Source organism: Kitasatospora sp. NPDC034533, assembly GCF_055575155.1.
The window spans coordinates 13,633-67,204 of sequence record NZ_JBVITE010000050.1; the positions used below are offsets into that span (position 1 = coordinate 13,633).

The following is a 53,572-nucleotide window of genomic DNA, read 5'->3' on the forward strand; positions in this document are numbered from 1 at the left end:
GTGTGTGTGGAGGAGGGAAGAAGAGGGACGGGAGAAAAAAAAAAACGGGGGGACCTTCATGGGGGGGGGGGGGCCCTCCACGTGGGGGTCGCCCCCCCGGCCCGCGAGATGGAGATCGGCTATCCCTCCCGGGCGCTCAGCAGCTCAGGTTGTTGCCCGGCACGGTGCCGAGCAGCTGGGTGAAGCGCTGGTAGGCGTTGATCCGGCTCTGCACCTGGGCGGGGTTGCCGCCGTTGCACTCCAGCGAGCCGTTGATGCTGCGGATGGTCTCGCCGAAGCCGTAGCCGTTGACCATCGCGTTGTGCGGGGTCATGGTGCCCGGCCCGTTCTGGGTGTTCCAGTACCAGAGCGCGGTCTTCCAGGCGACGGCCGGGTCGGTCTGCACCAGGTTGGGGTTGCGCAGCAGGTCGATGCCGAGGGCGTCGCCGGCCGCCTTGTAGTTGAAGTTCCAGCTCAGCTGGATCGGGCCGCGCCCGTAGTACGCGGACTGGCCGGCGGGGCAGCCGTAGGGCTGCGAACTGTCGCAGTAGTGGGGGTAGTTGGCGGTGTTCTGCTCGACCACGTAGACCAGCGCGCCGGTCTCGTGGCTGACGTTGGCCAGGAAGGCGGCGGCCTCCTGCTTGCGGACGGTGTCGCTGCCGGTGGCCGCGAAGGCGGGGTAGGCGGAGAGGGCGTCGATCAGGCCCTGGTAGGTGTAGAAGGGGTTCCGGTTCGGGAACATCTGGTCGAACTGCGCCTGGCTGACGGGGAATCCGCCCGGGTTCGGCGTAGCGGTGGAGGTCGGCGTGACGGTCGGGGTCGGGGTCGTCGTCGGGCCGGTGCCGCAGCCGCCCTGGTCGGACCAGACGCCGGAGCCGCCGGTGCTGGGCACCTCGTTCTGGGTCCACCACTTGGCGAGCCAGTTGTGGCCGTTGTAGGAGACGGTGGCGCCGCCGGTGTAGACGGCCGAGGAGCTCCAGGGCGTGGCGCAGACGGCGGCGCTGGCGTTGGACGCGGGCAGCAGCAGGACCACCGCCAGCGCCGTGGCGACGGTGGAGAACAGTGCGAGCAGGCGTTTCATGGACACTTGATCACCCCTTGTGCGGTGTGGGGCCGCACGGTCGTGGAGGTAGGGACGTCGGGGCAGGGGAGCCGGGCCCCGCGGGGGGGGGCACGTCGTGGGGGACGGGCCGACCGGGGTGCGGGCCGGGTGCGGGGCTGCCCCAGACTCAAGCGGAGTGGTCTATACCTGTCAAGGGGTTCGGGCAAAAGAGGCGGTTCGCGCGACGGCCGGGTGCCCGAGTCCGGCGCCGCCGAGGTCGGATCGGAGGTCGGATCAGAGGTCGGATCAAAGGCCCAGCTCCGGGGAACGGGCCGCGCGGGACCTGCCCTCACCGCCCTCGCCCGGCACCGGTGCGCGGGCTGCCGTTCGGGTGATCTTCCACCGATCGGGCCCTGGCAGCCCGCCGGCTTCGTTGAACCGGTGATCCAGTCACGACGGGTCGCGAGTGCGGCGACCGTACCGAGCGGGGAGACCGGATGGACGATCAGGACGCCTTCGAGGACGGACGGGCCCCGGGCAAGGTCCGTTTCGACGACATCTACGACCAGCCCGATCCCCGGGCCTACTTCGCCAGACTCGCCCCGGTGGAGTACGAGATCCCGCACCACGCGCAGCCGGAGTTCCGCCGCGCCCTCGGCGAGCGCGCCGGGGCGGCCGACGGCGCCGGGGAGTTCGCCGTCCTCGACCTGTGCTGCTCGTACGGCATCAACGCGGCCCTGCTCAACCACGATCTGACGCTCGCGGACCTCTACGCCCACTACACCGACCCCGCGCTGGGATCCCTGTCGTCGAAGGAACTGGCCGAGCGGGACAGGCGGTTCTACGCCGCCCGACGCCACCGCCACGCCGTACCGGTCGTCGGCCTCGACATCGCGGGAAACGCGCTCTCCTACGCACTGGACGTGGGCCTCCTGGACGACGCCTGCGCGGTCGACCTCGAACACGAGGAACCGGACGCGTCGGTCAGCCGTGCGATGGCCCGCACCGGCTTGATCGTCTCCACCGGCGCCGGAAGCTACATCACCGACCGCACCGTCTCCGCCCTGCTGGGCCGGGCCCGCCGCCCCGTCTGGATCAGCGCCTTCATCCTGCGCACGGTCGACTACCGGCCGGTCGTCAACCGCCTGAAGTCCTTCGGGCTGGAGACCCGCTCCGACCCCGCCGACCTCTACCCCCAACGGCTCTTCGCGACTGCGGACGAGCAGGAGCACGCCGTCGCGGCGGTGCTGGCGAGCGGTCAGGACCCCCGCGGCCGGGAGAGCGCGGGACGGTACTACGCGCGGCTGTACCGCTCCCGGCCCGCCGCCGCGTGGGCGGGCCGGCCGGCGCCGTGACGGCCGGCCCGGGGCCTCGGGTGACAGCCGGCGCCGGACGGTACGGACGCGGTTGCCACCGAGAAATCCCTTCGACTACCGGTGAGTTGAGGAGCCGTCGGAGGACGGTGCCATGAGGGCCGTCAGCGGTGTTTAGGCAGGTGACAAACCCGGCGACTTCGGCGGTCGTTCCCGGGATACTGGTCGCCCATGAACATGGATGAGGTCCAGATCGTCGTCGCCCACTCCGAGCGTGCGACCCTGCGCGTCGGAGACGTGTTCCTGAAGGTGGACGCCGACCAGGCGCGCATCGACGCCGAGGTCGAGGCGATGTCCCTCGCACCGGTCCCGACCCCGGAGGTGCTGTGGCGCAAGCCGCCCGCTCTCGCGATCGCCGCGCTCCCGGGCACGACGCTCGGGCGCCTCGGCGGGCCGTCGACCGGGTCCCCGGCGGCCTGGGCCGCGGCGGGCGCCGCCATCCGGAGGCTGCACGACGCACCGCTGCCGCCCCGGACGGGCCGGGCGGGCCGGAGCGTCGCCGCGCTGACGGCCGAACTCGACGCCGAATGCGAGTCGTTGGTGGCGAACGGCGTCCTGCCCGCCGATCTGGTCGCCCGCAACCGGCAGGTCGCCGAGGCCGCGCTCCGGCCGTGGACGCCGGCCTTCACCCACGGCGACCTCCAGATCGCGCACGTCTTCGTCGACGGCGACGAGGTCACCGGCATCATCGACTGGTCCGAGGCGGGCCGGGGCGACGCCCTTTACGACCTCGCCACCTTCACGCTGGGGCACGAGGAGCACCTCGACGACGTCATCGCCGGCTACGGCGCCGACGTCGACCTGGAGGTGATCCACGCGTGGTGGTCGCTGCGGAGCCTGCTGGCGGTCCGCTGGCTGGCCGAGCACGGCTTCGACCCCTTCGCACCGGGTTGCGAGGTCGACGTGCTGAGGGCCCGGATGTGAAACCGCACGTCCCGGCGGGGTTTCTCCGGCGCGGGCACGCGGGACCGGTTCTCCGGCGTCGGCGCCCCTTCTCGGCGCTCTCGGACGACCCGGGGTGCTCTCCCGGGCAACCGGCCACCGGCGCCTGGCCCTAGCGTGGGCCCGTCGCAGCCCAGGCGTGGTCCGGAAGACAGGGAAGTCCCGTGCCGTTCATCACCGTTGGCCAGGAGAACTCCACCGCCATCGACCTCTACTACGAGGACCACGGCACCGGCCGGCCGGTCGTGCTCATCCACGGCTTCCCGATGGACGGCCGTGCCTGGGAGCGCCAGAGCGCAGCCCTGGTCGACGCCGGCCACCGGGTCATCACCTACGACCGCCGCGGGTTCGGACGCTCCTCCCACCCCACCACCGGCTACGACTTCGACACCTTCGCCGCCGACCTCCACACCGTGCTGGAGACCCTCGACCTCCGCGACGCCGCCCTGGTGGGCTTCTCGATGGGCACCGGCGAGGTCGTCCGCTACCTCTCCTCCCACGGCTCCGCCCGCGTCGCCAAGGTCGCCCTCCTGGCCTCCCTGGAGCCGTACCTGCTCAAGACCGCCGGCAACCCGGACGGCGCCGCCCCGCAGGAGTTCTTCGGGGGCATCGTCGAGGCCGTGCGGGACGACCGGTACGCCTACTACACCGCCTTCTTCAACGACTTCTACAACCTGGACGAGAACCTCGGCACCCGGATCAGTGAGGAGGCCGTCCGCCACGGCTTCGACGTCGCCGCCTCCGGTGGCGCCTTCGCCGCCGCGGCCGCACCGGCCACCTGGTACACGGACTTCCGCGCCGACATCACCCGCATCGACGTGCCGGCGCTCGTCCTGCACGGCACCGGCGACCGCATCCTGCCCGTCGACAACACCGCGCGCCCGTACCACAAGGAGCTCCCCGTCGCCGAGTACGTCGAGATCGCCGGCGCCCCGCACGGCCTGCTCTGGACCCACGCCGAGGAGGTCAACACCGTGCTGCTGGCCTTCCTCGCCGGGTGAGCCGGCCGTCCGCAGCCGACCGCACCGTCCGTGCCCGTCCACCGGCCGGTGCGCGCCCACCAGCCGTGGCCGCCCACCAGCCGTGCGCGCCCACGCCGTCCGGCTTCACCAGGGCCGGCGGTGCAGCGCCATGTGCACGGTGTCGACGACCTGGATCAGCGCGGCCCGGGTGGTGCGCGTGGGATGGAGCCCGCCGACCAGCAGGAAGCCGTGCATCACCCCCTGGTAGCGCGTCGACACCACCGGGACGCCCGCCGCGCGGAGCCTGGCCGCGTAGGCCTCCCCCTCGTCCCGCAGCACGTCGGCCTCCGCGGTGACCACCAGCGCCGGCGGCAGCCCCACCAGCTGCTCCAGCGAGGCGCGCAGCGGTGCGGCGGTCGTCTCCTTCCGCCGCTGGGGCTCGGGCAGGTAGTCGTCCCAGAAGCGGCGCATGTGCGCGCGGTGCAGGAAGTAGCCGGTGGCGAAGCGCTGGTAGGAGGGGGTGTCGAAGTCGGCGTCGGTGACGGGGTACAGCAGCACCTGGTGGGCGAGCGGGACGTCGCCGCGCTCCCGGGCCAGCAGGGTCAGCGCCGCGACCAGATTGGCCCCCGCGGAGTCGCCGACGGCGGCGATCCGGTCCCCCGCCAGTCCGATCTCGTGGCCGTGCTGGTGGATCCAGCGGGCCACGGCGTGGCACTGCTCGACGGCCACCGGGTAGCGCGCGGCGGGCGCCCTCGCGTAGTCCACGTACACCACGGCGGCGTCGGTGCCCAGGGCGAACTCCTGGATCAGCCGGGCGTAGCAGTCGGCGTCGCCGAGCGACCAGCCGAGGCCGGGCAGGAACAGCACCACGGGGCTGGGCTCGGCGGCGCCGACGGGCCTGGTCACCTGGACGTGCACCCGCCCGGCGGGCCCGCAGGGCAGGGCGAGCCACTCCGAGGTGACGCCGCAGGGATCGTCCGGGTCCCCGTACTCGTCGCAGTCCGTCTCCTCGCCCGATCCGCCGCCCGATCCGCCGCCCGGAACGCCGTCGCGGGCGGGGAGGTCCCGGGCCGGAAAGCCGGGGGCCGGGACGTCGCGCGCGGGTAAGCCGCGGGCGAGGAAGGAGAGGTCCGGCAGTCCCGTCGCGGACCGGCCGGCTCCGGCGTCCAGGAACTCCTGGAGCGCGCGGTCGAGCACCGGGCGCCGTTCGGGCAGAGGGGTGGGATCGGACAACTCATCGCTCCTGGCCTGATCGGAAGGGCTCGGCAACGCGACGGCTGCCCGGGCACGGGCTCGGTCCGTGCCCGGCGGAAGGCCGTCCCTCCGACGCCTCGCGCACCCCACCGACGGTACTGCCGGAAGGCCGGGATCATTGCCTGATCGTGCACGGATTGCCGTCCGGGACAAGGGACTCGCCGTCCGGCGCCGGCCCGCAGGGCGGGTCGCGGGCACGGCGGGGCCCTGCGGACGGCCTGGCGGACGGCCCCAAATGCCCTCTGGAGCAAGCGCATTGACGAGGCACCGCCACCGGCCGGCGAACGTGTTCACCGGGGGGTGCTCAGGAGGGATGGCGGCCGTCGGCCCGGGCGGCGCGGGCCTGCCGCCGCGTTCCGCGGGGCGCGGCGCGACGGAGGGGGATCGGACGAGGAGGCTGGTCAACCGGCCGTGGCGGCACGGTCATCGCGGGCGCCGGCCTCCCGGGGAGCCGGGAGCAGGTCCAGGAGCTTGAGCCCCATGTGCAGCACCAGACGGTGTGCGCCGTCGTCCAGGTCCAGGCCCGTGATCTCCTGGATCCGGCGCAGCCGGTAGTAGAGCGAGGTGCGGTGCAGTTCCAGGACCTCCGCGGTCCTGGGCACCGAACCCGCGTTCTCCAGGTAGCAGCGCAGGGTCTCCTCCAGCCGGGAGCCCGCGTTGTCCTCCAGCAGGCCCAGCAGCGGCTTCGGCAGGAGGGATTCGTTGAGCGCGCTCTCCGGCAGTTGGAGGAGCATCGTGAACTCCCCCAGCCGCTCCCAGTCGCCGACGCCCTCCAGCCGGGGCAGCCGACGGGCCGCACGTACCGCCACCCGGGCCTGGCCGTAGGAGATCCACGCGTCCGCCAGCGCCGTCCTGCGGCCGCCCACCCCCACCGCGACGTCCACGTCCGCACCCAGGAAGGTCCGCAGGGAGCGGACGATCGCGCGGCACTGCGCGTCCAGTTCCTCCTGCGCCGGTTCCCGGTCGAAGACCTGCACCAGGACCGCCCGGTCCCGCTCGACCGCCGCCAGGCCCCGGACCGTACGGGCGTGCCGGAACGGCTCCAGCGCCCCGCGCAGCGCCACCGCGACCCGGCCGGACGGCCCCCGCCGCCCGGGGACGACCACACTGGTCACCACCACGTGCGGGCCCGCCGGGAGGAGGCCCTCGTCCACCAGCCGCTCGTGCGCCGCGCACCGCAGCGCCGAGTCCGAGCCGACCAGCCGGCCCAGGAACTGGCGGGTGCGCTCCTCGTCCACGTCCGCGGCCAGGCGGTCGGCGTACATCTCGACCGCCACCGTACGGGCGACCCGGTCGATGGCCTCGGTCTCGGCCTCCGTGAGGGGCTCGCCCACCGCCATGACCTTCAGGATGCCCAGCATGTGGCCCCGCTGACGGATCGGGACGCAGTAGCGCGGCCTCATCCCCAGGTCGTCGCGCCCGGGCAGGATTCCCGGGGCGGTCCACCGGGTGACCCCCTGGGACAGCACGTAGCGGATGATCTCGTCGTCCGCGATGCCCTGCAACAGGGTGCGCACGCGCACCCGGTCCTCGTCCCCGAAGTGCCGGCTGGTGCAGATCATCCGCACCAACGGGTCGTCGAGGACGACCGAGCGCCCCAGTTCCTCGGCCAGGCCGTCCACCAACGCCTGTAGCGCCTCCCCTCCGGAACGCGCGCGCTGGGTCCACATCGTCATGATCAACTCCTTTCCGGCACGCCATTCATACAAGGGGCGAAGCGGAATGGACAACGTTCAACAAACCGGTGGGGCGACGGCTCCGGCCGACCGGTCCCGCCGGCCGTCCCGGGCGGCGCCCGCCCCTCGGAGCAGGGCCGAACCCCCGCTACGAGAGACGACACAAGACGGCGAAAAAGCTTGCACCACACGGGAGTTCACCCGGTCACGACGGCCACCCGGCGACGACCCGGACTCCCCCGCGAACGTGCCGCTGCCCGACCGCGTGACGGAGCCGGCAGGGCGGGAACGGGCCCGAGGACTGCCCGGGCACCCCGCGAACGGTGCGCGCAGTGCCCCATCGCGGTGCACCGCCGGAACATCCCCGAGGGCGCCCGGCCACCGAACGGGTCGCGCTCAGTCCGTGCCCAGCTTCTCGCCCAGCTGGCCGCGAGAGGTGATCCCGAGCTTCGGGAAGATCCGGTACAGGTGCGCGCCGATCGTCCGGGGCGACAGGTGCAGCCGCCGGCCTATCTCCTTGTTGGAGAGCCCCTGCGCCGCCAGCTGGGCGATCCGGACCTCCTGGGGCGTGAGCAGGTCCCGGTCCGGGCGGCCCTGGCCCTTGCTGCCCTCGCCGGCCGAGCGGAGCTCCTGCGCCGCCCGCTCGCGCCAGGGCTCCACGCCCATGGCCGCGAAGGACTCCCGCGCGATCCGCAGCGGAGTGCGGGCCTCCATCACCCGGCGGCGCCGCCGGAGCCAGGTGCCGTAGGCGAGCATGAGCCGGGCGCGGACGAAGGGCGTACGGGACATGTCCAGGTCGAACGCCGCCCGGAAGTGCTCCTCGGCGTGCTCGTCGTCGGCGAGCAGCGCCCGGGCGAACCCCAGGCTCACCCGGATCATCTGGACCTCGCTGGCCCCGGCCGTCGAGACGAGCCGTCGCAGGGCGCCGCGCGCCATGGCCCGCTGGTCGTCGCCGGTGGCGGCCTCGGCCAGCTCCGCGATGGCCATGGTCTGCATGAACGGGTGGTAGGAGGGGTCGGCCGGGTCGAAGACCCGCCAGACGCAGGAGAACGCCTCGGCGAAGTGGCCGGCGGCGAGGCCGATGAGGCCGCGCGTGATCTGGATGTACGCGAGCTTGGAGGGGTCGACCACGGTCAGCCCCTGGCCCTCCGCCTCGCCGATCGCGACCAGCGCGGTGTCCAGGTCCCCGCGCAGCGCGGCGAACTGTGCCTTCGCCACCCGAGCACCGGTCAGCCACCGCGGTTGCCCGTTCTCCTCGGCCAGCCGTGCCGCCTCGTCCGCCGCCGGGATGCCGGTCTCCCAGTCGACGGTGTGCACGGTGGCCAGGGAGAGGAACACCAGGCTCTGGGCCAGCAGGGCCCGACGCCCCTGCCGGCGCAGTCCGTCCGCCGCGTGGCGGACGAATCCGATGACCTGGTCGTACGCGTTCAGCATGATGGCCGCGTTGGCCAGAGTGGCGGCGGTCCCCACGTCGTACCCGCCCTCGCGTTCGAGGCGCCGCAGCCGGTCGAGCACCGTCGCCGACGCCTCCACCGGGGCGGCCCCCGCCAGCGTGCACACCAGGTCCGGGTGGAGGTCGGGGACCGGAAGCCGCTCGGCGGCCGTCACGACGCGCTCCCGCAGCTCCCGCCCCGGGTCCGCCCACCAGCACCGCCGCGCGGCCGCGCGCAGCAGTCGCAGCGCGAGTTCGGGATCGCCGGCCCCGGCGGCCTGCTCGGCCGTGGCGATCAGCAGGTGGATCCGGGAGGTGCTCGTGTCGGACTCCGACTCCAGCCAGTCGCGCAGCAGGACCACCCGGGCCCGCTCCAGTACGTCCGGGCCCAGCGATTCGGCCTGCTGCACCAGGGCCGACACCCGGTCCGCCTCGCCGAGTTCGAAGCGCAGTTCCGCCGCACCGAGGAGCCGGGCCACGCTCCGCGCGGGCGCCTCGCTCAGCGCGCTCGCGCGTTCCAGCGCCGTCAGGGCCGCCGCCGTGGCACCGTGCTCCCTCGCGCCGGCAGCCGCCCGGTCCAGTCGCCGGGCCGCCTCCTCGTCGGGACGGCCGCCGGCCGCGGCCCGGTGCCACGCCTGCCGGTCGGGCTGTCCCCGGAGGGTGCGGGCCAGCGCGCCGTGGGCGGCGAGACGGTCCGGGAGCGAGGCCTCGCCCAGGACGGCGGAGCGCACCAGCGGGTGGGTGAAGTCGATCCGGAACCCGTCGACGCGCACCAGACCGGCGGCGACGGCGGGCTCCAGGGAACGCGCGGAGACCTCCGTGCCCGTCAGGTCCGAGGCCGCGGCGAGCACCTCGAACAGCACACCGTCGTCGGCGGTGGCCGCGACCAGCAGCGCGAGGCGCGTGTCGGACGGAAGGTCGGCCGGGCGCGCGGAGAAGGCCCGCTCCAGTCGGGCGGTGAGGGCGAGCCCGGGCGACAGCACGGACTCCCGGGGCACCCCGTCCGCGCCCAGGGTGACGGGGAGCTCGGTCAACGCGAGGGGATTGCCGGCCGCCATCCGCACCACCAGGCGGCGCGTCCCCGGGGCGAGACCGGGGCTGCGCGCGGTCAGCAGCGCGTCGGCCGCGCCCGGTCCCAGGGGCTTGAGGTGCAGCTCGCGCAGGTCGGGGGCGCCCGGCCACACCGCACGGTCCTCGCGGACGGCGACGAGCAGGCCGACGGGTTCGGCGCCGACTCGGCGTGCGACGAAGGCGAGGACGTCCAGGGTCGGCGTGTCCAGCCACTGGGCGTCGTCCACGACCAGCAGGACGGGGGCGTCGGCGGCCGCCTCGCCGAGCAGGCCGAGGACGGCCAGGAAGAGCATGAAGGGCTGGGGCCCGGAGGCGCCGGGGGACGGCTGCGCCATGCCGAAGACCCCCAGCAGCGCCTGCGCCTGGGGGGCGGGCAGGCGCGGGATGCGGTCCGCCACGGTGTGGGTCAGCTGGTGCAGCCCCGCGAACGGCAGGTCGCTCTCGGCCCGGACGCCGGAGGCCCTGAGGACGGTGAACCCGCGCGCGCGGGCCCGGGCGGCGGCGTGGTCCAGGAGGGCGGACTTGCCGATCCCCGGGGCCCCGTGGACCACCAGCGCGTCGCCACGCTCGGGCAGGGCGTCGACCAATGCGTCGACGACCGCCAGCTCCTCGCCCCGGCCGAACAGTGTGGTGCCTGACATCCGATGTTCCTCTACGCCTGCGCCAGGGCTCTGACCTGGACTGTTGCAGTGTAGGTGCACGCATTTGCACGGTCGGTGTGCGCTGAGGGTCATGTGTCCGGCGCCACATCACCCGCAGTCGCTTCACAGTCATTCGGCCACCGACCTAAGTCATCCGGTGTTCCATGCTGGATGCCGTGCCGACCGGAGGGAGAGGACCCATGACATCCGTGACCGACCCGGCCGGGTCCCCGCAGGACGGGAGCACCGGCCGCCGCAGCCGGCCCCTCTCCATCGCCGCCGTACCGGTGACGGTCGCCTCGTACGAACCGGCTTCGGACCCGGGCCGGATGACGACCCGGCGGCTGGGGCACCTGCTGTTCATCACGACGGAAGCCGGCCCGCGCTGCTACACCCGGGGCCCGCGGGAGATCGCCCGTGGCCCCAGGCAGACCGAGGGGTTCTTCGTGGTGGCCGTCATGGGGGCCACCGGTGCCGTGGTGCACCAGGACGGCCGGACGGTCGAGGTCCCCCCGGGCGCGGTCTCCTTCTGGTACACGGAGACCCCCCACGTGGTCGACTACCCGGACGGAGTGGACGTCAGGGTGTGCCTGCTCCCCCGCCGGGCCTTCGGCGTGCGCGACGAGCAGCTGGAGCGGGTGACGGCCACCGTGGCCGACGCCGGCGGCCCGGTGGCCTCCCTGGTCAAGCAGTCCCTGCTGACCCTCGTCGAGACGGCCGAGGACTTCCCCGGGCCCGTCGCCGGTCGACTGGCCCGCACCTTCGCCGACCTGGTGGCCACCCTCGTCATCGAGCGGGCCGCCGTCGACGCGCCGGCCACGGAGGACTCCCGTCACACCCGGCTCCGGGAGATCCACGCCCACGTGGACCGGCACCTCGGGGATCCCGGGCTCGGACCGCGGACGATCGCGGCCGCGCACGGCATCTCCGTCCGCTCCCTCCACAAGCTCTTCGAGGGGGAGGGGACCACCGTCAGCCGCCTGATCCAGCGCCGCCGGCTCCAGGCGAGTGCCGAGGACCTCACCCGCGAGGACGGCGGCGCCGGCACCGTCTCCGGCGTGGCCCAGCGGTGGGGCTTCACCGATCCGGCCCACTTCAGCCGGCTCTTCCGTGCCGCGTACGGCGTCTCGCCGAGCCGGTGGCGCGCCACCCGTGGCGCCGCCGTGCCGTCCGGCCCGGGGGACACCCCGGGCCCGGTGTCCCGATGACCCGTCGACCCGAGGGGAACCCGGTGTCCGTATCCGTTTCCACCGCGCCTCGCTCCGCCGTGCCCCGCTCCACCGCGTCGCTCTCCGCTGTGCCTCGCACCGCCGCGTCGCTGTCGGCCTCCGACCGTTCGGAGAGCTGGCAGGACACGGTGTCCCGCGCCTTCGTGCCGATGACCGTGGAGTTCCTGGAGGAGGTGCCGTCGCCCGGGACGATCACCAGCCACCGGCTCGGGTCGGTGCGGATCTCCAGGGTCGAGGCGGGGCCGCAGACGATGACGCGCGACAGCCGCATGATCGCCGCGGGCGGCCCTCCGTCGCTCATCCTCAGCCTCCAGGAGCAGGGCACCGCGCTGAGGGAGCAGGACGGGCGGGAGTCGGTCGTCCGGCCGGGCGAGTTCTCCCTCACCGATGCGTCCCGGGTGTTCCGGAACACGATGGCGGAACGGTTCGTCTTCACCTCCTTCCACTTCCCCCGCGCCGAACTGAACGTGCCCGACAGGGACCTGCGGACACTGACCGCCACGGCGTTCGACGGGACCGAGGGCAGCGCCGCGCTGCTGACGGCCTACCTGTCGCAGATGGCGCGCACGGCCGACGAGTTGGACGAGACGGTCGGGCGCCGGGCCGCGACCACGGCACTCGACCTGCTGGCCCTGCTCGTCGACGACCGGAGCGGACGCATCCGCCCGCAGGACTCGCACAGCGCGGCCTCGCTGGAGCGGGTCAAGGAGTACATCCTGCGCAACCTCCGCGACCCGGACCTCTCGCCGTCCACGATCGCGGAGGCGAACTTCATGTCCGTCCGCCTCCTCCACAAGCTGTTCCACCTGGAGGGCGCCACGGTCGGCGGGTGGATCCGGGCGCAGCGGCTGGAGCGGTGCAGCCGGGACCTGCTCCGGCCGATGGCCGCGGAGATCGGGGTGGCGGGGATCGCCCGGCGCTGGGGCTTCGTCAACTCCAGCCACTTCACCCGCACCTTCCGCGCGGCGTACGGCATGACGCCGCGGGAGTGGCAGGTCGGTACGGGGTGAGGCGGGCCGCCCGGGGCGCAGCGGCGGCCGGCGGCCGGTCAGGGGCAGCGAACGGCCCGGGGCGGCCGGTCAGAGCGCCGGACGGCCCACGGCGCCGTCCGCGAGGTCCTCGTGCGCGAGGTCCGCGTCCGCGCTGTCGGCGGCGTCGCTGAGCCCGAGGCGCAGGTGCTCGGTGTGGTACACGGCCTGGTCGAGGAGTTCGGCGACGTGGTCGTCGTACAGCGCGTAGACCACCGAGCGGCCCTGGCGGGTGCCGGTGACCAGACCGAGGTTGCGCAGCAGCCGCAGCTGGTGGGAGCAGGCGGACTGCTCCATGCCGACGGCGTGGGCGAGGTCGGTGGCCGCGCAGGGCCCTTCGCGCAGGCGGGCGAGGATCAGCAGGCGGGACGGAGTGGCCAGGGCCTGCAACGTGGTCGCCACCCGGGCGGCGTTGTCCGCGTCCAGGCGCGTGCGCGGGACGGCGTTCTTCGCGGGAGCGGCTCCATGACCCATGCGCCAATACTACAGATGACACTTGAATAGGTGTTCATGTGTTCCTGTATCGTGGACCGGGTCGTCACTCCTGCCCATGGCCTGCGCGAAGGGTCCTGCCTGCCGTGTCCTCCACCCTGACCGAACGCCCCGCCCCCGAGGCGGCCGCCGCGTCCGCCGGTGCCGCCCCACGGCGGCGCACCCGGATCCTCGCGCTGCCCGAGGCCCGCTGGGCCGCCGCCGCGCTGGTGCTGTTCCTGATCGCGCTGCCGTTGCAGCTGGCCGGCGCCCCCGCCTGGGCGTGGGGGCCGCTGTACGCGCTCGCCTACGCCACCGGCGGCTGGGAGCCGGCCTGGGCGGGGCTCCGGGCGCTGCGCGAGAGGACCCTCGACGTCGACCTGCTGATGATCGTCGCCGCGCTCGGCGCGGCGGCGGTCGGCCAGGTGATGGACGGCGCCCTGCTGATCGTCATCTTCGCCACCTCGGGCGCCCTGGAGGCCCTCGCCACCGCCCGTACCGCCGACTCGGTGCGCGGTCTGCTCGACCTCGCGCCCGCGACCGCGACCCGGCTGCTGGACGACGGCACCGAGGAGAGCGTGCCCACGGAGCGGCTCGCGGTCGGTGACACCGTCCTGGTCCGCCCGGGCGAGCGGATCGGCGCCGACGGCCGGGTCCTGGACGGCACGAGCGAGGTCGACCAGGCCACCATCACCGGTGAGCCGCTGCCCGTCGCCAAGAGGACGGGAGACGAGGTGTTCGCCGGCACCCTGAACGGCACCGGCGCGCTGCGGGTGAAGGTCGAGCGCGACGCCTCGGACTCGGTGATCGCCCGGATCGTGAAGATGGTCGAGGAGGCGTCCGAGACCAAGGCGCCCACCCAGCTGTTCATCGAGAAGGTCGAGCAGCGGTACTCGATCGGCATGGTCGTCGCCACCCTGGCGGTGTTCGCGGTGCCGCTGGCCTTCGGCGCCGCTTTCACCGGCTCGCTGCTGCGGGCGATGACCTTCATGATCGTCGCCTCCCCGTGCGCGGTGGTGCTGGCCACCATGCCGCCGCTGCTGTCCGCGATCGCCAACGCCGGCCGGCACGGGGTGCTGGTCAAGTCCGCCGTCGTCATGGAACGCCTCGGCCAGGTCGACGCCGTCGCGCTCGACAAGACCGGCACCCTCACCGAAGGCACCCCGCGCGTCACCGGCATCCGCCCCCTGGCCGGCTCCGGCCTCACCGAGGACGGACTGCTGGCGCTGGCGGCCGCCGCCGAGCACCCCAGCGAACACCCGCTCGCCCGCGCCGTCGTCGACGCCGCCCGCGCCCGCGGCCTGGCCCTGGCCACGGCCGAGGACTTCGCCTCCGCGCCCGGCGTCGGGGTGCGCGCCATCGTCGAGGGCCGATCCGTCGCGGTCGGCGCCCCGGCCCGGCTGATCGACGGCGGCGACGGCGCGGGCCGCCAGGACGCCGCCGTCGCCATCGCCGCCGAACTGGAGGACGGCGGCCACACCGCCGTCCTGGTCGAAGCCGACGGCCGTCCGGTCGGCGTGCTCGGCATCGCCGACCGCCTGCGCCCGGACGCCGCCGCCACCGTCACCGCGCTCACCGCCCTGACGGGCACGGCGCCGACGCTGGTCACCGGCGACAACCCGCGCGCCGCCGCCCGCCTCGCGGCCGAGGTCGGCATCACCGACGTCCGGGCCGGCCTGCTGCCCCAGGACAAGGTCGCCGCCGTCAGGGAGCGGGAGCAGGCCGGGCGGAAGGTCCTGGTCGTCGGCGACGGCGTCAACGACGCCCCGGCGCTGGCCGCCGCCCACACCGGCATCGCCATGGGCCGGGCCGGCTCCGACCTCGCCCTGGAGACCGCCGACGCCGTGATCGTGCGCGACGAACTCGCCACCGTCCCCGCCGTCGTCGCCCTCTCCCGCCGCGCGCGCTCCCTCGTGGTGCAGAACCTGGTGATCGCCTCGGTGTTCATCACCGGCCTCATGGTCTGGGACCTGGTCGCCACCCTCCCGCTGCCGCTCGGCGTCCTCGGCCACGAGGGCTCCACCGTCATCGTCGGCCTCAACGGCCTGCGCCTGCTGCGCGAAGCCGCCTGGACCCGGGCCCGCGCCGAGGGCCGCCGCTGAGCGGGCGCACCCGCGAGCGGGCCGCCGCCCCCTGGGTGGGGGCGGCGGCCCGTTCGCCGTCACTGCCGGGGGTGCCGCTGCGGCACCCCCGCGATCCCGGGCCCGGACCACCGCGCCCGGCTCACCGACCTGCGCAGCTCCCCTACCGGGTCGCGAACGTGCGGGCGCGAGCCGGTGTCGATGCGGGTCGAGCACGCCGTAGGTGAGCAGTTCGCGGAACTTCGGGCGCTGGAGCGGATGGAGGTGGCTGGAGCGGATGGAGGTGGCTGGAGGTGCCGGGGTCCCCCTCGAAGACGACCGCCTCCTCGATCCCGGCCGCGGGGGCGGACTGCCTGGATCTCAGCTGTCGTGAGTCCGCGGTCTGGTAGCGGTGGTAGTGAGCCGGTCGCCGAGTGCGCTTCTCCGGTACAGCACATGCCGTCCGTCACGTGTCCGGGTGACCAGTCCTGTGGAGTGCAGGACACGCAGGTGCTGGGAGACCGCGCTTGGGGTGACCCTGAGACGGCGGGCGAGCTCTACGGTGGGCAACGGCTCGTCCAGGAGGCCGAGCAGTCTTGCCCGGGACGAACCGAGGAGGGACACCAGGGCGGTCGTGTCGACGGTCGGCATCTCCGAGCCCCACAGCGTGGCTGCTCCCCGGCTGGGATAGACGAGGCTCGGCGGCTCGTCAGGGCTGACGGGAGGCGCGGGTTTGTGTGCGAACACAGATGGCAGGAGCAACAACCCCCGGCCGGATGCCACAACCCGATGCCTGCTGATCATCTTGCGGATATGCAGTTCTCCGCCTTGCCAGCGCAGGTTCGGGTGCATGTCGGCGAACAGCAGTCGGGCGCCCCCCAGGGCGAGCCGGCGGGCGCGGTAGGTCATGTCGGCTTCCAGCACCAGTCGCATCTGCGGCCACACCGGCTCGATGGCTACCTCCCAGTACTGCCGCAGGAGATCACAGATGGCGTCGCGGAGTCCGGCGACAGGCGCGTCCTCGGCGGCGGTGGCGTCGCGGAGCGCTTCGGGAACAGGGTCGGGTGCGTGCGCAAGCAGCAGGTCGTGGCGGACCCGAGCGCAGGACGCCCGGCGGACAACGGAGAGTTCTTCTTCGAAGGCCGGCGCGAAACTCGTGGGATTCGGGGTCAGGAAGTCGGGGAGGGTACGCCGCTGGGCGACCAGGGACATCAGCAGACCGGTGTCGAGCGCGCCGAGTCTGCCGAGTACGGACCTGCGCCAGGGCAGGTGCAGCGCGGACAGGCCCGGATCCTGGAGCACTCGCAGGCTGAACAGGGTTTCGTGCAGGGGTGAGAGGGCGAAGCGGGTGTCCGCGAGGTCCTCGACGCCCAGCACAAAGCTGATCATTAAGCCATATGCTACATCGATTGGCGGCGCCACGTCGATGCCGTGGACTTGCTCTCATGACACACACAACTCATGTGCGGCCCACGGCGGTTGTCACCGGTGCTGCCCGCGGCATCGGCGCCGCCGTGGCCAGGCGTCTGGCGGGCGACGGCTTGGCGGTCGGCGTGATCGACCTGGACGAGGCGGACTGCGCCGATACCGTGGAGGCCATCACCAGTGTCGGCGGGGCAGCGCTGGCCGTCGCCGCTGATGTCGCCGACGAGGCCGCGGTCACTGCGGCCGTCGCCCGGATCGCCGCCGCGTTCGGACCGCCGACGGTGCTGGTCAACAACGCCGGCATCGGCCCCAGTGCCGGCCTTGTGGAGATGACCACGCAGCAGTGGGAGACGGTCCTGGGGGTCAATCTCAGAGGCCCGTTCTTCGTCACCCGGGCCGTCTGCCCGCACATGGTGACGGCCGGTTGGGGACGCATCGTCAACATGTCGAGCATCTCCGCGGTCGGTGATGCCGACCGCGTGGACTACGCCAGCGCGAAGGCGGGTTTGATCGGATTCACCAAGTCACTCGCTCTCCAACTCGGACAGTACGGTGTGACCGCGAACGCCATCGCGCCGGGATTCGTCGTGAGCGACATGACCAGGGCCTCGGCCCGGCGGCTCGGCCTGAGCTTCGAGGAATTCCGGCACAGGGCGGAACAGTCCATCCCGGTCGGCCGGGTGGGCCTGCCCGACGACATCGCGCATGCCGTCTCCTTCCTCGTGAGTCCCGGGGCGGGCTTCGTCTCCGGCCAGGTCATCTACGTCGCGGGCGGGCCGGTGGACTGAAGGATGAGCCGCCGGATGGTCCTGATCCTGGCTGTCACGTGCGCCGTGGCGGTGGGCAACATCTACTTTCCGCAGGCCATCGGTCCACTGGTCGCCGCCGGGCTGCATGTGTCGCCCGATTCGGCCGCTGCGGTGGTGACCGCCACCCAGGCCGGCTACACGGCCGGAATGGTCCTGCTGGTGCCGCTCGGCGACCGGCTCCCGCACCGCTCGTTCCTCGTCGTCCTCCTCTCCCTGACCGGTCTGGCTCTGCTCGCGGCGGGTTGCGCACCGGCTCTGCCGGCCCTCATCGCCGCCGGCACCCTTGTCGGCCTGACCACCGTGGGCGCGCAGATCGTCGGCCCCCTGGCGGCCGGTCTCGTGGCTGCCGACCGCCAAGGAGCGGTGATCGGCATCCTGTTGAGCGGATCGACCGGCGGCATGCTGCTGGCCCGGACCTTCAGCGGTACGCTCGGTGAGTGGCTGGGCTGGAGGGCCCCCTACCTGGTCGCCGCGGTCCTGGCCCTGCTCCTCGCCACCGTCTTGGCGTTCGCGGTGCCGACCACACCCCCGTCCTCCCGCCAGCCGTACACAGCGCTCCTGGCCGAGCCGCTTCGCCTGCTGCGCACCGAGCCAGACCTGCGCCGCTCGTGCTTCTACCAGGCAACCGTCTTCGCCGGGTTCTCCGCGATCTGGACCTGCCTGGCGCTCCTGCTCGCCGGACCGGCCTACGGGCTGGGTGCCCAGGCGGTGGGAATGATCGCCCTGGTCGGCGCGGCGACCATGGTCTGCACCCCGCTCGCCGGCCGCCTGGTAGACCGCTACGGCCCCGATCCAGTGAACCTGATCTGCATACTCGGCGTCCTCGTCTCCGCCGCGATTCTCACTGCTGGTGCTCGGGGCGGCACGCTGGGTCTGATCTCCCTGACACTCGGCACGCTGCTCCTCGACACCGCGATGCAGTCCGGCATGGTCGCCAACCAGGTCCGCGTCTACGCCCTGCGCGTCGACGCCCGCAGCAGGCTCAACACCGCCTACATGACCTGCGCCTACCTGGGCGGCAGCGCAGGTTCCTGGCTCGGGACACACGTCTGGAGCCAGGCCGGCTGGTGGGGAGTGTGCGTGCTCGTCGCGCTGCTCGCCGCGCTCGCCCTGGCCCGCCACCTGCTGGCGCTGTACAAGGTCGGGAAAAGCCCGGCCGGAACCCGTGTCGCGACTGCGGATGGCCGTGGTCACCGCCCTGATGCCGGTGGAAGTGATCAGGCCTCGTACGGCGCCTCCGTTGCTCGGCCTCGCCGAGGCCGGTCGTCCTGATACGCGGAGTGAGCAGAAGGAGCGGAGCTTGACGAGGTGGACGTGACCGAAGGCAGCTGCCCGGCCGAGCAGCCGGCGGCCGCCTTCGTTCCACGGTTGCCGTCACGGCCGAAGGACGGCCGCCAGGTGCGGTCAGACGTCGCCGGCGTCGGTCGGGGCCGCCTCACCGAGCGTGGCGAGGGTCAGCACGTCGCCGGAGATTCCCCAGCCGCCGTCGGCGACCTCCTCGACCAGCACCATGGTGTTGTCACGGGCGCGCTCGCCGTAGATCTCGACGTACAGCTCGGTGGTGCGGGTGACGATCTGCTCCTTCTGCTTCGGGGTGAGGGTCTTCTCGGGGACCTTGAAGTTCGCGAAAGGCATGGCTCGTTGCTCCTTCTCCCGGTGGGGCGTCACAGGGGCTGCCCGCGGTGAGCGGGCTGTCCGCTCCGGTGCGGCGGACGACGGCTCAGGCGGTTCAGGCGGTTCAGGCGGTTCAGGCGGTTCAGGCGATTCCGCCGTTGGCGCGGACGACCTGTCCGTTGATCCAGTGGCCGGCCGGGGAGGCCAGGAACGCGACGACCTCGGCGATGTCGGCCGGGGTGCCGAGCCGCTCCAGCGGCGGCTGGGCAGCCAGGCGCGCGACGGCCTCCTCGTCCTTGCCGTCCAGGAACAGGTCGGTGGCCGTGGGGCCGGGCGCGACGGTGTTGGCGGTGACGTCCCGGCCCCGCAACTCCCGGGCCAGGATCAGCGTCAGCGCCTCGACCGCGCCCTTGCTGGCCGAGTACGCGCCGTAGCCCGGGAAGGCCAGCCCCACCACGGACGTGGAGAACGTCAGGATCGCGCCGCCGGGGCGCACCCGTCGGGCGGCCTGCTGGACGACGACGAACGTGCCGCGGATGTTGGTGCGGTGCAGGTCGTCCAGGGCGGCCAGGTCCAGCTCCGCGATCGGCGCCAGGTACGTCCGCCCGGCCGCGTGCACAACGACGTCGACGCCGCCGAACTCCGCCTCGGCCGCGTCGAACAGGGCCGCGACCGCGACCTCGTCGGCGACGTCGGCGCGCACGGCGATCGCCCGGCCGCCGCCGTCGACGGCCTCCTTCACGGCTGCCTCGGCCTCGTCCCGGTTGCCGGCGTAGCCAACCACGACGGCGTACCCGTCGGCGGCCAGCCGGCCGACGGTCCGGCGGCCGATGCCGCGCGAGCCGCCGGTGACGATCGCGACACGGGGCGAGGCGGAGGGCCGGACCGGGGAAGCGGCTTCGACGAGGGGAGCGGAGATGGGCATGACGGGCTCCTTGCGGTGGATGCGGATCGGGCTGCGGCCTCGCCGTCGCCCTGCTGTGTCCACCACGATCGGCCGGTCCCCTTCCTCCAGCCAGGGTTGCGTCCACCCAGGGGACGCCACCCCCTGGCTACGCCCTGGCGCACCAGCCACCATGGAGGCGTGAACCTTCCAGAACTCGGTGCCTTCCTCAGGACACGCCGCGACCGCATCCGCCCCACCGAGGTCGGCCTCCCCCAAGGCCCGCGCCGGCGCGTCCCCGGGCTGCGCCGCGAGGAAGTCGCCCAGCTGGCAGGGCTGTCAGCCGACTACTACACCGAGCTGGAACGCGGCCGTGCGAAGAGCGGCGTGCAGCCCTCGACCCAGACCCTGGCCGCCCTCGCCCGAGCCCTGCGCCTGAACAACGACGAGCGCGACCACCTGTTCCGCCTGGCCGAACGGCCGATCCCGCCGTCGGCACAGGGACCCTCGGCGCACGTGCAGCCCGCGCTCCTCGGGCTCCTGGACCGGCTGTCCAACACCCCCGCGCGCGTCATCACCGACCTGCACGAAACCCTGGTGGAGAACGACCTGGCCCGGAACCTGCTCGGCAGGTCCCCCGCCCACCGCGGCCCGGCGGCGAGCTTCGTGTACCGCTGGTTCACCGACCCGCGGGCACGCGAGAGGTACCCGTCCGAGGACCACCCGCACCACTCCCGGCTGTTCGCGGCCGACCTCCGGGCAGCGGCCGCCCGGCGCGACGGGGACGCGGAGGTCACGAGGATGGTCGCCGTCCTACGCCGCCGCAGCGAGGAGTTCGCGGCCCTCTGGGACACCCATGACGTCGCGGTGCGCCGCATGGACCGCAAGAAGATCGTCCACCCCGCACTCGGCGTCATCGAACTCGACTGCCACAACCTGCTCAGCGAGGACGGACGCCAACGCCTGCTGTGGTTCACCGCACCGACCGGCAGCCGGGGAGCCGAGCAGCTGGAACTGCTGTCCGTCATCGGGGCCCAGGACCTGAGCGCCACCGAGGGCCCGGCACCGGAGAGGCTGCCCCCGGCCGAGTCCGCATCGCCGCGCTGATCCGTGCCCGAAGGCGCGGCCCTTCCCGGCACGGTGCGGCGGCCTCCAACCCTGCGGAGGCGCGGCTCGGTTCACCGGTTCCGGTCCTGGTTCCGGGTCCTGCTGCCCCCGCTCAGCGAGCAGCCTCGCGAGGTCTGCGGACCGCGCCGCCGCAGTGGCACGCGGTAGGTTCCCCGACGTGGCCGTCACCACCCGCCGCGTCGTCGAGTTCCGCGTCACCGACGCGGTGCGCAGCTCCTTTCCACGGTGGAAGGCGAAGGGGTGCCCGTGGCCGGCTGCCACGGACACCCCTGTCAGGTCCTGCTGGTTACCTCAGCTGTTGTGGCGGCGGCGCCTGCTGAGTGCGAGGGCGAGGCCGCCGAGAAGCAGCAGCGCGCCGCCGATCCCCGCCGCGGTGAGCACCATGGTGCCGGTGCGGGCGAGGATGCCCGAGGGTCCGGACGGTGCGGGGGCGGCGGGGTTCTGCGGGCCGGGCTCGGGGTTGCCGGGCTCGGGGTTGCCGGGAGCCGGGGGCTCGGTGGGCGGCGGGGTGGCCCCGGGCAGCGGGTTGTCGGTCTCGCAGGCCTTGTCGGTCTCGCAGTGGCCGCGCTTGTCGTCGGGGGTGGTGACGACGTTGTGCAGCCGGGCGTCACCGGCGCCCGTGACGGTCACGGAGTAGGTGATCGTCGCGGTGCCGCCGGCCGGCAGGTCGCCGGTCCAGGTGAGCTTGCCGTCCTTGACCTCGGCCGTGCCGGTGCTGGCCTGGACGTCGCCGTTGTACGTGGCGTCGTCCAGCACCTTCGACAGGTCGTCGGTGATCGTGGCGCCCTTGACCGCGCCGGTGCCCTTCTGGGTGACGGTGACGGTGTAGGTGACCTTGTCACCGGCCTGCACCGTCGAACCCGACTTCGGGTCCGCCGCCTTGGCGAAGACGTAGGTCCCGTAGGTGTGGTCGGTCTCGCAGCCGCTCTGCTGCTCGCAGGTGCCGCGCTGGTCGGTGGTGGAGACGGAGTTGTGGAGCTTGGTGTCCCCACCACCGGTGACGGTCACGGAGTAGGTGATCGTCGCGGTACCGCCGGCCGGCAGGTCACCGGTCCAGACGAGCTTGCCGTCCTTCACCTCCGCCGTGCCGGTGCTGGCCTTGACGTCACCGTTGTACGAGGCGTCGTCCAGCACCTTCGACAGGTCGTCGGTGACGGTCGCGCCCTTGATCTCCGCCTTGCCGTGCTGGTTCACGCTCACGGTGTAGGTGACCTTGTCACCGACCTGCACCGTGGAGCCCGACTTCGGGTCGGCGGACTTGGTGAAGGTGTACGAGCCGTAGGTGTGGTCGGTCTCGCAGGCCTTCTCCTGGTCGCAGTGGCCGCGCTTGTCGTCGGGGGTGGTGACGACGTTGTGCAGCCGGGCGTCACCGGCACCGGTGACGGTCACCGAGTAGGTGATCGTCGCCGAGCTGCCAGCCGGGAGATCGCCGATCCAGACGAGCTTGCCGTCCTTCACCTGGGCCGTACCCGAGGACGCCTTGACGTCGCCGTTGTAGGTGGCGTCGTCCAGCACCTTCGACAGGTCGTCGGTGACGGTCGCGCCCTTGACCTCGCCGGCGCCCTTCTGATTGACGGTGACGGTGTAGGTGACCTTGTCACCCACCTTCACCGCCGAACCGGACGCCGAGTCAGCGGACTTGGCGAAGACGTACGTCCCGTAGGTGTGGTCGGTCTCGCAGGCCTTGTCCGCCTCGCAGTGACCGCGCTTGTCGTCGGGAGTGGTGACGACGTTGTGCAGCCGGGCGTCACCGCCACCCGTGACGGTCACCGAGTAGGTGACCGTCACCGAGCCGCCGACCGGCAGGTCACCGGTCCAGACGAGCTTGCCGTCCTTCACCTCCGCCGTACCGGTGCTGGCCTTGACGTCACCGTTGTACGTGGCGTCATCCAGCACCTTGGAGAGGTCGTCGGTGATCGTGGCGCCCTTGACCTCGCCGGCGCCCTTCTGGGCGACGGTCACGGTGTAGGTGACCTTGTCACCGGCCTGCACCGTCGAACCCGACTTCGGGTCCGCCGACTTGCCGAAGGTGTACGAGCCGTAGGTGTGCTCGGTCGTGCAGCCGACGGTGCCGTCGCAGTGGCCGCGCTTGTCATCCGGCGTGGCCACGACGTTGTCCAGCTTGCCGTCACCGCCACCCGTAACCGTCACGGAGTAGGTGATCGTCGCGTTGCCACCGACCGGGAGGTCACCGGTCCAGACGAGCTTGCCGTCCTTCACCTCCGCCGCACCGGTGCTGGCCTTGACGTCACCGTTGTACGAGGCGTCATCCAGCACCTTCGACAGATCATCGCTGACCGTGGCGCCCTTGACCTCGCCCGCACCCTGCTGCTTCACCGTGACCGTGTAGGTCACCTTGTCACCGACCTGCACCGTCGAACCCGACTTCGGGTCCGCCGACTTGGCGAAGGTGTACGAGCCGTAGGTGTGCTCGGTCGTACAGCCGACGGTGTCGTCGCAGTGACCGCGCTTGTCATCCGGCGTCGTGACGACGTTGTCGAGCTTCGTGTCACCACCACCCGTGACCGTCACGGAGTAGGTGATCGTCGCGGAGCCGCCGGCCGGAAGGTCACCGGTCCAGACGAGCTTGCCGTCCTTCACCTCCGCCGCACCGGTGCTGGCCTTGACGTCACCGTTGTACGAGGCGTCATCCAGCACCTTCGACAGATCATCCGTCACGGACGCACCCGTAACGGCACCCGCACCCTGCTGCTTCACCGTGACCGTGTAGGTCACCTTGTCACCGACCTGCACAGTGGAACCCGACTTCGGATCCGCCGACTTCGCGAAGACGTACGAGCCGTAGGTGTGCTCGGTCGTGCAGCCGACGGTGTCGTCACAGTGACCACGCTTGTCATCCGGCGTCGTGACGACGTTGTCGAGCTTCGTATCACCACCACCCGTCACGGTCACCGAGTAGGTGATCGTCGCCGAGCCGCCGACCGGCAGGTCACCGGTCCAGACGAGCTTGCCGTCCTTCACCTGGGCCGAGCCCGCCGTGGCCTTGACGTCACCGTTGTAGGTGGCGTCATCCAAGACCTTGGAGAGGTCGTCGCTGATCGTGGCGCCCTTGACCTCGCCCGCACCCTGCTGCTTCACCGTCACGGTGTAGGTCACCTTGTCACCCACCTGCACCGTCGCACCCGACTTCGGATCCGCCGACTTGCCGAAGGTGTACGAGCCGTAGGTGTGCTCGGTCATACAGCCAACCGTGTCGTCACAGTGACCACGCTTGTCATCCGGCGTCGTGACGACGTTGTCGAGCTTCGTATCACCACCACCCGTCACGGTCACCGAGTAGGTGATCGTCGCGCTGCCGCCGGCCGGAAGGTCACCGGTCCAGACGAGCTTGCCGTCCTTCACCTGGGCCGTGCCCGCCGTGGCCTTGACGTCACCGTTGTAGGTGGCGTCGTCCAGCACCTTGGAGAGGTCGTCGCTGATCGTGGCGCCCTTGACCTCGCCCGCACCCTGCTGCTTCACCGTCACGGTGTAGGTGACCTTGTCACCGACCTGCACGGTGGAGCCCGCCTTGGGGTCGGCGGACTTGGCGAACGTGTACGAGCCGTAGGTGTGCTCGGTCGTGCAGCCGACGGTGTCGTCGCAGTGACCGCGCTTGTCATCCGGCGTCGTGACGACGTTGTCGAGCTTGGTGTCACCACCACCGGTCACGGTCACGGAGTAGGTGATCGTCGCGCTGCCGCCGGCCGGAAGGTCACCGGTCCAGACGAGCTTGCCGTCCTTCACCTCCGCCGCACCCGAGGACGCCTTGACGTCACCGTTGTACGAGGCGTCGTCCAGCACCTTCGACAGGTCGTCGGTGACGGTCGCGCCCTTGATCTCCGCCTTGCCGTGCTGGTTCACGGTGACCGTGTAGGTGACCTTGTCACCGACCTGCACCGCCGAACCGGACTTGGGGTCCGCGACCTTGGAGAACGTGTACGAGCCCACCTCGTGGTGGGTGGTGCAGCCAGGCGTACCGCCGTCCGCCGCCACCGCGCAGCCGGGCGACAGAACGGCGTTGACGAGCTCGGCGTCGCCGCCGGTCTTGACGGTCACGGAGTAGGTGATCGTCGCCTCACCGCCGACGGGCACGGTGCCGTTCCACGTCAGCACGCCGTCCTTGATCTGCGCGGTGCCGGTCGTGGCCTTGACGTCGCCGTTGTAGTCGGCGTCGTCCAGGACCTTGGCGAGGTCGTCCGAGAGCGAGGCCTGGGCCGGGGCGGAGCCCTGCTGCTTGACCTTCACCGTGTAGGTGACCTTGTCGCCCGCAGCCACCGTCTGGCCGGAGGCCGGGTCGGCGGTCTTGGTCACGGTGTAGTTGGTGACCTCGATGCCGGCCGGGTCCGGCGGGATCGTCGGCGGCACACCGGAGTCCGGCGGGGTGTCCGCCGTCGCGGAGGCGGTGTTGACGAACGTGCCCGAGACCTTCTCGTCCAGCACCGTGCCGAACTCGTGCGACTGGCTCTCACCGGGTGCCAGGGACGCGATCGTGAACGCCCCGGCCTGCGGGAACCTGTCGTCCGCGACCTTGACGTTGGTGAGCGTGCCCTGACCGGTGTTGGTCACCACGATCCGGTACTTCACCGTGTCCCCGTACCGGAACACCGGGTAGTCCGCCGCCTCGTCGGCGTCGTGCCACTGCCCGTCGTTACCCTGCACGTACTTCTTCAGCGACGCCGAGTAGTAGTTCGCCACCTCGATCGGCGCCGAGGTCCGCATCACCAGCTCCGTGTGCCCGTCACGCGCCTGCGCGCGGTTGACGAGCCTGTCGCCGCCTTTCGCACCGTCGGTGGTCACCGAGACCTTGAACTGCTGGCGGGCACCGGGGGCCAGCGAGGGCCCCATCACCCGCACGGCCGTCGCGTCCGGCGTGAACGTCTCCGTCCACCCCACGCTGTTGCCCGTCACGTCCCCGGCCTTGCCGTTCGACGGATCGGCCGGGTCGTCCGACAGCGAACCCGGCGCGGCGGTGGTGTAGTACACCTTCGCGCCCGCCACCGGCGTCACCCCGTCCAGCTTGTACGAACCGGAGTACGACGTCCCCCGGCCGTCACCCTTGAACGGCAGGATGTCGATCGTGTCCGTGAACGCCTGCGGGGTCGGATCGTAGGAACGCAGCGTCACCGTCCACGACCCCGAACCCTTCCCGTCACCCTTCACGTTCGGGATGAACGGGCTGTCGGCACTCTTGCCGATCGTGGTGTACCCGTTGGTCGCGACCGTCACCTGTGCCTTGGCCGGGGCCGTGGTGATCCCGTCGTAGGAAGCCGTCGCCTCGTTGGTCAGCGCCTTGCCGGCGGTCACCGAACTGGCGGCCACCGCCTGGTAGGTCAGCGCGTGGTCAGCGTTGGTGGTCACCTTGTCGACGGTCCACGTGAGGACCTGCCGGCCCGAACCGTCGGTCGTGACCGCCGGTTGGGGAGAGGCGGACCCGGGAACGTAGGTCACCCCGACGGGGAGGGTGTCGACGATCTTGAAGCCGTCCACCGTCGCCGGGATCGCACCGGCGCCGTTCGCCGAGTACGTCAGCGTGTAGGTGGCCGGGACACCCGGTGTGACGACGGCGCGGTCCACCGACTTCGCGATGGCGGGGGAGGCCGAGGTGATGCGGACCAGGTCACGGAAGCCGGTCGTGCACGGGTAGCGCAGACCCGGGGTGTTCAGGATGCACCCCGTCCCGTTCCACCAGTTGTTCAGCGGAGCGTCCTGGATGCCGGAGAAGAAGCTCCACACGTCCGTACCGGCCGGCACGTTCGGCTTGATCGTCTGGAAGACGTTCTGGTTGATGTTGGTGGCGCCGACCGCCTCCATCTGGCCCTGGGTCGCCGTGACCCGGACGGCCTTCACCTGCGTCTGGTCGGCGGGCACCGTCGTGGTCCAGCCCCCGGTCACGCCGCAGTCGAACCCGTTCGGGTCGTAGCCGGCGCCGGACGGGTCCAGATGGGCGTCGTTCCCGGTGTAGTACTCGACCACGGCGCCGTTGACGCCGCCGGCGGGGTTGGTCCACTTGAACCCGTTGAAGGTGACGTACTTGGTGTCGAGGGCCGAGCACAGCCCGACGAGCCGGTCGTCAGGGCGCTCGGTGTGCAGCTGCATGGCCGTGTCCATGTACTGCGCGACGGTCCTTCCCGCCGCCATCCGGTAGGTGTCGTCCCAGGTGGTGCCGCCGCTTCCGGTGTAGCCCCGCCCCCAGCCGGAGGAGTAGGTACCCGGGGTGGTCCAGGACTTGGACTCGGTGTTGTTCGACGGATCGTCCTGCGCCGTCTGTCCGGTGGTCGAGGTGTACGTGGGCGCGCTCGCCTTCAGCTCGGCCGAGCCGGAGGCCGAGGTGAGCACGCGCACCCAGATCGAACCGGACGCCAGCGCCACCTGGTTGGACGGCAGCCTGTTGCCGGCCGAGTCGAGGGTCGGCGGGTTGGCCGGGTTGTAGTCGATCCCGGAGATCGTGAGCCGGAAGGTGTTCGGACCGGTCTGCGTGATCTGGCAGCTGTTCACGAACGGGGCGGTCTGGTTGGCCGGGTGGCCGCCGCCCGACCACGGGTGGCCGTCGGCCGGAGCGGCGATCGAGTACGGCGTGCACCCCTGGGGCGCGAGCTGGACCGCACTTCCCTGCTGGGAACCGATCGTCAGGTCGTAGGTGATCGTCTGGGGTCCTGGCTCACTGCGCGCGCCCCTGCTCAGCGTCCACTCGTAGTCGAGCTCGAAGTACCCGGCGCCGGAGCTGAAGTTCGCCGCGCCGACCCCCCAGCGCATGTCCATGGCGAAGGAGTTGACGATCTTCAGCGGCGGCAGGGCGACGGACTGGCCGTTGATGCTCCCCTGCGCGCTCACCTCGCTGCCGGTGGGCCCGTCGGCGACCACGGGGGTCTGGAGCACCACGGCCGTGCCCTGCTGCTGCGTGCCGAGGTTGCAGGTCAGGGTCTTCTTGTCGTCCGACAGCGAGGAGGCCGGAGTGACCCCCTTCGTCAGGCACAGCGCCGGCAGCACGTCGAACACCCCGTTGTCCAGGGTGACGCTCAGCGTGACGTTGTCCACCGGCTCGTTGGACGGCGCCTGGGCGTCGTCGTTGACGTTCACCCGCCACTCGGCCGTCACCACGTCACCACTGGCCAGCTGCGCGGGCACGGTTCCCACCCACTTGCCGGTGATCTGGTACACCGGCTTCGCCCACGACGTCGCCGACATGCTGAACACCGTCAGAAGCATCGCCAGTACCAGCGCCTGTGCGATCCAGCTGATCCATCCGGGGCGGGATATCAGTAATCCGCGCCCCCCTCCTCCGAACGCGGTACCGGCTGCACGCAACCGCCATCTGTGCGAACCCACCTCGGATCACCTCTTCAGTTCTCATAACGCAGCACAGCCGCACGGCCACGAACAGTGACCACCGGCCATCCACCAGGTACAACTCCGCACACCCGCGCCCGAACCGGCTCCGGACGGACCCAGGACTGAAGCGAGTTAAGCATCCAATAAGGTGATTTGAGGGAATTGAGGGTATCCGCTCCGCGTGTCTCGCTTGGCGTCGTCGGGATCGCGGTCCCTTGCCGCTCCGGCCGACGACCTGTTGCCTGGCGCGACGTCCCCGCCGAGACCAATGGACTGCTCCGGAGCCCACCGCCTGGCGCCGGCCGCAGGACCACACCGAGGCCGGAGTCCAGCCCCACACGCCGCTTTGCTGACCGAGCCCGCCCCACGCCACCCAGCGTCATGAGCCCCCACGGCCCCGCGCGGTGCCAGCCGCCACCCTCCCCGCGCCAGCCGGCTCGCCACCCGCGCGCCAAGCGCAAGGCCGATCCAGTCATCCGGGGAGAACCGGATCGGCCCTTGTGAACCGGTTTGTCTGCCGTACTACAGGACGGCGAGGGTGAACGAAGCGGGCACGGGCCGGCCGTCGTCGAGGGGAACCACGGTGATGGCGTCCCTACGGTAGTCGCAGGACGAGGTGGGCTTCCCGATCGTTTCGACGCCATTGGTGCCGACTCCGCCGTCAGTAGTCCAGTGCGACTTCGTGGGCTATCCGGTTGGCCGGGTGGGAGAGGCGTCGCTGCCAGTGGCTGCGGCAGGCTGTGGCCTGGCGGTGACTGTGCCCGTTCGATCTGTGCGGCGGCCTTGGGGAGACGTGGCCGGCGAGGTCGGCGAGGCACTGAGCAGGCGGCGGACCGGCCAGCCGTACATCATCCGTCATGATCTGACCCGCCATCCCGACCGCACCTGGCGCCGCCAGTTGGACGGGCTGACCCCGTGCGCCCGCTTGAACGCCACACTGAACGCGAACGCGTCCTCGTACCCCACCTCGCGCGCCACCGCGGCGACGGTCTCCTCCGTGTCGCGCAGCAGGTCCGCCGCCAGGGTCATCCGCCAGCCGGTGAGGTAGGTGAGCGGCGGCTCGCCGACCGCGCCGGTGAAGCGTGCGGCGAAGGTGGCCCAGGACTGGCCGACCCGCGCGGCCAGTTCGGCGACCGTCCACCGGTGTGCCGGGTCCTCGTGCAGCAGGCGCAGAGCCTCGCCGACGGCCGGGGTGGCCAGCGCCCGGTACCAGGAGGGGAGTTCGGCTTGCGGCCGGGCGCACCAGGAGCGCAGCGCCAGCACGAGCACGAGGTCCAGCAGCCGGTTCAGGACGGCGTCCTGGCCGGGCTCCTCGTGGGCTACCTCGGTGGCGAGCAGGTCCAGCGCCGCCCGGGTGCGTGGCCCGGCGGGCACGACGGCCAGCGGCGGGAGCATGTCCAGCAGGCGCTCGCCCACGTCGCCGCGGAGTTCGTAGGCTCCCCGGAGCAGGGTGGTGGCGCCGGGCAGTCCGTCACCGTACGTGCGGGGTGCCAGGTTCTGCCGGGCCGCGGTTCCGCTGTCGATGACGTGTTTCCTTCCGCTGCGGATCATCACCTGCGGCGGGGTGTCCGGGGCGTCGGCGATCGTGTACCGGTTGGTGCTGCCGATCAGGGCGATGTCCCCGGTGGCCAATCGTGCCGGCGCGGCCTGCGGGTCGTCGTCGAGCCGGACCGACGCGTGGCCGCCGAGGGTGGCCACGACCGTGAGCGCAGGGGGGTCGGCGAAGGTCATCGACCACGGTGGCCGCTGGATCAGCTGCCGGATCTGCGCGTTGCTGGCGCGGGCCCGGTGCAGAAGATCGCTCAGGACGTCCATGGCGGCCACGCTAGACGATCACAAAGGGATTGGCGACGGTCTCCCATGGATCGTCTGCCTCTACCGGGGTTGTCTGGAGGGCATGAAGAACATCCTCGTTCTCGGCGGCACCGGCACGACCGGCCGCCGTATCGCCCGCCGTCTGACGGCCGAGGGCCGACCGGTCCGCACGGCGTCCCGCACCGGCGGCGATACCCACTTCGACCTGGACGACCCGGCTACCTGGGCGCCCGCCCTCGACGGCGCCGTCGCCGTCTACCTCGTGGAGCCCAGCCTGCGGCCCGGCGTGGACCGGCGGGGACGCATCCCCCGCCTGGTGGCCGACGCGGTCGCCGCGGGTGTGCGGCGGCTGGTGCTGCTCTCCGCCCACGGCGTCGGCCGGGCCGACGACAGCCACCCGCTCAAGGCCGCCGAACAGGCCGTCCGCGACTCCGGCGTCGACTGGACCATCCTGCAACCCGACTGGTTCGCGCAGAATTTCAGCGAGTCCTTCTGGCTGCCGGGTGTCCTGGCCGGGACCCTCGCCCTGCCCACCGGTGACGGGGGTACGCCGTTCGTCGACGCGGAGGACATCGCCGAGGTCGCCGCCGCGGCGCTGACCGATGACCGCCACAGCGGAAAGACGTACCAGCTGACCGGCCCGCAGGCGATCGGCTTCGGCGAGGCGGCCGGCCTGATCGCCGCCGCCACCGGCCGGGCGGTCCGTCACCTCGACGTCGACCCCGACGTCTTCGTGGACGGCATGGTCGCCGAAGGCGTGCCCGCCGACGTCGCTCGTCTGCTCACCAGCCTGCTCGTGGACATCCGCGACGGCCGGGGCGCGGGCGTCTCCGACGGCGTGGAGCTGGCGCTTGGCCGGCCGCCCAGGCCGTTCAAGGACTTCGTCGCCGAGGCCGCCGCCGCAGGCTGCTGGAGCTGACCCCGCCACCGGACCCGCCCGGCGGCATCCGGAGTGAATTCGCGATCTCGCGCCGGACGCCGAAGTGGACGGGAACGGCCACTGCGTGATCGTCGAGGGCTGTGTGGACTCCTGAAGATCGCGCGGTGGCCGCTGGTCACAGCACGGATGCCGCCGCCGGCGGGCGCTGTCCGACCAGGCCACGGCCCGGATTGCGGGCCGGATCGAGAACAGCCAGGTTGGCGTGTTCCTCGCCTACGCCTCCAGCGCAGCCCCATCAGCGGCGAACTCGCCTGCGACCTGTGCTGGTCCCCCAGACGAGTGAGGCACAGCCTGTGCCTCTAACCGCTCGCAGCCCCCTACGGCTGGGCAGCCTCCCGGCGGGCGCGCTCCTCCAGGTCGCGGGCCATCGCGGCGGAGACGTGGTCACCCGCCTCGAAGGGCGTGGTCATGTCGTGCGCCCACAGCTCCCTGGCCGTCTCGTGCGGCACCGTGGAAGTCCAGGCAGACCTGGGAGTAGGCGATCGTCCGGGCGATGCGCGGGGGCCTCGTCCGAGGGTCCGGCGGCCCGGGTCTTGCGGCGTGCCACGGCGACATCCCGGCCAAAGCCGTTGCAGACTACGGAAGTTGGCGCGTTCCTCCGAACCCCGTCCCCTACGATGACTCCGCTGAGACAATCGCTGGGCCGAGGGGGCCGGATGGTAAGAGCTCAGGACGGGGACGCCGGGACACCCGGCAGGCGGGAGGGCGGGAGAGGCAGAAAGCTCGCATTCCGCTTGGCGGTCGCAGGTGTCCTCATCGGCGTGCTGGCGTTCTTCGGCTTCCGCCAACTCGCTGGACATCCGGACCCGCATGCAGGCGACATCAGGGCGTGCGACGGGTTCGAGGCGGCAGTGGGAGCCTCCTCAAGCGACCTGCTGTTGATCGGCTACCCAGCCGCGATGCACCTGTACGCCGGCAGGCTCCGGAGCGCTGCCGAAAGCGCCAACGACGCGACCCTTCGCTCGGACCTGCTCAGTAACGCGACTGATGCCGATTCAGCCGCCAAGTCCGCCGACCTTGCCACGAAGCATCCCGCCGATCTGGCGGCGAGAGGCCAGGAGAGTGCGGCCAGGGATGCGGAGAAGGCCAGCAGCGACAAGGCGATCAAGGACTGCTCCGACGTATCGCAGTATCGGCGGAGGTAGGCCGTCAGACTCGGTTGCCCCAGCGGGCGCCGACGGCGCCGCAGGCGTTGTGGCCACGCTCGGGGCCGTCGCCCTCACCGCGGATTCTTCCGAGGTAGCCGGCCGCGCTCGCCCGATTGGTCTGGGCCTGCGCGATGCCCGGGTGCCGGACCATCATCCCGGCGCGGTCGCCGCCGGGGTCATCCGGCCTTCCCGCTTGACCACCGCGTCGAGCTGGGCGGCGCGGGCGAGCATCTCTCGTACAGGACGATGAGCGCGCCGGGGACGACGGCCGCCCGGCCCCCAACCTCGCCAAGTCCCGGGTTCAGGAGTGCGCCGACCCGACCGGCCGCGCGGCGGTACCCGGACCTTCCACGGGTTCGCGATCGTGCGCGGCCTCGAAGCGCACCGTGGGCTCGAAGTTGGCGCGGCGGGCGGCGCGCCGGAAGACGGTGAGGACGGCCGGGCCGACGACGAGGACGGCGGTGAAGGTGGTGACGGCGCGGCCGGTGTCCCAGCCCAGGGAGGTGGCGAGGTCGAACAGCAGGTAGCGGTGCCACTGCTCGGTGAAGGGGAGCCCGGGCAGGTAGGCGATCGAGCTGTTGGGGTCGGTGGAGAACGGCCAGAAGGAGAGGTTGAGCAGGAAGCCGAACAGGTAGCCGGAGAAGGCCCCGTAGACGGCGAGCATCGGCACCTCCAGGCGGGGCCGGGCCTTCGGCAGCAGTCCGGCGAGCATGCCGACGAAGGCGCAGCCGAACATCTGGTAGGGCATCCAGGGGCCGACGCCGCCGGTGAGCAGGGCGGAGGCGAAGAGCGAGGTGCAGCCGAGGGTGAAGCCGAAGCCGGGGCCGAAGACGCGTCCGGCGAGGACGAGGACGAAGAAGACCGTCTCCACTCCGGCCGTTCCGGCGCCGAGCGGGCGCAGTCCGGCGTTGACGGCGGACAGGACGCCGAGCATGGCGAGGGCCTTGGCGTCGATGCCGCCGGCCGAGATCTCGGCGATGACGACGGCGAGAACCAGGACCAGGAGCGCGCCGAAGATCAGGGGCGGGGCGTAGTTGGAGCCGAATGTTCCGGGGGCGACGACGAACGGCCAGGTGAAGGCGACCAGGCCGATGAAGGCGGCCAGGGCGATGACGACGCGCGCCCGGCCGGGGATCCGGACGGCGGTCACCGGGAGGCCTGCGCCGGTTCGAGGACCGCGGCGACCTGGCGGGTGGTGAGGTAGGGCAGCGGGGCGAGGATCTTGGCGGTCTGCGGGGCGAAGGTCGGCGAGGCGACGATGACCTCGGCGGTGGGGCCGTCGGCGACGACCTCCCCCTCGGCCATCACCATCACGCGGTCGGCGGCGGAGGCGACGAACTCGACGTCGTGGGTGGAGACGACGACGGTACGGCCCTCGGCGGCGAGGGCGTCCACGATGCCGGTGAGCGCCTCCTTCGCCTGGTAGTCGAGCCCCCGGGTGGGCTCGTCCAGCAGGACCACCCGCGGTGCGGCGGTCAGCTGGACGGCGAGGACCAAGGCGAGCTTCTGTCCTTCCGAGAGGTCGCGGGGGTGGGTGTCGTCGGGGATTCCGGGAGCGAGGCGGTCCAGGATCTGCCGTGCGGCCGGCCCTGCGCCGAGGCCGGTTTCCCGGTCGCTCTGGGCGAGTTCCTGCGCGACCGTCTCCAGGTAGAGCAGGTCGGTGGGGGTCTGCGGGACGAGCCCGACCAGTCGGCGGGCCCGGGCGGCGGACAGGCGTTTGGGGTCCTCGGCCTTCCCGCCCCCGGTGCCGGTGACCTTCACGCTGCCGCTCTGGCGCGGTCCGGAGCCCTGTAGGGCCCACAGCAGCGAGGACTTGCCGGAGCCGTTGCGGCCCATCAGCGCGGTGACCTCGCCGGCCCTCAGGTCCAGCGAGACGTCCCGGACGGCGGACACCGGCCCGTACCGGACGACCACCCCCCGGGCCTCCAGCACCCGCTCCCCCGCCACCGCTGCCCGGCGCGGCGGAGGAACGGGCACATCGGTGAGCCGCTCGCGCAGCGGTGCGGCGGCGCGGCGGGCGTCGCGTACGGACAGCGGCAGTGGCCGCCACCCGGCCAGTCGGCCGAGCTCCACGACGGGCGGCGCGATCGCGGTGTCCCGGAAGACCTCGGCGGGCGGCCCGTGCACGACCGTGCCGTCACCGGGCAGGTAGGCGACCCGGTCGGCGTACTGGACGACCCGCTCCAGGCGGTGTTCGGCGAGCAGCACGGTGACGCCGAGGTCGTGGACGAGCCGGGTGATCGCGGCCAGCACCTCCTCGGCGGCGGTCGGGTCGAGGGCCGAGGTCGGTTCGTCCAGGACCAGGACGCGCGGGTGCGCGGTGAGCACGGAGCCGATGGCGACGCGCTGTTGCTGCCCGCCGGAGAGCTCGTGCAGGGCGCGGTGGCGCAGGTCCGCGAGGCCGAGCAGGTCGAGGGTCTCCTCGACGCGCTTGCGCATGACCTCCGGCGGGATCGCCAGCTGCTCCATGACGTACGCCAGTTCCTCCTCCACCGTGTCGGTGGTGAAGCCGGCGAGCGGGTCCTGTCCCACCACGCCCACCACGTCGGCGAGTTCACGCGGCGGGTGGTGGGCGGTGTCCCGGCCGTCCACGGTGACCCGGCCCCGCAGGGTGCCGCCGGTGAAGTGCGGCACCAAGCCGTTGACGGCGCCCAGCAGGGTGGACTTGCCGGCGCCGGTCCGGCCGACCACCAGGCAGAGTTCACCCTCCGGGATGTGCAGGTCGACGTCGCGCAGCACGGGCGTGGTCTCGCCGTCGTACACCACGCCGGCCTGGTCGAATCGGATCACGTGGTCACCTCGGTGTGCGGGCGGTCGGTACCGGCGGAGCGGGCGCGAAGGCCGCGGGCGTGCGGGCCGGCGGCGGCGAGACGATCCCGGCCGCGCCCGCCAGCAGCAGGGCGAGCACCGGGACGAGCGGCAGGGCCGGCCAATCCAGCGGGTAGAGCGACGGGTTGAGGTCGGTGGCGTCGTAGCCGACGGTCGCGAACAGCAGGACGGCGGCGGCGACCCCGCAACCGGCGACCCCCCACTCGGCGGCCCGCCAGCGGTCCGGCCGGTAGGTGGTGCGCCGTACCCGCCGGCCTCCGAGCAGCAGCCCAGCCACGCAGAGCACGGCTCCCGCGACGAAGGCCGGCAGTCCCAGCGCGGCGGGCGCCGTTCCGTCCAGCAGCCCGTACACTCCGGCGCACAGACCGCACATGCCGAGCAGCATCAGCGCACCCGTGAGCCGACGGGAGCGGCGCGAGGCGGTGCCCGACCGCCCGTAACCGCGCGAGTCCATCGCGGCGGCCAGGTGCAGCGAACGCTCCAGCGCGTCCTCCAGCACCGGCACCACGATGCCGCGCAGCGCGCCCACCCCCTTGCGCTGCCAGGCGCGCAACCGCCGCGCGCGGGCGACGCGTTGGACGCTCTGCACCAGCTGCGGTGCCACGCTGAGCGACACCGTCACGGCGACGCCCAGCTCGTACAGCACGCCGGGCAGGACGCGCAGGGCCCGCTTGGGGTTGGCCAGGGTGTTGGCGGCCCCGATGCAGCAGATCAGGCAGGCCAGTCGCAGCCCGTCGAAGGCCGCGGAGAGTGTGGCCTCCAGCGAGACCGGGCCGCCGATCCGGATCCCCGCGTACCAGGCGGGGGTGGGGACGTGCGGTAGGGAGAAGAGCAGGTGGTCGTGCGGGGTGACGCCGGTGGCGAAGACGCAGCGGAAGGCCACCCGGATCGCCACCACGGTCAGGGCCAGCCACAGGTAGTAGGTGAATCCGCGCGCCCACGGCGCTTCGGTGCGGCGGGCGGTGACCACGTAGCCGAGGACCGCGAGGACGAGCAGGAGCAGCAGCGGGTTGGTGGTGCGGCTGGCCGCCGTGGCCAGGGCGAGCGCCCAGGTCCACCAGGCCAGGGGGTGCAGGTTCCGGGGGCTGCGCCGGCTCGCCGGCGTCCGGCCCGGGGTACGTTGCGGGGAGCCGGTGCCGGGCTTGTCGAGCGTGGTCACCGGATCACTCGGCCTGTCGGCGGCGGCGGCGTGCGGTGACCACGGTGGCCGCGCCGAGCGCCGCGACGAGGACGGACCCGATCACGGCGGGGAGCATCGAGCCGGAGTCGTGCGGGGCGTCGGCCACCGGGTCGGCGTTCACCACCGCGCCGGGCACGGCGGGGGTGGCCGTCGGCGCGGCCACGGCGGGCTGCTCCGTCGGCCGGTCGCTCAGGGTGTCCGTCGGCGGCGCGGTGGACGGCTCGACCGGCCCGGGGGCAGCGGGGGCCGCCGGCTCGGGCGCGTCCGCCGGGGCGGTCCCGTCCTCGGGGGCGCCGCCGGTCCCCGGGGGCGTGCCGGGCGCGGGCGGAGGGGCTCCGCCCGCCGGGGGCTTGGCGGGCGCCGGCGCTCGTCCGGTCCCGGAGCCGGCGGTCGTGCCGGAGCCGCCGGTCGTGCCGGAGCCGCCGGTGCCGCTCGATCCGCTGCCGGAACCGCTGCCACCGTTCGCCCCGGAACCACCACCCGTCGACGCGCCGCCGGCACCGCCCGAGCTGCCCTGGCCGGGGCCGGCCGGCTGCCCGCCGGGGCTGGCGTCGTGCGCCCGGACGCTGTCGGGCGAGAAGGTCGGACGGCCTTCGGCGCCCTCGATGTCGGTGCCGCCGTAGATCCACAGGTCGACGCTGCCGGGCTTCGGCTGGTAGAGCATCGCGCCCAGCTGACTGTAGGACCACTCGTTCTGGCCCGGGTCGGCGTGCCAGTACGACCAGTAGGCGGTGGCCGGGGGTGTCAGGACGCACTTCTCCTGGTCCGGGGTCGGGAACTGCTTGCCGCCCTGGAAGCCGCTGTAGCCGATTCGGCAGATGAACGCCGGGCCGTCGTGCCCGGTGCCGGTGGTCTTCCAGCCGCCCTGGTTGAGCAGGGCGTAACCGGTGGTCGGGGTGGTGCCACAGGAGCGCAGCAACGGTCCGCCCCACTTGCTGAAGTCCACGGCGAGCACGACCCCGGAGGTGGTGGTGCACTGGTCCATCGGCAGCGGCGCCGCGGCGGCCGGGACGGTGCCCGCGGCGACGCCGCCGAAGGCCAGGGAGAAGGTCAACGCCGCGGCCCCGGACAACCGGCCGAGACGTGTGCCGAGTCCCCGGTTCACCGGTGCCGTCCCGGGGCCACGGTGCGACGGCGACGGGCGACGAGGACGGCGGCGGCGCCGAGCGCGGTCAGCACACCGGCACCCGCCGTCAGCGTCAGGGCCTGGGTCCCGGTGCTGGCCAGCTTGCCGGACCCGGTCTGCACCGTCACGCCCTGGGCCACAGCACCGCCGCCGCCCGCCGGAGTGTCGATGCCTCCGGCCGGCCAGGTGCTGGGGCCGCCACCGGCCGCCGGGGTGCCGGTGGCCGGAGCCGGCGCGGTCGTGGCGGGGGTGCCGGTCGGGGTGCTGGAGGTGGTGGCGGTCGGTGTCCCGGTGGGTGTGCCCGTCGGCGTGGTGGTGGGAGTAGCCGTGGGCGTGCCCGTCGGGGTGGTGGTCGGTGTTCCGGTGGGCGTCGGCGTCGGTGTGCCGCCGAGGTCGCGGGTCAGGGTGCCGAAGGAGATGCCGGTGGCACCGCCGACCGCCTGGGTGGAGGCGCGGACGTCCGAACCCTTCGGTCCGGCGGCGGCGACGCTGAACCCTCCGTCGCCGTTCTGCCGGCCGGCGAGGAAGTCGAGCGCCTTGGCGATCTGTCCGCCGTAGGCGGCCTCGCGCAGCGTCATGCCCTGGACGGCGAGCGCGGCCGAGTTGGTCGAGTCGCCCGCCGCGCCGGGGAAGCCGCCGTCGGGCAGCTGCCGCGAGGCGAGCCAGCCGAGCCCCTTGTCGACCGCCTGCGCGGCCTCGTCCCCGGGCACGAGGGCGAGGGCCATGACGGCCATCGCCGTGCTGTCCACGTCGGAGTCGCCGGCGGCGGGGATCAGGCTCGGCCAGGAGCCGTCCGCGTGCTGGAGGCTCCTCAGGTAGGCGACGGCGGGGGCGGCGCTGGTCGAGTCCCCGGCCCTGAGCTGGGCCATGACGGCGAGCGCCTGGGAGAACACGGAGGTGGCGTAGCCGTAGTTGCCCGGGGCGGCGCAGCCGGTGTTCGCGTCAGCCTTGGTGCACACCATCGCGGCGAGGGCGGCGATCAGGTCGTGGCCGCCGAAGGCGCGCGGGTTGCGGCCGACGATCTCGGCGAGCAGCGCCTCCTTGCCGATGGAGCCGCCCCCGGCGTACTCGGTGCCGACGGCCGTCCAGTCGTTGACGGTGCGCTCGCTCGCGTCCTTGCCCTGCCGGTCCAGGAAGTCGACGATCTTGCGCAGCGCGGTGTCGTCGGTGCCGGTGGCAGCGAGGGCGAAGGCGCCGTCGATGGTGAGGCCGAAGTCGGCGAAGGCGGGGAAGCCCTCATAGTAGTGGCCGTCGATGAGCCGGGCCGGGTCGGTGAGGTAGGCGCTGGCCTTGGCCGCGTCGGGGGTCCGGCCTGCGCTCGGGGCCGGCGCGGCGGCGGCGGTGGGATGGCCGTCGCAGCCCTGGACGACGCCACGCCGGTGGGCGGGGTCGGCGGCGATCGCGCCGGTCGTCGTGGTGCACTGCCCGGCGGGGTCGGCGACGGCGGTACCGGGGTGACCGAGCAGAACGGTGCCGCCGACGGCGGCCGCGACAGTGCCGGCGACCACCAGGGACGCGAGCTCCCGGTTCCTGTGACCTGTGCTGTTGCTGCTGACCCTCACGACGGCTCCCTGGTCGGTCGGCGCGGGAGGCGACGGCGCAGCCCACGGCCACCCGGATACGGGGCCGCTCGGACCGCGTCGTAGTCCGCGACGACGCAAGTGCTCCATGAACAGACCCTCGGTCCAGGCATTCCGGCTCACCCACCGTCAGGTGGGTCCACGGTTGCGGGTCAGCGCCGGAGTTCGACCGGCTTCCCCTGAATGCCGAGGGTGAAAATCGGTTCATCAGACCACGGTCGCTGACGGGTAGTCAACGGTACTCCGTGTCGATCGGATCACGGTCAGCACCGGGGTGGCCGGCTCGAACGCCCCACCCATCGGCACCGGGCGTGCCGCGGCAACCGGACTCCGGGCCGCCGGCGCCCGGCCCCTCCCGAAAGGAGCCGGGCCCCGGGGTGTTCCGGATGTCAGGGGGCCGTGATGCCCGGCTGGGCGCCGGCGCCGAAGGACCAGCCCTCGACGTCGCCCGGCGCCGGGTCGTAGCTGCCCGCGCCCAGGTTGCTGTACGACCAGGGGCCGCCGTGCTGGGCATGCCAGTACGACCAGTAGGCGCTGCCGCTCGGGTTGGTGCAGGTCGACGGCAAGGAGTTGATGGTGCAGACGAAGCCCGGGTAGCGCGGGTGGAAGGCGTACGAGAATCCGGCCCCGGTGAGCGCCGCCAGGCCGTTGGCCGGGTCGCCGAGCGCGCAGCCGGTCTGGATGCCGCCGCCGACGGCGGTGAAGTCGACCACGACGGTGACCCCGGTGGTGCCGGTGCAGGCTGCCGCCCGGGCCTGCGGGGCCTGGACGGCGGAGACGCCGAGCAGGCCGGCGGTGAGGGCCGCTGCGGCGGCGATGGAGCCGAGCGTACGGCGGGCCGGGCGGGCTGCGGTGAGGTTGTCGGTCATCGGTGAACTCCTCCTGGTCTCGGGCTCGTTCAGCGGAAGGTCGGCGCCGGGCAGGCCATCGTGGGGGCATCGGGGCGGGCGCCGGCGGCGGAGAGCGTGGCCAGCGGGGTGCCCGCAAAGCCGAGGACGGCCTGCGCCGTGGCCCGGGCACCGTTGCCCGCGTTGAAACCGGCCGCGTCGTAGGCGACGGCACCGCGCACCGCCGGGTCGGCGGAGCAGCCCTGCTGGAGCTTCACCAGTCGGTTCCAGCCCTTGAGGCCGGCAGTGAAGCGCCCGCCGGAGAGCAGCGCCTGGGTGGCCAGGCCCGTGGTGTTGGCGTTGGAGGTGGTGGCCCCGGCGGCCGCGAAGCCGCCGTCGGCGTTCTGGTGGGTGGTCAGCCAGGTGAGGCCGGCGTCCGCCTTGGCGGCACGGCCGGTGGCGGCGAGCGCCTGGACGGCGAGCGCGGTCGCGTCGGCGTCGCTCGTGCAGGTGCTCTGGCCGAAGGAGACCGGGTAACCGCCGTCCGCGCACTGGCTGTTCGCCAGGAAGTCGACGGCGGCGGCCGGGACGCCTCCGGGGGTGCGGTGCAGCGCGATCAGGGCGAGCGACTGGCCGAAGGCGTTGCTGTAGTCGCCCCACTGCGAGCGGTCGGAGAAGCGCCCCTCGGCGGTCTGGAGCGAGCGCAGCCGGGCCGGCAGGTCGACGCCGCCGAAAGAGGCCGGATTCGCGCCGCGGACCTCGGCGGCAAGCAGCAGCTTGGCCGTCGCACCCGCGTAGGCCTCGGTGGTGCCGTCGCCGAGGTAGCCGCTGATGATCTCGGGCTTCGCCAGCCAGGCGGTGGCCTTGGCCGCGGCCTCGTCCGAGCTGTGCGAGGCCGCGAAGGCCAGCACCGCGTCGGCGGTCAGGCCCTGGTCGGGGTAGGCGGTCCCGTTGAAGACGGACTCGAAGTGGTCGCCGTCGACGAGTTGGCGGGCCAGCCAGCCGCCCGCGGCGGCGTCGGGGCGGATCGTCGGCGACGAGGTGGCGGCGGCAGGTGCGGCGTGGGCGGCGGTGGCCGCCGGGAGCGCGGTGGCGACTGCGAGGGCGGGTATCGCGAGCAGACCGAGGGTACGGCGGAGCGCGGGCATGGGTGCCTTTCCGGGCCTGGACGCAGGGGCCCGGAGGACGTCGGCGACACGCCGGGCAGCCCTCGGAGCTCCGGCCCGCAGACCACGACGGGAGGAGGGGACGACACACCTCCGCCGCCGGGTACTCGGGCTCGCCGCCGGCGTGAGCAGGCGGCCTACCGTTGCGGGTCAGCGCCGGATTCGGACCGGACTTCCCCCAGCGGCGGAGTCACAACGTGACGGTCCATCATGGCGAAACGGAAAAGATCCGGTCAAGGGTTCGAGCGGCACGCCACGCTGCCCTGGCCTGTCTCGCGGCCGTATCCGACCGGCGGCCGGGCCGGGCCGGACACCGCCAGGCCGGGCCGGACACCCACCTGCTGAGCCGTTCCGGGCCCTGCGCAGCGTGCGCCGCCCCGGGACGCAGGGGCGGCGCAGCGCGTGGACGGTCAGCGGTGGGTAAAGGACGGCGGGCGCTTCTCCGCGAAGGCCGCCATGCCCTCCTTCTGGTCGGCCGTGGCGAACGTCGCGTGGAAGAGCCTGCGTTCGAAGCGGACGCCCTCGGCGAGGGTGGTCTCGAAGGCGCGGTTGACGCTCTCCTTCATCATGATCGCCGCCGGGGTGGACATCGCCGCGACCGTCTCGGCGGTGGCCAGCGCCTCGGACAGCAGCTGGTCCGCCGGGACGATCCGGGAGACCAGCCCGGCCCGCTCGGCCTCCTCGGCGCCCATCATCCGCCCGGTCAGGCACAGCTCCATGGCCTTCGCCTTGCCGACCGCCCGGGTCAGCCGCTGCGAGCCGCCGATGCCGGGGATCACCCCGAGCTTGATCTCCGGCTGCCCGAACTTCGCGGTGTCCGCCGCCAGCAGGATGTCGCACAGCATCGCCAGCTCGCAGCCACCGCCGAGCGCGTAGCCGGCGACGGCCGCGACGACCGGCTTGCGCAGGGCGGCGAAGCGGTCCCAGGCTGCGAACCAGTCGCCGAGGTAGGCGTCGACGAAGTCGAGGGACTGCATCTCCTTGATGTCGGCGCCGGCCGCGAAGGCCTTCTCCGAGCCGGTGACCACCAGCGCGCCGATCTCCGGGTCACGGTCGAACTCCGTGGCCGCCGCGACGACCTCGTTCATCAGCCGGCTGTTCAGCGCGTTGAGCGCCTTCGGGCGGTCGAGCGTGATCACCCCGACCCGGCCCTTGCGCTCGACCAGGATCGTGTCGTACGTCATGCGGTCTCCTCCCGGAGAGTGGTGATGATGGCCGAGAAGTCCAGGCCTGCGGCCTCGCCCCGGGCGAACGCGGCGAACAACTCGGCTGCCCGCCGGCCCAGTTCGACGGGTGCGGCGGAGGCGGCAGCGGCGTCGGCGGCCAGCCCGAGGTCCTTGGCCATCAGGGCCGCCGCGAACCCGGCCGCGTAGCCGCGGTTGGCCGGGCTGGTCGGAACCGGACCGGGCACCGGGCAGTTGCTGGTCAGCGCCCAGCACTGCCCGGAGGCTGCGGAGGCGACGTCGAACAGGGCCTGGTGACTGAGTCCGAGGCGCTCCCCGAGGACGAAGGCCTCGCTGACCGCGATCATGGAGACGCCGAGGATCATGTTGTTGCAGATCTTCGCGGCCTGCCCGGCACCAGTAGCCCCGCAATGGACGACCTGCTTGCCCATCGCCGCGAGCACCGGCTCGGCCTCGGCGAAGTCGGCGTCCTCGGCACCGACCATGAAGGTCAGGCTTGCCCCTTCGGCGCCGGCCACGCCTCCGGAGACGGGGGCGTCGACGGCGCGGTGCCCGGCGACCCGGGCGAGGTCGGCGGCCGCCCGGGCGTCCCCGACCGCGATGGTGGAGCAGTCGACGAACAGTGCTCCGGCTGCCGCCTCGGTCAACTCGGCGTAGACGTCGAGGACATGGCGCCCGGCCGGCAGCATGGTCAGCACCACGTCCGCCTCGCCGACGGCCTCGGCCGCCGAGCGCGCGATCGTCACTCCCTGTGCCGCGGCCTGGTCCCGGGCCGGGGCCGCGAGGTCGTAGCCGAACACCCGGTGGCCGGCCTTGACGAGGTTCGCGGCCATCGGACCGCCCATGTTGCCGAGTCCGACGAATCCGACGGTGTGGGTCACCAGCGCTCCAGGGGTGTGGTGGCGGCGAGGCCGAGTTCGCGCTCGCCGAGCGGGGCGAAGTAGCGGGCCACGGCGGCGGGTTCGACGGCGTCCAGCGTCGACGGGCTCCACTGCGGCTTGCGGTCCTTGTCGATCACCTGGGCCCGGATGCCCTCGGCGAGGTCCGGCGTGGCCAGGGCCGCGCAGGAGGTGCGGTACTCCTGGTCGAGCACGGCCTCCAGCGGTCCGAGGGCCCGGGCCCGGCGCAGGGCCGCCAGCGTGGCCTTCACGGCGGTCGGGGAGTTGGCGGCGATCCGGTCGGCCGCCTCCTTGGCCTCGGCTTCGCTGCTGCTGTCGAGCCGGTCGAGGATCTCCTCGACGGTGCCGGCCGCGTAGCAGGCGTCGATCCACGTCCGCCGTGCGTCCAGCACGCCGGGCGGCGCGGGCCGGACGTGCCGTTCGAGGGCGCCGTGTACGGGCAGCTCGGCCAGGTCGTCGAGCAGGGCGGGCAGCCGCTCGGCGGGGACGAAGTGGTCGGCGAGACCGCACAGCAGCGCGTCACCGGCCCCGACGGCCCCGGCGGTCAGGGCGAGGTGGGTGCCCAGCTCGCCCGGCGCCAGGGCGAGCAGGTAGGTGCCGCCCACGTCCGGGACGAAGCCGATGCCGGCCTCCGGCATGGCGATGCGGGTGGTCTCGGTGACGATCCGGACGCTGCCGTGGGCGGAGACGCCGACCCCGCCGCCCATCACGATCCCGTTCATCACGGCGACGTAGGGCTTGGGGTAGCGGGCGATCCGGGCGTTGAGGCGGTACTCGTCGCGCCAGAACTCCTCGACGGCGCCCGGGTCGCCGCCGGTGGCGGCGCGGTGGATGGCGACGATGTCGCCGCCCGCGCAGAACGCCCGCTCCCCCGCGCCGCTGACCACGACGGTTTCCACCCGGTCGTCGGCCTCCCAGGCGTCCAGCGCCTCGGCGATCGCGCGGACCATGCCGTGGGTGAGGGCGTTCAGGGCCGTGGGGCGGTTGAGGACGATCAGGCCCGCCCTGCCCTCGCGCTGGACGAGGACCTCGTCGGCGGTGTGCTCGGCCATCACGCGGCTCCGGTCAGGCCGCGGGCGACGATGACGCGCATGATCTCGTTGGTCCCTTCAAGGATCTGGTGCACCCGCAGGTCGCGGACGGTCTTCTCGATTCCGTACTCGGCCAGGTAGCCGTAGCCGCCGTGGAGTTGCAGCGCGGCGTTGGCGACCTCGAAGCCGGTGTCGGTGGCGAGGCGTTTGGCCATCGCGCACAGCTGCGGCGCCCGCGGGTCACCCCGGTCCAGCGCGGCCGCCGCCCGCCACAGCAGCGAGCGGGCCGCCTCCAACCCCGTCGCCATGTCGGCGAGCCGGAACTGCAGCGCCTGGGCGTGCAGGAGGCGGGTGCCGAAGGCCTCTCGGTCCGCCAGGTGGCGGGTGGCGCGCTCCAGCGCCTCCTGGGCGCCGCCGAGCGAGCAGGCGGCGATGCCGAGCCGGCCGCCGTTGAGCCCGTTCATGGCGATCCGGAAGCCCTCGCCCTCGGCCCCGAGGAGCCGGTCGGCGGGCAGCCGGACGCCGTCCAGCAGCACCTGGCGGGTGGGCTGGGCGTTCCAGCCCATCTTCTTCTCGTTCGGCCCGAACGAGACGCCGGCGTCGTCCCGTTCGACGACGAACGCGGAGATCCCGCTCGCCCCGGGCCCGCCGGTGCGCGCCATCACCACGTAGACCCGGGCCGCACCAGCGCCGGAGATGAACTGCTTGACGCCGTCCAGCACCCAGTGCTCCCCGTCCCGGCGGGCCCGGGTGGCCAGCGCGGCGGCATCCGAGCCCGCGCCCGGCTCGGTCAGGCAGTAGCTGCCCAGGTGCTCGGCCGAGCACAGCCCGGGCAGCCACCGGGAGCGCTGGGCCCGACTGCCGTACCGGTCGACCATCCAGGCGACCATGTTGTGGATGGACAGGTAGGCGGCGATGGAGGGGCAGCCCGTCGCCAGGGCCTCGAAGACGGCCACCCCGTCGGCGCGGGTGAGTCCGGATCCGCCCGAGCCCTCGCGCACGTACACGCCCGCGAGGCCGACGTCGGCGGCCTTGCGCAGCACGTCCACCGGGAAGTGCCTGGCCTGGTCCCACGCGACGGCGTTCGGGGCGAGGTGCTCACGGGCGAAGGCCAGGGTCGTCTCCGCGATGGCGCGCTGGTCGTCGGTGAGGTCGTGCATGGCGCTCATCCCATCGTCGGCATGGTGAAGCTCGCGCCCTCCTTGACCCCGGAGGGCCAGCGCGAGGTGACGGTGCGGGTGCGGGTGTAGAAGCGGATCGCGTCCGGCCCGTGCTGGTTGAGGTCGCCGAAGGCGGAGCGCTTCCAGCCGCCGAAGGTGTGGTAGGCGATCGGCACCGGGATCGGGACGTTGACCCCGACCATGCCGGTGTTCACCCGGCGGGCGAAGTCCCGGGCGGTGTCGCCGTCCCGGGTGTAGATGGCCACGCCGTTGCCGAACTCGTGCTCGCTGGGCAGCCGCAGCGCCTCCTCGTAGTCGGCGGCACGCACGACCGTGAGGACGGGGCCGAAGATCTCCTCCCGGTAGATCCGCATGTCCGGCGTCACCCGGTCGAACAGGGAGGCGCCGAGGAAGTAGCCGTCCTCGTGGCCCTCAAGACGGAAGCCACGCCCGTCCACGACGAGTTCGGCCCCCTCCGCCACCCCGGCGTCCAGGTGGCCGCGAACCCGGGCGAGCGCGTCGGCACCGACCAGTGGGCCGAAGTCCGCCGCCGCGTCGTCCGAGCGCCCGACCTTCAGCGAGGCGATCCGCTCGACCAGCTTGGCCACCAGGGCGTCCGCGGTCGCCTCCCCCACCGGGACGGCCACCGAGATCGCCATGCAGCGCTCGCCGGCCGAGCCGTACCCGGCGCCGACCAGCGCGTCCGCCGCCTGGTCGAGGTCGGCGTCCGGCATCACGATCAGGTGGTTCTTCGCGCCGCCGAAGCACTGCGCCCGCTTCCCGTGCGCGGCGGCGGTGGCGTACACGTACTGCGCGATCGGCGTCGACCCGACGAAGCCGACCGCCTGTACCCGCGGGTCCTCCAGCAGGGTGTCCACGGCCTCCTTGCCGCCGTTGACCACGTTGAACACGCCCGGCGGAAGCCCCGCCTCCAGGAACAGCTCGGCCAGGCGCAGCGGCACCGAGGGGCACCGCTCGGACGGCTTGAGGACGAAGGCGTTCCCGCAGGCCAGCGCCGGTGCGGCCTTCCACAGCGGGATCATCGCCGGGAAGTTGAACGGGGTGATGCCGGCGACCACGCCCAGCGGCTGGCGCATCGAGTACACGTCGATGCCGGTGCCGGCGTTGTCGGAGAACTCGCCCTTCAGCAGGTGCGGGATCCCGGCGGCGAACTCCACCACCTCCAGGCCGCGCTGGAGGTCGCCGTGGGCGTCGGCCACGGTCTTGCCGTGCTCCGAGGACAGCAGTCGGGCCAGTTCGTCCTTCTCCTGGTCGACCAGCTGGAGGAAGCGCAGCAGCACCCGCGCCCGCCGCTGCGGGTTCCAGGCCGCCCAGGCCGGCTGGGCCTGGGCCGCGTCGGCGATCACCGCCTCGACCTCGGCCCGACTCGCCAGCGGCACCCGGGCCTGCACCCGGCCGGTGTTGGGGTCGTACACGTCGCCGAAGCGACCGGAGGCGCCGGCGACGGGCTTGCCGCCGACGTAGTGGGTCAGTTCGCGGACCATCGGTTCCTTCTCTCGACAAGGGTGGGAGAGGAGGAATGGAGGCCGTCGCCCGTCGACGGGCGCACAGTGGTGCGCGCTCGGTGCGGGCAGGACGGCGGTCGAACGGAGCGTCAGGGTATGGGCGCCCCGGCAGCCGTCGGCACGGGACAACCAGGAGCAGCGGAACGGATGCAGCCCGGAGCCATGCGTGTCGTCTCCATCCTCGTGGAAAACACGGATCACCCGCGGCCGGTATCCTGACTCCCGGATCACCGCACGCCCTCTGGCCTTCCCGGCTGGCTGCCAGTGGCCTTCGTCTGCGAGGACGGACTCCCCGGTCACAGTGGCGGGACCGTGCCGGACTCACACCGGCTTCCCTGACACCGCGGACCTGTCATCGACCATATAGTTGGACGTCCTAGTAAGTCCAGAGGGCCTACCCGCGCGCCGCATCATCGCGCCCCACGGCTGTTGACCCGTCCGCCACGGCGGGCAGCGGTCCACCCGCGAACGCGACCGCCCGATCCGCCTCGAACCCGGCGGCAGCACAGGGCCATTCCCGTCCCCCCGTGTTCAGGCCCGCCTGCCCTTCCCCCGGGGCTACTCGGCGGCCCGACGCGCCGGCGCCGAGTGCGGGCGGGCCCCCGGCGCCCCCGCCGCGCGTCGTTCCGGCGGCGGGCCGGGGCGAAGCAGCGCGGCCGCGGGCAGCGGGCGCGCCGGCCGTGGTGGCGGTCCGGCGACACCGCCCGGGCGGTCACCGTTCAGCTCCCCTTCACCCCGGGTAGGGCCCGGCGCCGGTGGGACTTCCCCGGGTCGTGCGACTGTTCGCTCCGCCACACGCGACCGGTGGAACGAACGAACCCGAAGGACCGCCTTGAACCGCACCGCTCCCCTCTCGGCCGTCATGGCCGTCACCCTCGCCGCCGGTGTGCTCTGCACCGCGGGAACCGCGTCCGCCGGGGACTGGTCCGGTGCCCGGTACACCGACCAGGGCCTCTACGGAACGAAGACCCCGTACGCGCCGCAGGAGAAGGCGAGCAAGTACCAGAAGCCGCCCAAGGGCTTCAGCCCGGTCTTCACCGAGAACGTCGCCCGTCACGGCTCGCGTGCCATGTCGGACGGCGATGACGGCGAGGCGGTGCTCGCCGTCCTGCGCACGGCGCAGCAACAGGACGCCCTCACCGACCTCGGCGAGGACCTGGCCCCGCAGGTCCAGTCACTCCTCGACGCCGCCAAGGCCCTCGGCTACGGCAGCCTCTCCGCGCGCGGCGCCCAGGAGCACCGGCAGACCGCCCTGCGCATGGAGCAGCGTCTGCCGTCGCTGTTCGGCAAGATCGCCGCGGAGCACGAGCCCATCGTCGTCGAGACCTCGGGCGTCGCGCGCGCCGTGGCGAGCGCCGACGCCTTCACCGGCGGACTGGCTGCCGGAGATCCGGCGCTGGCCGGCCTGATCAAGCCCCCCGTCACGGACAAGAACCTGCTGTACTTCCACAAGCAGCCGCAGAACGCCGACTACCAGGCCTACCTGAAGACCGACCCGGACCTCTCGGCCGTCCTGGCCACGATCGACGGCGACCCCCGTACGGCGGAGGCGGCGCACCGCGTCGTCTCGCGCCTGTTCCGCCCCGCCTTCGTCTCGGCGCTGCCCGCCGCCGGTCAGGTCTCCTTCGCGCGTTCGCTCTACCAGCTCTTCGCCGCGGCTCCCGACCTGAGCGTCGAGGCTCCGAACGTCGATCTCACCCGGTTCCTCGCCCCGCGCGACGCCCAGTGGTTCGCCTACCTCGACGACGCGGAGGACTTCTACCAGAAGGGCCCCGCCTTCAGCGGCCGCACGATCACCTACAAGATGGCCGGCGTCCTCCTCGACGACCTCCTCGCCCAGGCCGAGGCCAAGGCCGCCGGCACCAGCGACAACGGCGCGGTCCTGCGCTTCACCCACGCCGAGGAGATCGAACCGCTCGCGGCCCTCATGGGCCTGCCCGGCAGCACCGAACCCGCCGAGCCCGGACAGCCGTACAGCTACCGGAACAACCCGTGGCGCGGCGCGGACGTCGCCCCGATGGCCGCGAACATCCAGTGGGACCTGTACGCGAACACGCCCACCGACGGCAAGCCCGCCACCCACCTGGTCCGGATGCTCTACAACGAGAAGGAAACCGCCTTCAAGCCCTCCTGCACGCCGGTGGCCAAGAACAGTCACTTCTACGACCTCGACGAGCTCAGGCGCTGCCTCACCCACGGCTGACCGCGCCACGCGCCCGCCGAGCCACTCCCAGGGAGAGCGGCTCGGCGGTCGCGGTTCTCGTGGCGGATCGGTTCCGCCAGGTGTCCGTCAGGGGACCCTGCCGGTGGCGGGGACGCACGGGTGGACGTCGTTCTCCTTGACCACGTGGACCGGGGCGCGCCCGGGCGCACGGTCCGGATCGCCCTGAGCGCGGCCGGGGTGGTCGCGGTGCCCTCTCGGCACCGGGGGACGCCCCACTCGTCGAACGCCAACGTGCGGTCGGGGAAGCGGTCTTCCTTCCAGGTGTTGATGCTCGGAAAGGTGACGCCACATCGGGCGAGCAGGCAGCGCAGGACCTCGCGGCCGATGCGGATCACCGGACCGCGCAAGCGCCGCAGGGACGCGAGTGGTTCGCGTATCGCCCAGCGGGTGAAGGGCTGTCCCAGCCTGACGGTCGGGTGGCGGCCGTCTGGACGACGAAGTCCTCGTCGTCAGGACTGAGAAGGCGGGGACGGCCTCCCTCCCATCGGGGGTCCAGACAGGCCGACCGGTTCGGGCCCTGCGCCGCCAACCCGGCGAACGTTCCCGGTCGGAGCACTCGGTGGATCCCGTCCTCACGGCCGAGACGCGAGAGGCCCACGACACCTTTGCGGTTCGTGGCCGTTCGGCCGTTCCATGACGGGCGCGCCACCGGCCGCCGACGCCGCGGTGCTACGCCGTTCGAGTGGTCGGTCAGGTGACTCCGCACCGTGCACGGATCGGTGGTGGTGACGGGACCGGACTGCACCGCAGATCGACCCCGGTGACGCCGAGTGAGTGCCAGCCGGGGTCCTCGGCCGGCACGCGGTCCCGCTTCGTGCGCACCGAAGCGGCCCGGCCCTGGCCGCCCGTCCCTCTTCGCGCCTACGGTGGAAGTCCAGGGCCCGCCCATACCCGTGCTGTGCCGGAGATGTCCGGTATCGCGGCCCATGTCCGCCCCGCAGCGGCGATGCCGCCCAGGGCGGGTCCCAGACATCCACAGGCGAGGCAATCATGGAGTGAACCGCCCCTGACCTGTCACGACCGCCACGCGCCGACCGCCGGAGAGGTGCCTTCCTCCTTGGCGGGCCCCGAACAGTTCAAGGTGGACCAACCATGCCCCTGACCAAGATCGACAGTATCAAGGTCGACCATCCCGACACGGACGAGCGCACAGTCCAGTTCCTGTGGGGGGACCTGACGAAACTGGCGTCGGACGACGCCGTCGACGTCCTCGTCGTCTCCTGCCGGCCCGACGACTACGCCCCGACGGAGGGAAGCCTGGTGGGCGCGCTCGCCAAGGCGGGCGTCTCCGTCGAAGCCCTGGCGAAGGACAAGGCCAAGGACTACCGGCCCCTGTTGCCCTGCTGGATCTCGAAACCGGTGGCGGCCCTCGGGATCCACTTCGAGCGGATCCTGGTCTTCGAACCGAAGGACTGGGACGTCAACGCCGGGAACCCGACCCGGGCGATCTTCCAGGCGCTCGCCTGTTTCTATCCCACCGAAACGGTGCGCGTCGCCACGCCGCTGGTGTGCACCGGAGTGCGCAAGGCGGACTCGAAGGAGGTGCTGTCGGCGCTCACCTGGGCGGCGGCGCACTACGCCTCGTCGAACACCACCAAGGTGTCCACCGTGAAGATCGTGGCGCTGCCCGAGGAAGTCGGCGACCGACTGACCCCCACGTTCACCGATATCAAGAACAACTACGACAACGTGTTCGATCTCAAGCTGCCCGCCGACTACGACGTGTACGTCAAGAAGGCGAAGGCGAAGATCGACAGCATCAAGCTCCCACCCTCGGTGACCTATCGGCAGGCCGTGGCGGTCTGCATCTACACGACCAACTACTACAAAGCCATCAACTCCGTGCTGTACCGGAAGAAGCCGACCGACCCGGAGTACCGCCAGTTGCTGCCGCTCATCGAGGCCATCGACTCCGGCCTGCGGAACCTGAGGCTCCACACCGGGGCGACCTTCCGCGGTGACAACATGAAGCCGGATCGCCTGGCCAAGCACCAGGTGGGTGCGAAGCTCCTCAACACCTCGTACACGAGCACGAGCAAGGAGCGGGAGATCGCCAAGAAGTTCGCCAAGAACGCCCTGCTCGACTTCCACGGCCAGACGGGCGCGGAGGTGTGGGACTACTCGGAGTTCCCCACCGAGCAGGAGGTGCTGTTCCCGCGCGACCTCACCTACCAGGTGGACACCCGCACGGAGAAGCCGAAGGACTTCTGGAACTTCACCGTCCACGAGATCCTGACCAACTGGTGCGGAGGTTCGGACAATGCCTGAGCTGACACAGGAAGCGGCCCGCGAGATCATCGCGCTCTACCGCCCCACGCCGCAGGTCGCCGAAGCGCCCGCCCAACTGCCCCTGGGCCTGGCCCCCGTCGAGCACTTCGCCGTGGTGGCCGCAGCCCGCGGCCTCGTCGAGGAGGGCTTCGACTGGAAGAACTGGGCTCCGTACCAGGACGGCCGAATCTCCGATCCGGCGTTCATCGCCGCGGCCGACGCCGACACGCTCCGCCGGATCGCCACGGCGCACCTTCGGATCGACCGCTTCGTCGGCGGTCACCTCGAACGGATCGAGGAGGACGGAACCCTGGGCAGGGTCGTCAGCCGTCTCCAGACGCTGGTGGACACCGGCGCGCTGTAGGCGCGCACGGCACCGGGCGCCGGCCGGCCCTCAGGGCTCATCGAGGGCCGGCCGGCGCCACCCCGTGGCCTCCCCTCCGGACAGGAGGGTGACCTTCGCGTCCTTCGACAGGTACGCCCCAGAAGGGCTTCGCGCTGGTCGATCTTGTGGTTGATCGGTACCAGGCCTGTGGGAAAGTCTTGTCCAGGAAAAGTCCGGGGCCGCTGGCCGAAGCACCACAGGAAGCCGGGCAGAAGGGGGCCGAGTTACAGCGGCGGATCGACCGACGCTTCCTGAAGAGGGACGCCCGCGCCGCGCGGCGGACCGGAGGACACCGCGGACGAGCTCGTACCGGCACACCGGGCTCAGCCGTCCGAGTACTGCCGGGCATACCGCCGGGCCCGTCCCGGGAACGAGTGAAGGCCCCCGAGCGGATGTCCCCGGGCAACGGCCCCACGCCGGGCGCCGCTCTCCTGCCGGCGGGTCACCGGGCGCCGCCCGTACCGCCGTATGAACGGAAGGCCTCCCATGCGCAGCCGTGTCCTCTCCCTCCTGTCCGCTGTCCCGGTGACGGTGGCACTGACCCTGCTGGGCGCAGCCGTCCCGGCACAGGCCGCCACTCACGAACCCGTCGCACCGGCCCCCGCCTCCGCCGCACCGGCCCCTGCCTCCGCCGGACCGACCGCGGCCAACGGCTCGTTCGTGCTCGGTGTCCAGGGCTGTAGTTGGTGGGGCTGCGACTACGTGACCTACTTCAGCCTGGAGAACCCCGAGGGATGCCATGCCCTCCCGCCCGCTCCCACGGGGAAGTTCCTCACCAACTGGACAGAGTGGTACAACGGCACCGACGAGAAGGCTTACCTGTACAAGAACAACACGTGCGGAGGCCAGCCCGACGCCATCCTGGACCAGAAGTCCACCATCGAGCTCCAGGACGCCCCGTACCGCTCGGTCCTGTTCCGCTGAGCCTGACCGCCCACCCGCTTCCTCCGACCAGCCGGCCCCAGCTCTCCGAGGACCAGCGCACCGCCCGTCAACGAGCAGGCCGCCGGCGAGATCGCCCGGACCACCGGGTTTCAGCCCGAGGAGATCTCGGCCGGCTACATCGCCAAGCTCACCCCCTTCCGGAACGCCGGATGACCGCGGCGGCGCCCGCCGACAACCACACGGCACGGCAGCACAGGCGAGGCACAACGCTGTCGTCGCGGATGGCGGCCCGGCGGGCGCCGCCGCACTCACCTTGGCCCGGGCAGGCCGTACACGGGCGATTCCCGCCAACTCCACGGCATCCGGCTGTCATCCGCGTGGGTTGTGCGGAAGGTCCTGGACCCCGCCGGGCAGGGGTCCTCGACCGTTGACCGGCTCGCGAAGCGGCTGGCCGAGTCCGGCGGTGCCTGAGTCAGCCGAGGTACGGGCCTTCCTCCTTGCGGAAGCCGTGGTCGAGTCGGAGTCTGGTCGTCGGAGCGATGTCCAGCCCTTCGAGTTCCTCCCGCGGCACCCAGCGGACCTCGATGGACTCGGAACTGGCGGCGAGCCGACCCCCGATCGGCCGCGCACGGAAGCACAGGGAGAACTCCTGTCGTACCTCGCCGTCGGAGAACTCGATCACGTGCCCCGGGTCGCTGTACGTGCCGACGAGGCCGGTGACCTCGACCTCGACGCCGGTCTCCTCCCGCACCTCGCGCACGACGGCCCCAAGAAGATTCTCCCCGACCTCCAGGACCCCGCCCGGCATCCCCCAGCGGCCGTTGTCAGAGCGCCGCTCCAGCAGGAGTTCGCCGTGTTCGTTCACCACGAACGCGGTGACGGCGGGCACGATCCGCTGGGCCTTCGGGGCGTTCGGATCGTCGAAGTAGTCGGTACGGCTCACGATTCCTGCCTCGCTAGTGTCCTGCACCTGAAATTCGCTTCATATCTGTAGCCTGTGCCCATGGCGCGTATGGGGCGGCCGATGGCCGAGCTGACCTTGACCGATGAC

39 protein-coding genes and 2 riboswitches are annotated in these 53,572 nt (G+C 72.5%); of the genes, 15 read left to right on the forward strand and 24 right to left on the reverse strand.

What is annotated here, in order from left to right:
• Positions 1–136: 136 nt before the first annotated feature.
• Complete coding sequence (locus ACZ55U_RS28285; protein ID WP_465530432.1) at positions 137–1,060, reverse strand: glycoside hydrolase family 19 protein; 924 nt, start codon at positions 1,058–1,060, stop codon at positions 137–139.
• A 458-nt stretch (positions 1,061–1,518) separates the two neighbouring features.
• On the opposite strand from ACZ55U_RS28285, the gene ACZ55U_RS28290 reads away from it, so the two are divergent.
• The 3 genes from ACZ55U_RS28290 (at position 1,519) to ACZ55U_RS28300 (ending at position 4,337) form a co-directional block, all read left to right on the forward strand.
• On the forward strand, positions 1,519–2,376 hold the full coding sequence (locus ACZ55U_RS28290; RefSeq protein WP_465530358.1) for a hypothetical protein: 858 nt from the start codon (positions 1,519–1,521) through the stop codon (positions 2,374–2,376).
• Between the two features lie 195 nt (positions 2,377–2,571).
• The gene (locus tag ACZ55U_RS28295; protein WP_465530434.1) at positions 2,572–3,318 is read left to right on the forward strand and encodes a phosphotransferase family protein; all 747 of its coding nucleotides are present in this window, start codon (positions 2,572–2,574) and stop codon (positions 3,316–3,318) included.
• Between the two features lie 182 nt (positions 3,319–3,500).
• Positions 3,501–4,337, forward strand: a complete 837-nt coding sequence (locus ACZ55U_RS28300; protein WP_465530360.1) for an alpha/beta fold hydrolase — start codon at positions 3,501–3,503, stop codon at positions 4,335–4,337.
• 105 nt (positions 4,338–4,442) lie between these two features.
• Here the strand turns inward: ACZ55U_RS28300 and ACZ55U_RS28305 are convergent, their stop codons facing one another.
• The 3 genes from ACZ55U_RS28305 to ACZ55U_RS28315 all read right to left on the reverse strand — a co-directional run bounded on the left by ACZ55U_RS28305 (position 4,443) and on the right by ACZ55U_RS28315 (position 10,372).
• The gene (locus tag ACZ55U_RS28305) at positions 4,443–5,531 is read right to left on the reverse strand and encodes an alpha/beta hydrolase (protein WP_465530362.1); all 1,089 of its coding nucleotides are present in this window, start codon (positions 5,529–5,531) and stop codon (positions 4,443–4,445) included.
• A gap of 422 nt (positions 5,532–5,953) precedes the next feature.
• Positions 5,954–7,228, reverse strand: coding sequence for a PucR family transcriptional regulator (locus ACZ55U_RS28310; protein WP_465530364.1), 1,275 nt, complete (start codon positions 7,226–7,228; stop codon positions 5,954–5,956).
• 396 nt (positions 7,229–7,624) lie between these two features.
• Positions 7,625–10,372, reverse strand: coding sequence for an ATP-binding protein (locus ACZ55U_RS28315; protein WP_465530366.1), 2,748 nt, complete (start codon positions 10,370–10,372; stop codon positions 7,625–7,627).
• A gap of 200 nt (positions 10,373–10,572) precedes the next feature.
• Between ACZ55U_RS28315 and ACZ55U_RS28320 the strand changes: the two genes are divergently transcribed.
• Together ACZ55U_RS28320 and ACZ55U_RS28325 are read left to right on the forward strand one after the other, a co-directional pair.
• Positions 10,573–11,580 (forward strand): helix-turn-helix domain-containing protein, encoded by a 1,008-nt coding sequence (locus tag ACZ55U_RS28320; RefSeq protein ID WP_465530368.1) that lies wholly within the window; start codon positions 10,573–10,575, stop codon positions 11,578–11,580.
• Between the two features lie 89 nt (positions 11,581–11,669).
• Positions 11,670–12,611: an AraC-like ligand-binding domain-containing protein gene (locus tag ACZ55U_RS28325; RefSeq protein ID WP_465530370.1), complete on the forward strand. Its 942-nt coding sequence runs from the start codon at positions 11,670–11,672 to the stop codon at positions 12,609–12,611.
• Positions 12,612–12,680: 69 nt separating this feature from the next.
• On the opposite strand, the gene ACZ55U_RS28330 is transcribed toward ACZ55U_RS28325, so the two are convergent.
• Positions 12,681–13,103, reverse strand: a complete 423-nt coding sequence (locus ACZ55U_RS28330; RefSeq protein ID WP_465530372.1) for an ArsR/SmtB family transcription factor — start codon at positions 13,101–13,103, stop codon at positions 12,681–12,683.
• Positions 13,104–13,207: 104 nt separating this feature from the next.
• On the opposite strand from ACZ55U_RS28330, the gene ACZ55U_RS28335 reads away from it, so the two are divergent.
• Positions 13,208–15,202, forward strand: coding sequence for a heavy metal translocating P-type ATPase (locus ACZ55U_RS28335; protein ID WP_465530374.1), 1,995 nt, complete (start codon positions 13,208–13,210; stop codon positions 15,200–15,202).
• 339 nt (positions 15,203–15,541) lie between these two features.
• Here ACZ55U_RS28335 and ACZ55U_RS28340 read toward each other — a convergent pair whose 3' ends face one another.
• On the reverse strand, positions 15,542–16,549 hold the full coding sequence (locus ACZ55U_RS28340; protein WP_465530376.1) for an ArsR/SmtB family transcription factor: 1,008 nt from the start codon (positions 16,547–16,549) through the stop codon (positions 15,542–15,544).
• A 56-nt stretch (positions 16,550–16,605) separates the two neighbouring features.
• On the opposite strand from ACZ55U_RS28340, the gene fabG reads away from it, so the two are divergent.
• Complete coding sequence (fabG, locus tag ACZ55U_RS28345) at positions 16,606–17,373, forward strand: 3-oxoacyl-ACP reductase FabG (protein ID WP_465530378.1); 768 nt, start codon at positions 16,606–16,608, stop codon at positions 17,371–17,373.
• Between the two features lie 15 nt (positions 17,374–17,388).
• Positions 17,389–18,666, forward strand: coding sequence for an MFS transporter (locus tag ACZ55U_RS28350; protein ID WP_465530380.1), 1,278 nt, complete (start codon positions 17,389–17,391; stop codon positions 18,664–18,666).
• A 132-nt stretch (positions 18,667–18,798) separates the two neighbouring features.
• Here ACZ55U_RS28350 and ACZ55U_RS28355 read toward each other — a convergent pair whose 3' ends face one another.
• The gene (locus tag ACZ55U_RS28355) at positions 18,799–19,029 is read right to left on the reverse strand and encodes a tautomerase family protein (protein WP_465530382.1); all 231 of its coding nucleotides are present in this window, start codon (positions 19,027–19,029) and stop codon (positions 18,799–18,801) included.
• Between the two features lie 121 nt (positions 19,030–19,150).
• Positions 19,151–19,933 carry an SDR family oxidoreductase gene (locus tag ACZ55U_RS28360; RefSeq protein WP_465530384.1) on the reverse strand — a complete coding sequence of 261 codons (783 nt, stop codon included), beginning with the start codon at positions 19,931–19,933 and terminating at the stop codon, positions 19,151–19,153.
• Positions 19,934–20,092: 159 nt separating this feature from the next.
• Between ACZ55U_RS28360 and ACZ55U_RS28365 the strand changes: the two genes are divergently transcribed.
• Entirely contained in the window at positions 20,093–20,998 is a 906-nt protein-coding gene (locus ACZ55U_RS28365; RefSeq protein ID WP_465530386.1) for an MmyB family transcriptional regulator, read from the forward strand.
• Between the two features lie 312 nt (positions 20,999–21,310).
• Here ACZ55U_RS28365 and ACZ55U_RS28370 read toward each other — a convergent pair whose 3' ends face one another.
• Entirely contained in the window at positions 21,311–28,204 is a 6,894-nt protein-coding gene (locus tag ACZ55U_RS28370) for a DUF7927 domain-containing protein (protein WP_465530388.1), read from the reverse strand.
• A 999-nt stretch (positions 28,205–29,203) separates the two neighbouring features.
• A complete protein-coding gene (locus ACZ55U_RS28375; protein ID WP_465530390.1) occupies positions 29,204–30,163 on the reverse strand; it encodes an AraC family transcriptional regulator in 960 nt (319 codons plus the stop codon).
• 82 nt (positions 30,164–30,245) lie between these two features.
• On the opposite strand from ACZ55U_RS28375, the gene ACZ55U_RS28380 reads away from it, so the two are divergent.
• Positions 30,246–31,082 (forward strand): NAD(P)H-binding protein, encoded by an 837-nt coding sequence (locus ACZ55U_RS28380; protein WP_465530392.1) that lies wholly within the window; start codon positions 30,246–30,248, stop codon positions 31,080–31,082.
• A 338-nt stretch (positions 31,083–31,420) separates the two neighbouring features.
• On the opposite strand, the gene ACZ55U_RS28385 is transcribed toward ACZ55U_RS28380, so the two are convergent.
• Positions 31,421–31,552, reverse strand: a complete 132-nt coding sequence (locus tag ACZ55U_RS28385) for a hypothetical protein (RefSeq protein WP_465530394.1) — start codon at positions 31,550–31,552, stop codon at positions 31,421–31,423.
• 312 nt (positions 31,553–31,864) lie between these two features.
• Between ACZ55U_RS28385 and ACZ55U_RS28390 the strand changes: the two genes are divergently transcribed.
• Positions 31,865–32,248 carry a hypothetical protein gene (locus tag ACZ55U_RS28390; protein ID WP_465530396.1) on the forward strand — a complete coding sequence of 128 codons (384 nt, stop codon included), beginning with the start codon at positions 31,865–31,867 and terminating at the stop codon, positions 32,246–32,248.
• 304 nt (positions 32,249–32,552) lie between these two features.
• On the opposite strand, the gene ACZ55U_RS28395 is transcribed toward ACZ55U_RS28390, so the two are convergent.
• The 12 genes from ACZ55U_RS28395 to ACZ55U_RS28450 form a co-directional block, all read right to left on the reverse strand.
• Positions 32,553–33,401 carry an ECF transporter S component family protein gene (locus ACZ55U_RS28395; protein ID WP_465530398.1) on the reverse strand — a complete coding sequence of 283 codons (849 nt, stop codon included), beginning with the start codon at positions 33,399–33,401 and terminating at the stop codon, positions 32,553–32,555.
• On the reverse strand, positions 33,398–35,041 hold the full coding sequence (locus tag ACZ55U_RS28400) for an ABC transporter ATP-binding protein (RefSeq protein ID WP_465530400.1): 1,644 nt from the start codon (positions 35,039–35,041) through the stop codon (positions 33,398–33,400). Before ACZ55U_RS28400 ends, ACZ55U_RS28395 begins: the two co-directional genes overlap by 4 nt.
• Before the next feature lie 4 nt (positions 35,042–35,045).
• Positions 35,046–36,155: a CbiQ family ECF transporter T component gene (locus tag ACZ55U_RS28405; protein ID WP_465530436.1), complete on the reverse strand. Its 1,110-nt coding sequence runs from the start codon at positions 36,153–36,155 to the stop codon at positions 35,046–35,048.
• Positions 36,156–36,243: 88 nt separating this feature from the next.
• Complete coding sequence (locus ACZ55U_RS28410) at positions 36,244–37,314, reverse strand: hypothetical protein (protein WP_465530402.1); 1,071 nt, start codon at positions 37,312–37,314, stop codon at positions 36,244–36,246.
• Between the two features lie 47 nt (positions 37,315–37,361).
• On the reverse strand, positions 37,362–38,948 hold the full coding sequence (locus tag ACZ55U_RS28415) for a prenyltransferase/squalene oxidase repeat-containing protein (protein WP_465530404.1): 1,587 nt from the start codon (positions 38,946–38,948) through the stop codon (positions 37,362–37,364).
• Positions 38,949–39,355: 407 nt separating this feature from the next.
• On the reverse strand, positions 39,356–39,835 hold the full coding sequence (locus ACZ55U_RS28420) for a flagellar hook-length control protein FliK (RefSeq protein ID WP_465530406.1): 480 nt from the start codon (positions 39,833–39,835) through the stop codon (positions 39,356–39,358).
• A gap of 29 nt (positions 39,836–39,864) precedes the next feature.
• On the reverse strand, positions 39,865–40,941 hold the full coding sequence (locus ACZ55U_RS28425) for a peptidase (protein WP_465530408.1): 1,077 nt from the start codon (positions 40,939–40,941) through the stop codon (positions 39,865–39,867).
• Between the two features lie 99 nt (positions 40,942–41,040).
• Positions 41,041–41,160: riboswitch (cobalamin riboswitch) on the reverse strand.
• A gap of 209 nt (positions 41,161–41,369) precedes the next feature.
• Entirely contained in the window at positions 41,370–42,143 is a 774-nt protein-coding gene (locus ACZ55U_RS28430; RefSeq protein WP_465530410.1) for an enoyl-CoA hydratase, read from the reverse strand.
• Positions 42,140–43,024 (reverse strand): 3-hydroxyisobutyrate dehydrogenase, encoded by an 885-nt coding sequence (gene mmsB / locus ACZ55U_RS28435; protein ID WP_465530412.1) that lies wholly within the window; start codon positions 43,022–43,024, stop codon positions 42,140–42,142. Before mmsB ends, ACZ55U_RS28430 begins: the two co-directional genes overlap by 4 nt.
• The gene (locus ACZ55U_RS28440; protein ID WP_465530414.1) at positions 43,021–44,094 is read right to left on the reverse strand and encodes an enoyl-CoA hydratase/isomerase family protein; all 1,074 of its coding nucleotides are present in this window, start codon (positions 44,092–44,094) and stop codon (positions 43,021–43,023) included. Before ACZ55U_RS28440 ends, mmsB begins: the two co-directional genes overlap by 4 nt.
• Positions 44,094–45,242 (reverse strand): acyl-CoA dehydrogenase family protein, encoded by a 1,149-nt coding sequence (locus ACZ55U_RS28445; protein WP_465530416.1) that lies wholly within the window; start codon positions 45,240–45,242, stop codon positions 44,094–44,096. The genes ACZ55U_RS28440 and ACZ55U_RS28445 overlap by 1 nt, the downstream gene beginning before the upstream one ends.
• Positions 45,239–46,738, reverse strand: coding sequence for a CoA-acylating methylmalonate-semialdehyde dehydrogenase (locus tag ACZ55U_RS28450; protein ID WP_465530418.1), 1,500 nt, complete (start codon positions 46,736–46,738; stop codon positions 45,239–45,241). The genes ACZ55U_RS28445 and ACZ55U_RS28450 overlap by 4 nt, the downstream gene beginning before the upstream one ends.
• 209 nt (positions 46,739–46,947) lie before the next feature.
• A riboswitch (cobalamin riboswitch) is annotated at positions 46,948–47,120 on the reverse strand.
• 471 nt (positions 47,121–47,591) lie between these two features.
• On the opposite strand from ACZ55U_RS28450, the gene ACZ55U_RS28455 reads away from it, so the two are divergent.
• The 4 genes from ACZ55U_RS28455 to ACZ55U_RS28470 all read left to right on the forward strand — a co-directional run bounded on the left by ACZ55U_RS28455 (position 47,592) and on the right by ACZ55U_RS28470 (position 52,560).
• Positions 47,592–48,962 carry a histidine-type phosphatase gene (locus tag ACZ55U_RS28455; protein WP_465530420.1) on the forward strand — a complete coding sequence of 457 codons (1,371 nt, stop codon included), beginning with the start codon at positions 47,592–47,594 and terminating at the stop codon, positions 48,960–48,962.
• 1,113 nt (positions 48,963–50,075) lie between these two features.
• The gene (locus ACZ55U_RS28460; protein WP_465530422.1) at positions 50,076–51,251 is read left to right on the forward strand and encodes an ADP-ribosyltransferase; all 1,176 of its coding nucleotides are present in this window, start codon (positions 50,076–50,078) and stop codon (positions 51,249–51,251) included.
• Positions 51,244–51,615 carry a DUF6508 domain-containing protein gene (locus ACZ55U_RS28465; RefSeq protein ID WP_465530424.1) on the forward strand — a complete coding sequence of 124 codons (372 nt, stop codon included), beginning with the start codon at positions 51,244–51,246 and terminating at the stop codon, positions 51,613–51,615. Before ACZ55U_RS28460 ends, ACZ55U_RS28465 begins: the two co-directional genes overlap by 8 nt.
• Before the next feature lie 507 nt (positions 51,616–52,122).
• Complete coding sequence (locus tag ACZ55U_RS28470) at positions 52,123–52,560, forward strand: hypothetical protein (protein ID WP_465530426.1); 438 nt, start codon at positions 52,123–52,125, stop codon at positions 52,558–52,560.
• Between the two features lie 433 nt (positions 52,561–52,993).
• Here ACZ55U_RS28470 and ACZ55U_RS28475 read toward each other — a convergent pair whose 3' ends face one another.
• Complete coding sequence (locus tag ACZ55U_RS28475) at positions 52,994–53,464, reverse strand: NUDIX hydrolase (RefSeq protein WP_465530428.1); 471 nt, start codon at positions 53,462–53,464, stop codon at positions 52,994–52,996.
• Between the last annotated feature and the right edge of the window lie 108 nt (positions 53,465–53,572).

Coding starts and splice junctions, on each gene's coding strand:
- ACZ55U_RS28285 (WP_465530432.1), bottom strand. CDS start 1,060: ATGAAACGCCTGCTCGCACTGTTCTCCACCGTCGCCACGGCGCTGGCG.
- ACZ55U_RS28290 (WP_465530358.1), top strand. CDS start 1,519: ATGGACGATCAGGACGCCTTCGAGGACGGACGGGCCCCGGGCAAGGTC.
- ACZ55U_RS28295 (WP_465530434.1), top strand. CDS start 2,572: ATGGATGAGGTCCAGATCGTCGTCGCCCACTCCGAGCGTGCGACCCTG.
- ACZ55U_RS28310 (WP_465530364.1), bottom strand. CDS start 7,228: ATGACGATGTGGACCCAGCGCGCGCGTTCCGGAGGGGAGGCGCTACAG.
- ACZ55U_RS28315 (WP_465530366.1), bottom strand. CDS start 10,372: ATGTCAGGCACCACACTGTTCGGCCGGGGCGAGGAGCTGGCGGTCGTC.
- ACZ55U_RS28320 (WP_465530368.1), top strand. CDS start 10,573: ATGACATCCGTGACCGACCCGGCCGGGTCCCCGCAGGACGGGAGCACC.
- ACZ55U_RS28330 (WP_465530372.1), bottom strand. CDS start 13,103: ATGGGTCATGGAGCCGCTCCCGCGAAGAACGCCGTCCCGCGCACGCGC.
- ACZ55U_RS28340 (WP_465530376.1), bottom strand. CDS start 16,549: ATGATCAGCTTTGTGCTGGGCGTCGAGGACCTCGCGGACACCCGCTTC.
- fabG (WP_465530378.1), top strand. CDS start 16,606: ATGACACACACAACTCATGTGCGGCCCACGGCGGTTGTCACCGGTGCT.
- ACZ55U_RS28350 (WP_465530380.1), top strand. CDS start 17,389: ATGGTCCTGATCCTGGCTGTCACGTGCGCCGTGGCGGTGGGCAACATC.
- ACZ55U_RS28355 (WP_465530382.1), bottom strand. CDS start 19,029: ATGCCTTTCGCGAACTTCAAGGTCCCCGAGAAGACCCTCACCCCGAAG.
- ACZ55U_RS28360 (WP_465530384.1), bottom strand. CDS start 19,933: ATGCCCATCTCCGCTCCCCTCGTCGAAGCCGCTTCCCCGGTCCGGCCC.
- ACZ55U_RS28370 (WP_465530388.1), bottom strand. CDS start 28,204: ATGTCGGCGACGTCGTGGGCGAAGCCGGTGTACCAGATCACCGGCAAG.
- ACZ55U_RS28375 (WP_465530390.1), bottom strand. CDS start 30,163: ATGGACGTCCTGAGCGATCTTCTGCACCGGGCCCGCGCCAGCAACGCG.
- ACZ55U_RS28380 (WP_465530392.1), top strand. CDS start 30,246: ATGAAGAACATCCTCGTTCTCGGCGGCACCGGCACGACCGGCCGCCGT.
- ACZ55U_RS28420 (WP_465530406.1), bottom strand. CDS start 39,835: ATGACCGACAACCTCACCGCAGCCCGCCCGGCCCGCCGTACGCTCGGC.
- ACZ55U_RS28425 (WP_465530408.1), bottom strand. CDS start 40,941: ATGCCCGCGCTCCGCCGTACCCTCGGTCTGCTCGCGATACCCGCCCTC.
- ACZ55U_RS28430 (WP_465530410.1), bottom strand. CDS start 42,143: ATGACGTACGACACGATCCTGGTCGAGCGCAAGGGCCGGGTCGGGGTG.
- ACZ55U_RS28440 (WP_465530414.1), bottom strand. CDS start 44,094: ATGGCCGAGCACACCGCCGACGAGGTCCTCGTCCAGCGCGAGGGCAGG.
- ACZ55U_RS28445 (WP_465530416.1), bottom strand. CDS start 45,242: ATGAGCGCCATGCACGACCTCACCGACGACCAGCGCGCCATCGCGGAG.
- ACZ55U_RS28450 (WP_465530418.1), bottom strand. CDS start 46,738: ATGGTCCGCGAACTGACCCACTACGTCGGCGGCAAGCCCGTCGCCGGC.
- ACZ55U_RS28460 (WP_465530422.1), top strand. CDS start 50,076: ATGCCCCTGACCAAGATCGACAGTATCAAGGTCGACCATCCCGACACG.
- ACZ55U_RS28465 (WP_465530424.1), top strand. CDS start 51,244: ATGCCTGAGCTGACACAGGAAGCGGCCCGCGAGATCATCGCGCTCTAC.
- ACZ55U_RS28470 (WP_465530426.1), top strand. CDS start 52,123: ATGCGCAGCCGTGTCCTCTCCCTCCTGTCCGCTGTCCCGGTGACGGTG.